The organism is Escherichia sp. MOD1-EC7011, assembly GCF_002965005.1.
Taxonomy (GTDB): Bacteria; Pseudomonadota; Gammaproteobacteria; order Enterobacterales; family Enterobacteriaceae; genus Escherichia; species Escherichia ruysiae.
Map to the genome: position 1 here is coordinate 1 of NZ_PTRD01000048.1, position 57,671 is coordinate 57,671.

Sequence of the window (57,671 nt, forward strand, 5' to 3'; positions counted from 1 at the left end):
CATCAACGCCAGCCCGGCTAAGATGGAGGCACGGCACAGCCCGCACACGACGCTGAGGCCACATAACTGAAAAACCACAAGGCCATGCTCTGCATGGCCGGGTAAAGCGGAGCCGGCGGCGACTTCCTTTGTGCTCTGTCCGGGGACCGGCAGGAAAAAGGCGGGAATTTACCCCGCCAGTGTCATCATTTCCGGATTTTTGCCAGGGCATCCGCCATGCTGCGGATTTCGGTCCGGGCTTCCCGGACCACCTCCCGCAGAACACCACGGTCAAACCAGCGGCGGGGCGTTTCATCAGGTATACGCAGCACATCGCAGGCCAGCCCACTGGACAGGATATGCTCAATACAATCGCTGACCAGGTACATTTCCACCGACGAAAAACGTGCTCCCCGGTTCACGATGGCATCGAGCACCACGGGCAGGTTTTCGTCATCTTCATCGAGCCAGCAGGGGTGATCGCTTTCCTTCACGACCAGGCGAAAGCGGCGCGTCTGGCGGGTCAGCAACGTCTGACCGGTGGTGGTCAGCGCCGCACGGATACGCCGCGCATCTTCTGCCACCTGGTAACAGATGCTTCGTACCGCATCGTGCACCGCATCAAGAACAGCCCTGATTTCGTCTTCGGTCAGCCATTCTCCGGCATACGGGAAAGACACCTGCGTTCCGTCTGCCGGAAGTACCGGCAGCGATTGCCACTGACTGCCGGACAGTACCAGTTCCGCCCCGGTTCCGGTCAGTCTCTGAATGGCGGAGGCCAGGTGCGGCGGCAGTACGCCGCCGTGACGGTTGATAAGTAACGTCGCCAGCCGGGGCGCATCCAGCCGCACGTAAATGCTGATCCAGCCCGGATAGTTCGGATTTCGCTGGTCAACATCCGTCTCTTCCGGCCAGCCCTGCGCCAGCAGCAGGTTACGGGCGTGACGACAAACCAGTGCATTCAGCGTTTTGTTCATGATTAAGCGTTCTCCCTGTATCGCCGCCCGCAGGGCAGGCGGCGATAACATCAGTTGTTTTCGTGTGTGTTGTTTTTCAGCAGGGTGCGGGCCTGATTAATCACTGCCTGACGGCGGGTAACACATTCCGGGACGGCAAGGCCGTTATCACGGGCGGCCCATTCACGTTTCCACAGTGCCTGTTCAGCGGTCTGAATCAGGGACGCCAGCAGTTCAGCAGAGACGGTCACCAGGCGGTTTTCGCTCACGTTGCTGATAATCTCCATCGCAGCGGCGGAAGAAATACCGGACTCAATCCGCTGGTCTTCCGGGATGTCCTCCAGGTGCGCCAGGACAGTCCTGATTTCATGATCGGTCAGAGAAATTTCCATACCGTCGGCCAGTGCCTGAATCTCTTCCGGGGACCAGATAAGCAGCATCAGCGGCGTGTTTCCCGGATACTTTGCTGCCAGCTCACGGCAGAGCGTTTCGCATGTTCCGTACATTTCGTCTCCTCCTTAATCTTTGAAGCACGCATCCAGTTCAAGAATTTCGGTATATGCCTCCATCAGGAGGCGGTTTGCGCGAAACAACGTCTGACGCACCAGACGTTCCGGCAGGGTGTCAGCATTAAAGCTGTACCGCCGCTCCATCTCATTCATGGTTGTACGCAGGTCGCACATGGCATTGGCCACCTCCGCCACTTCGGCGCGAAGTTTTTCGTGTCCGGCATAGTTCATTTACGCAGCCTCCGGCATAAACCAGTCATCATTCGCGGCCCCCTGCTGCATGGCCCGTTGTACGGCAGCCAGTCGTTGCTGTCCGGCACGGTGATACTGCTCAAGCAGCTCGATACCGATATACCGGCGTCCGGACTGGAGGGCGGCAACGCAGGTTGAGCCGCTGCCTGCAAACGGGTCCAGCACAATTGCGTTCGGGTGTGTGAAGCTCTCAATCAGCGGTTGCAGGCTGGTAACAGGCTTTTCCGTCGGGTGATGACGATTGCCTGAATATTTCCAGCCCAGCACGTCCGGCAGCGGGTTTTGTGGCAGACGTGGACGGCCTTTTGCCAGGATGTAGGCGCATTCGTGGCGATAGCCCACATATGCGGCCTTCGATGTGTAGTTTTTGGTGAAGACCAGGTGACCAACAACGCTGAATCCCGCATTTTTCCAGGCAGACATAAAGCGATCGACGCGGTTCCAGCCATAGAAGCTCACCATCAGCGCGTCTTTTTTCAGCACGCGGTACATCTCATTACAGGCCGGTTGCAGCCATTCGTCGGTTTTATCGCCAGCAATGGTGCGCCCGGAACGGTCACGGAAACCGACGAGATACGGCGGGTCGGTGAGGATGAAATCGACAGCATTGTCCGGAAACGTGGCCATAACTCGCACGCAGTCACCCAGGATAAAACGGGACATAAAAGCCTCCTTCTCTTACAGAGGGCACCGGGAGGGCACCCCTGTGGTGCCCGTTCCCCGCTGCCTGTGGGCTGTTCACCGCGTCCGGTAACGGGTCAGGCCGACCGTGGAATACCGCAGCCGTCGTCTTTTTGACGGCAAGGCTATGCCGCGAAAGCGGCTTGAAGGGCGTTCATCAGAAAAGGGCGACGGGCTGGCGTACACTGTCACCGGTGCCAGCCGGGAGCGGTAAAAGCGCCCGTCCCGTGCCCGCCGGACGCGGGACACTGACCACAGGCAGCGTTTATGCCGCGCCGCGTCAGCCGGCGCAGTAAAAAGAGGAGCACGGCGACATCCTTTGTCGGAAAAGAAACGGGCGGTTGCCCGCCCGTCTCCGTCAGAATTCATCCACCGTAATGCGCCACCTTGTCGACAATCCACGCAGGTCCGGTGACTTCCGGCAGCTCATCGTCATCTGTCGGGGAAGACCATTCCAGTTCCCCCCACAGGACATCAACAAGCTCTCCACGCTCATATCGCTGCCAGCCACAGAAATTGCAGCCCTGCTCGGCATACCAGTGCTCCAGTGTGCAACTGAAACGGCGGCTTAATTCTGCAATAACGTCGCTTTCCGGCTGACACCACGGCGTGTCGAAATCAACCTGAATGAAGTTGTCTCCCTGACTGCTGATATTCACCTCATACCCCACAGGCCACTTCACGCCATACTGTTCCGTATACCAGTGATACGCAGAAGGAACACCGTTCAGAACACCACCGTTAAAGCCATTCACTTCAACATCCAGGCGGGTGGGCAGAACCGTCAGCAGGTCAAACGGCATGGTTTTTTCCGGCAGTACATTGTCACACAGACGGTTCCACCACACCGATACATCCTCGTTACTCCAGAAGCCACACCAGTCACCTCTTTTGGCGGTGAAATGCACGGTGATGGTTTCCCTGACCTCATCCGGTAATCCTTCCCAGCGACGCTGGCCAGTACCACTCTGCAGCCAGAGTTCATGCAGCATCAGGCAGTTTTGTTCATCCAGTAGCACACCGTTCTGCAGGTGTGTCAGCCAGCGGGTGAACGCGATATTCTCCGGCGATACAACACCACGTCCGGCAGCCGTCAGTCCGGGGCACGGTTCAAACCGCACATCTTCAGTGGTCTGCAGAAGTCCGGCACTACCGGCCAGAAACAGCTGAATACCTTCATCTGTGGCGCGGCGATAAAGCGGTGTGACTGCACCGCTGGCCAGTCGTTTAATCTCAGCGATCTGTGCTGGTTCACCAGAAAAATACATACGATTCGAGCACCAGTTTGGCATGGGAATTCTCCTCTCACATGCGGCCTCCATCAGGCCGTGCCGCACCTGTAACCGGGCGACCGCATACGAATGCAGGTGCGGCCCCGAAGCCGCAGCGCGTGGAGGAGGAACGACGAAACGTGACCGGGTGAGGAGGCCGGCGACAGCGACACACTTGCATCGGATGCAGCCCGGTTAACGTGCCGGCACGGCCTGGGTAACTAGGTATTTTATTCACAGAACCGTGCGCAAAATGCTGTGGATAAGCTGGACACAGCAGTCCACAGCAGGCATACAGCCACACTCTCAGAGAATTGAGCGTTTTTTAGTCACAATAATGACATTTGACTGTGTGTGGATTCAGTTATTAGAATACTGTATATACATACAGCAAAAGAAAAGGGAGATGAGAACATGATCCGCATTGAAATTCTTTTCGACCGCCAGAGCACAAAAAACCTCAAATCAGGCACACTTCAGGCGCTACAGAATGAAATCGAACAACGTCTGAAACCACACTACCCGGAAATCTGGCTGCGTATAGACCAGGGCAGCGCCCCGTCTGTATCTGTCACAGGAGCCCGCAACGACAAGGATAAAGAACGTATCCTGTCTCTGCTGGAAGAAATCTGGCAGGACGACAGCTGGCTGCCTGCAGCATGAGTACCGTTTATCACCGTCCGGCTGACCCTTCAGGCGATGACAGTTACGTGCGACCGTTGTTTGCCGATCGTTGCCAGGCCGGTTTTCCTTCGCCTGCCACTGATTATGCTGAGCAGGAACTGGATCTGAACAGCTATTGCATCAGCAGACCTGCAGCCACCTTCTTTCTGCGCGCCAGCGGTGAATCGATGAACCAGGCTGGCGTGCAGAATGGTGATCTGCTGGTAGTGGACAGGGCCGAAAAACCACAACACGGGGACATCGTTATCGCTGAGATCGACGGTGAGTTCACCGTCAAACGACTGCTGTTGCGCCCACGCCCGGCACTGGAGCCGGTTTCAGACAGCCCGGAGTTCCGCACACTGTATCCGGAAAACATCTGTATTTTTGGTGTTGTCACTCACGTGATACACAGGACGCGGGAGTTACGCTGATGTTTGCACTGGCTGATATCAACAGTTTCTACGCCTCATGTGAAAAAGTTTTCCGCCCGGACCTTCGCAACGAACCGGTCATCGTACTCAGCAATAACGATGGCTGTGTGATCGCGCGCAGCCCGGAGGCAAAAGCCCTTGGCATCAGAATGGGGCAGCCCTGGTTTCAGGTGAGACAGATGCGCCTGGAGAAGAAAATACATGTATTTTCCAGCAATTATGCGCTGTACCACAGCATGAGCCAACGGGTTATGGCTGTTCTGGAGTCGCTTTCTCCCGCAGTTGAGCCCTACTCAATTGATGAAATGTTCATTGATTTGCGGGGGATAAATCATTGCATCTCTCCGGAGTTTTTTGGTCATCAGCTCAGGGAACAGGTAAAGAGCTGGACAGGACTCACCATGGGGGTGGGCATTGCGCCTACAAAAACGCTGGCAAAAAGTGCACAGTGGGCAACAAAGCAATGGCCACAGTTTTCCGGTGTGGTCGCGCTGACGGCAGAAAACCGTAATCGGATCTTGAAGCTACTGGGGCTGCAGCCAGTTGGTGAGGTCTGGGGAGTAGGACGCAGACTGACGGAAAAGCTGAATGCACTGGGTATTAACACAGCACTGCAGCTGGCGCAGGCTAACACGGCATTCATCCGGAAAAACTTCAGCGTCATTCTTGAGCGTACGGTACGCGAACTCAACGGCGAGTCCTGCATATCCCTGGAAGAAGCACCACCGGCAAAACAGCAGATTGTCTGTAGTCGCAGTTTTGGTGAACGAATCACAGACAAAGATGCCATGCACCAGGCTGTTGTTCAGTATGCAGAGCGGGCCGCAGAGAAACTACGTGGGGAGCGTCAGTATTGCCGGCAGGTGACGACATTTGTACGGACATCACCCTTTGCAGTAAAAGAACCCTGTTACAGCAATGCCGCTGTGGAAAAGCTTCCATTGCCCACACAGGACAGCCGGGACATTATTGCCGCCGCATGCAGAGCCTTAAACCATGTCTGGCGTGAAGGGTACCGCTATATGAAGGCAGGTGTCATGCTGGCTGATTTCACACCATCGGGTATAGCGCAGCCGGGATTATTTGATGAGATCCAGCCCCGTAAAAACAGCGAAAAGTTAATGAAAACACTCGATGAACTGAACCAGTCTGGAAAAGGGAAAGTGTGGTTTGCGGGGCGAGGAACCGCCCCTGAATGGCAAATGAAACGGGAAATGTTGAGTCAGTGTTATACAACTAAATGGCGAGATATTCCCCTGGCCAGGCTGGGTTAGTTCAGTCATCTCCGAACATATTTTCAGCGTTTCTTCTGGTCTGGTCTTCACCGTCATTTCTCGACAGACTCTGCTCTGTAAGAGGAGTACTGCAATCCACAGACGTATGGAGACCAGATTGTTTTTCCAGTAATTCAAGCAATTTCTTTTCAACCGAAAAAGCACCTGGTATTACGCTGGAAATCACCTTATTAATATCATCCAGAGTCGTATTTTCTGTCAGTAACTCCGATATCAGCAAAGGAAGACGTTTATCTATAGCTGCAAACGCCGCACCAGTAACTAACATCGCGCGCATGAAACGTCCCCGCTCCTTCAGTTTTTCATTTGCAATGAGCTCATCTGCTATCTTATCTCCTGTCCGTTCATCCGGGAAAAGTTCAAATGAGCAGCGTCTGGATTTATTTTCATCACTCATTAGTCACACCACCTTTCATTTTTATCATTCCCATGACTAAATCAAACTGCGGGGATGAGCTCAGATAAAAGCGCTCATCAGGAACCTTAGTCAGGTTCTTCACAGCCTCGGCCACAATTTCAGCCCCACCACCAACACACATTACATGTGTATAGTCGGTGAAACGGCTGATGACATCATTAACTCGTTTAATAAGCAACTTCTGCCGTTCATTGATAACATTAATGATAGACTCACGCTGTTCAGCATTATAAATGCGACGGGAAAGGTAGTCAGGTTCATTACGGTGCACAATGATATTGTCAGCCTGGAATGAGCTCACTCTTGTATTAGCATGTACAGCCATCTGTTCCTTAACCCCGGATGTAATCAGGGACACGCCGATATTCGGATCACACCAGGTTTTTGTAATCCCTGTCATTTTGCTACGAACATGCGACACATCAAGAGTTGTACCACCGAGATCTACGATCAAAAGGGATTCATCATCCTCAAGCCCCGCAAGAACACTGAAACCAGCGGGAATACTTTCAGGAAGAACAGAAACACTGCGAATAACAAATGCATCACTCCCCTGCACCCGTACTTCACGCATCACATTTTTTTTCTTTCTTTCAATGTTTTGCTTATTTTTCTGATTGTTGGCGTCAAGGTATTCAGAGATCGGCAATGTGACGATGACATCAACAGGCTGCGCTTTCAGGCCGGTCTGCTGTAGCGCATGCTGAATGGCCACAACATTCACATCACTGTACTGATAGCGTGTTTCAGTCGTTACGACAGCATCAGCACTTAATGGATCAAATGAAAACTTCTCGCCGTCGATCTCGTAATTAGCCGGAGCAGCATCATCCAGTAAACTAAAAGACCATTCCGGTTTAAAGCTGTTAGGGCTGATTAACGTTTTCACGTCACCATCCTCCAACCAGGCAAGTTTAATGTTGGTAGAACCATCATCAATAAAGATTTTCATAACCAGTCTCCGTTGCTCATAAACAAATAGAAAAAACAAACATGCTTCATACATGCAATGTATATTCAATTATAATGAAAAAACGGTCTTTCCGAAAGGACAAATGCAACATAAAAACACGATAAATTACATGTACATTGTACACACAACTTTAAGACCAGAGGAAATCATAGATACAAAAACATTATGAAGGTTATATGTGATACATAAATGCAATATAAAAACATCGTGGACATCATGGTTCAGGTTAAGGGAAAAGGAATGAAATGGTGAAACTGAGAGGAAAGGAAAGCGGTGACGAATCATGTCACCATAAACAGAAAGATGTCTAATGGGGACTCTTTAGGTACGTGAAGAATCCCCATAACGCATTTAAAAGACACACATCAGATACCCTTAAGGTATCCGATAGTTTATTGACCTATTGCACCATCACGTTCAAGCTTCTCTCTTATAGCCTCAATAATATATGAGCTAAAATCCAGAGATGTTTTACTGGTCGCTTTAAGTTCCGCATGAGCTTCAAAATACGACAGCGGTATGGCCTTAAGATTCTTAGCCTTCGTCCTGGCAGCCACGGGACGGCCTGAAACTACCTCTGCACCTTCATTTGGCTGAGACGGGGCTGTTGCTGTTACGGCAGAAGAAGAAGTTTGTAATCTGGCAGAATCCACCAGGTTTTTCAGTTTTTCAGCCTGTGCACTAAATTTCACTTTGCTCATGAGATAACCCAGGATGTTTGTTAGATACTTAAAAGATATCCATCAAAAGCCCAAAGGATACTATATGGATACCCAATAGACACACCTTACTGTTTGTTATTTTCAATCAGATGATTGATTTCTTCGATCAGGGCAATAACTTCCTTACCTCCTGCCGAATAGCGCCCATGAACAGACTCAGTGATTCCCATCCCAGTCTCAATGACATCCTCAAATTCTGCACGAGCAGAAATGCGGCTCTTCATCAGCTTCAGATGTTTGAACGATGGCAGGATTGCATCAAGCTTAGGGAATTTCTTCTTGTTAGGATTAACTTTACAGAGATACAGGTGAGCAGTTATATCGGTCCCCATGATAGAGCTGATTTCGTCCAGTACTCCATCAAAATGCATCAAACCAATACGTTCAGTCAGGGAGTCTTTTGAAGGGACAATAACGCAGTCTGCAAAGGCAATCGCAGTACGGGTAAGATCTGAGTCAAATCCCCCACAGTCAATAAGTAACGTCTTATCGCTGTTCTTGTAGGGAGTCATAATTTCGATTAACTCATCCACTGTTTTGGGTACTTTCACGGAAATTTCTTTTCCTTCAGGTCTCAGCCCCAGAATGATAGAAAGCCCGGTATGAGTATCCAGATCAACTGTATCAGACTTCATTTCACCAACAATGTTTACGGATGAAGTTGTCTTACCCACACCACCTTTGGGATGCGTATTAGCAATAACAGGCATAGTGTATCTCCAGAATCCACATGTAATACCCATAAAGACCCCATAAGACACCTTTCGGATATCCAAGAGGTACTCAATAGATGTTTTTTACTCTATACCGGTCCTGCATGTCAACAGAATATGAAATACCGATAATATATCCATGAGATATCCGAAAGGGATTTAAAAAAGTCAGAGCTTATGGAATTCTTTTGAGCATAGACACCGCATCGGACTCAGGCATCGAAAACTGCACTCGGTGCCGTGCAGCCACATCCAGTGCAAACACCTTCGTGTAGACCTCCGTTGAGCTGATGGACTTATGCCCCATCAGACTCTGCAGGACCTTCAGCGGTATACCGGCATACAGCATATGCATCGCATAGGAATGGCGGAACGTATGTGGCGTGACCGGGACAGAGAACGTCACACCATCAGCGGCAGCGGCGGCAACCGCCTCCGCAATCCAGGTCCTGACCGTTCTGTCCGTCACTTCCCAGATCCGCGCTTTCTCTGTCCTGCCTGTTCGTTTATTACGCCGTTCCATGGGGATTTTCAGTGTGGCCACCATCGTCTGCAGCTGGCTGACGTACCAGGCGTCGGAGAGCGGAACCAGCCGGTGAGTCTGCTGACCGGCTGGCATTCTTCCTGCCGTCCTGGCTGCTTTTTCGGTCCGCTGCTTCAGAGTGGCCAGCTGCACAAACGGATACGGAGGCGTGAGCGAAAAATCACTCCGAGTCAGCGCCAGTGCCTCATTAATACGCGCGCCCGTATTCCACAGTGTTGCCAGCAGCATCTTGCGGTGCAGATCGGGAACATAGTGGAGCAGGGCGCTCACTTCCGGAGCCAGCAGGTATCTGGGCAGTTCGTCCTGAACGAGAGCCATCTGGCGCAGGGCCAGCGCCGCCGGATAGTCGATGGACACAGGCAACTGAGCTGCCGTTCCTGGCAGCTGCCCCAAGGTAACGAGTCCGGTCATCAGTGTGACTCTCCGACTGGCGATATATTCAGTGCTGATGCGATGATTGCCCGGTTTTCCTCATTACGCCAGTTACCGAAATAGTCAACTTCCTGACGCAGGGATATGTCAGCAGCCTCTATCAGGTCCGATACTTTCTGCAGGGTATTCTGCAGCTGCTGTGCTGATATCCCCCGTGGCACATCATGTTCATCCACGCCGTTGCGGTGTACAAGATCATTTCGCCAGTCTGAGATGATGCCCAGTGGCTCAGTTGGCCAGACGGGAGGGATGTGCAGCACGGCCCCGAAATAGCGCTCAATGGTTTTAACGTTATGAAATGTCATTCGGGAAACATAATTTCGGGCTGCAGGCCTGAACAGTTCAACATCCATTGTGCGGGCGGCGGTTTTATCTTTATTAGTGACCTTAGGTGCGGATTTCAGATAGTACTCATTAAGGAAACGTTTAAGGGGCCAGTCATGCTCAAGCAGAGCCCTGGCGCAGTACATCAGGTACGCCTCCATTACAGTCACGGCATGGACGAAAGACATCCTGTACACCAGTTCAGGCTGCTCCTTATCGAGTAGGGTATACAGCTTCTTCAGCTCCTCCTTTGCGTGTATGTAACGCAGATGAACATTGTTCAGGGAAGCCACAAAGAGCCCGTGTTCATGTTCCCACTGAGCCTGATCGGCCAGCGCTTCCTGCTCCCAGCAGTACAGGTTCGCGGCCTGCTCCCATTCTTCAGAGTTGGGATTAACATCCGGGTAATTCTCCTCAAGCCATTCATCAAACCGTTCAGCTTCCAGATCCTGCATATATTCCTTCATGCAACCCATATTGCTGTGACCTCTTATAGTGTCTTAATAAAGAAGAAATCCCGCCTACTGTATGTATTCAGCGGTCAGCCGCCAGTTCTTCAGCCAGCTTCACAAACCCTTTGTGCTCAGTCTGCAGGTACTGACTGTAAATCCGGGCGTCACGTTCTGTCAGTCCGGATGGATTGCCAGTGAAGTAACGTTGCAGCACCGCAATACAGTGATTGTAGGTATCGAGATCGTATTCCCAGTTTCCCAGCTCACCGGCCACATCCAGCTCCCGGCGAAACTGCTCGTATTTACGGAGCAGAATGCCAAGACCTAATTCTGTTGCAGCATAAACATTATTTTCTCCTGGCGCGGAAATCGCATTACGGATTTTTTCAAAAGCATAACTGAAATCATTTCTCTCATTGAATGCAGTAAACATGTCCTTTCCTCAGTTGAATAGTTAGCCGTGCAATTTTACCACACCTCAATCATCGCCAGATGAGTGCCACTCTGTTGAGAAAGTGACTTTCACAAAAATGAATTTCACATACTGAAATAATAATCAGGCATATAACCACTCCATTAAATTACCGAACAGTAGTTTTCAGATGATCCGATTTTTCTGTTATTGACGGGTTTCCGGAAGTGTACCACGCTGAGAAAATCATCATATCGCTGTTTTCCGCCCCCTGCGCGGCGCATCACAGGTCAGGGAGATGACACAACATATAGTGTCATTAGCAGCTGAATTCAGCACTACATGTTGTGCTGACGGGAGATGGCGCTGTGCGGAGGGAGAGGAAGATCCTGAACAGCCGGAAACCTGATCTGCGCGGCGGGAAACCAGCAACCAATTACGCCATAATGGCTCATGATGAGAGAGTTGTAATAGCCCACGTTTAAACCGGACACTTCACCAGTAAGACATAGTCATAGAGCTATGTTTAAGGAGTGTCCTGTGCAAAGAATCGAAGTGATCACTGGCGAGCAAAAGCGCCGCCGTTATACTCCCGAAGAGAAAGCCCGTTTTGTTGCGCTCGCCATGCAGCCCGGCTACACCGTCTCACTTGTTGCCCGGCAATATGGCATCACACCCAGTCTTCTTTTTAAGTGGAAACGGCTCATGAACGATGGTGGGAAGTCTGCGATCGCCGCAGGCGATGAGGTAGTCAGCGTCTCCGAGCTCAAAGCGCTGGAGAAAAAAGTCAAACAGCTTGAGCAGATGCTGGGACGCAAAACGATGGAAGCCGAAATCCTTCGCGACGCGCTTGAGATAGCCCAGGCAAAAAAGTTGATATCGCGCATGCCATTGCTGCCACCGGACGATATCCCCTCATCCGAATAGCAGAAGTGCTCTGTGTATCGCGTTCGAATCTGTATGACCGGTTGCAGGACAAACGCCAGCACCGGTCAGCCCGCTACAGCAAAGACGATGACGCCCGACTGTTACCGCTTATCCGCCAGATATGCAGCGAACGGGCAACAAACGGCTATCGTCGCGTGACTGCGCACCTCAATCGCGTGCTGAAGGAAGAGAACTGGCCGGTTAACCCCAAACATTTACCGGATCATGCAGGCGAATAACCTTTTACTGCCAAAATCTGGCCATAAAAAGCCAGTTACGAAGCGAAATTTCAATGATTTGAAGTGCTGGTAGAAAAGCACTGGCAAGTTGCTTATTCCAAAGATAGATTCCAAGGCATTGCTCTGGCGAAGCCCCGCCCAAGATAGGTAGTTGGTATGTTGAGAACCTAGCTGTAGAAAGAGACTCTGTAATCGCTTGAATTGTCATTGTTCTGATCCTGCGTGGACGGCAGGCCCGTGGCAGGCAATCAATGTAAAAGTCCTCTCTGCTCAGCATGTTGATGGCCTTTCTGGTGTGGAACCTTAAGGAAACAACATGTTGGGTGGAGTGGACAATCCAAATGGTGAATTACCGTCTTATATCATTGGCGCAGACAGTTGCTAATGTGCACCTTTTAAGAAAAGGTGCCAACTTTCGGCATAACCGAGGAATAGAATAGCGTCGGAGAATCGAAGTCAGCTATGATTGCCTGTGCCTGTTATATAAAACTGGAAGACATCCATCCCCTTTCCCGACAATTTATCTCTTTAAACTCTCCGCCTCCATGCAAGATATTAATAAAAGGAAATTTTTTATTTTATGTCTGGCGAGTCAAAAAACACCTACATCAAACATTGTTAATTAATTGTAATCACAGATATTTTTAATATATACAATTCACACATAATCAATATATTTATACAGCCCATTCTGACTAAAAACCCTCAAATGAGTTGTCAGTCAGATTATAATAAATAAAATATTAGACCTTCTTTCATTATAGCAAATATTTTCACTCATACTGAAAGCCATCCAGCCTTAAGGCTAGAGAATAATAATTATTAATAATACAAAATAATAAAAAAAAAGTAATACTTCATATATTATGCATGACAATTAGCTCTCTGGTTTTGTACGAGCAGCTGCGAAATGGCCCTGCTGGATGTGATGCCAGAAAGAGCAGCAACTGTACGCGAGCTGTATTAAGTTGTTTAATTTGTTATAGGAGTCAGCTATATGCAAAAAAGTAAGATATCAAAAAGAATAAAGCCTCTTTGCTTAATAGTTCCGTTGCTGTTATCAGCATCATGCCACAATATTACCCCCCCCTCTAAATTAACCAACTATATAGACGAAACAAAATCACTATTTCCAATAGAAAATTATCCTCAATCTGTCGATAACTGGTTCCCTTCCGGCCCAGAGAGGCATATTTCCGTCATAGATAAAACAGCACAGTCACGCCATTTTTCTAACCTGAAATCGCACTATTTTGGAATGAAAGCAGGCGAAAAATCTCCATGGAACATGTTTTATATAGCATCCGTCCTTAACCAGGGGGTTGAAGCAGATCGTGATGCTAATATAAAAAAGTATCTAGGAGAGAAAAGTGTTTTCTGGGGGGCAAATTTTAGAGTCCACACGAACACATGGAAACAGCAGATAAGGGATAACGCGACGACCAACATTGACCGGACTTATGACCCGTCAAGACGGGGAATTACCATTAGAGAAACCCTGGTCAGACTTCTTCCGACTCTCGACCCGGCTTATGATAATCCAGGTCAGGCTGGGCAAGGCTATCCTTTTGATAATTTACAGGAATCATCAATCCGTCCCGGCACCCCTGTATTTGTCTTATCGACAAGCAACGACGGTCGCTGGAAATATGTTTTATCTCCCACTGTCAAGGGTTGGATATATAGTGAAGATATAGCAATGGTAGATCCACAGTTTGTTACTGAATGGCTGACTCTGGCTAATAAAAATCTAGGAGCGTTTATAAAAAAATCATACTCCGTTCATGAAAAAGAACTCTACTATTTTACGGCCCTCCCAGGAACTATCCTGCCATTCAGGAATAAACGCAACGGAGTTTTTGTGGTTGCAGTGCCTGTACGCAACTATGATGGGCGCGCACAAATTCGCTACGTCGAACTCAAGGAAGATGAGTTTGTTGCTATGCCATGGAAAATGACTCCCAATAATATAGCTATACTGATGAAAGCAGTGATCGGTAGACCCTATGGCTGGGGAAATTATAACTATTACAATGACTGCTCTGCCGAAATACAAAATCTTATGATTGCATTTGGGATATTGCTTCCCAGAAATTCTGCAGCACAAATACAGACGGCTTCCCGGCTTGTCAATCTCAGTCAAGCGAACATCAATACAAGACTGCGTTACCTCATGGATCATGGCAGACCTTTCACCACTCTTGTATACATCCAAGGACACATCATGCTGTATATAGGTAATGCTGTAATCAATGGGCAGCATGTACCAATGACATATCAGAATATATGGGGTTTGCGTCCGGTGGATTCCAGTAGCCGAAGCATTATTGGCGGTGCCGTTTTTTTCCCACTACTGGCCTCTTACCCGGAAACTCCAAGCCTGGAACCTCTGGCTGGCAAGGCGCTATTTAAATTGGGCTTTATTGAATAAATTTTGTTATATTTTTAACAAAACCATAAAGTTCATGAAGTAAAATGGGAATATCGGATAACCTCAGGCACTAACAATGGTCAGGCCTCCTGACCATTAACCATTATGGCAGACGTAAAAGTCTTTCACACCTGGCAAGTTGCTATTTAGCCTTGATAATTCGGTCTTCTTCATGTTATGTGTATGGTTTATCGCAAAATGTCATGGACAGCACATACAATCATCTACATTAATAAAAAAATCAGCAAGAGGAGGAATCAATATTAAACATGTCTCAGCGAAAATTATAAGCACCAAAACAACACAGAATTTTAAATTTGTGCGCATAAAGCTTTTGAGACACTTAAAGAAGTATCTACGTTGCATTAAGTATTTGTTATCAGCCAGCCATCCACGGACAACTATTACGTTTTTTAAAAAATCGAGGCTAAAAATATAAAGAACAAGCAATAATATCAAGCGAACAAGATGTAATACATTAAACAACTCACCACTATCACCACCACACATTTTGAGCAAACTCCTGACGACGAGACAAACAGGAGCCATTATAACAACCACAAGCCAGCAGCAAACACAACGGTCAATTATTAATCATTATTAACACCCCATACAACAAGCATATCGGAAGGATTACTATACTGCTAATGCAACAGAGGGACTGGTGTTCCTGTAGCCCAGCACACATCCGCTATCAAAGTATAAGCGATCAAATGCGTAAAACTATACACCTCCCCGACAACAAAAAAGCATGACTTCAGCAAACAGCATTAACCACTAATAGCCAGATAATAATAAACAACTTTACAGTAACGGCAATAAATAACAAATAATAATGCACGCATAAAAAAAACTATCTGGACATAAAAATTCTTAATCTCTATATTTTCGCCTTCAAAAAAGAAGAAAGGCCTGCTCAGCATGAAAACGCATAACGTTATTCTTGACGTATTAAGAAATGCAATAATAATAGATGGGGAATCTAATCCTCTTTCAAAAAACGAATGTTTTTTAATCAAATATCTTTATGAAAGACAAGGAACCTCAATATCAAGGGATGAGTTAACACAACATTGCTGGCCAGGAAGGGTAGTATCTGCAACATCGCTCCCTGTAGCAATAAAACACATAAGAGATGTTTTAAGGAAAATAAAAAATGAAGAAATAATAAAAACTCACAAAGGTGAAGGATACTCTTTTCTTCCCGGAATAATTGAAATAAAAATTATCGATTCTTCTCCCGGGGACAAAACAATGAACACAAAACACACGGTAAAAACAGGACATCACAAACTACAAATTCGAAATTTCTTAACTGCAATAACAATAGGAATAAGTGTGTTTTTTTTGGGGGCGTTCAACTTCTTTATATATACGAGATACGCTAATAATATAAAGCACTGGCACACAAATAGTGGTTCACTGATAATTTCTACATCAGAAACAATGAGTGAATTAATAGATGACGCACACGAAGGAGACACTATCTTTATTGATGATATGGAGTCAACACTTCTCTGTGATAAACAAACATGCAACTTTATAAAATGAAAACTTCATTTGTAATAACTTCCATTATTGCGATTTTTGCCACATTATTAATCATTGTCAATAACAATGATATAACATTTTTCTCTGAGAGGACGTACAAAAATATAACAGAACACACAGATATAAAAAAAAATGGGATTGGGTTTAACATTCTGCATTACATGTCAGATGACAATGCAAAACTAATTATTTCAGAAACACTTTCTGGAATAGCTATAAGAACAAGCTTACACGGATATCTGTTAATACCAACTCATAAATATAAAACATCCAGCTCAGGCTCATTTCAATCTATAGGCTCAGTGTTATCTCTATGCTCCTACCACGCCAGCAATCATGACATTATATTTTTTGATGGAAGCAGAGGTGTATTAGAAAATCATAATCAACTGATACCATTGCCAACTATATTTTTAGGGCAGAAGAATCACAGCAAGCATCCCAAAAATATAGCTCAAGAAAGAAACATAGAGCATAACAATGAAGAAAACAACAATTATCAAGAACTGACAACAATCAATTACTAATATTACGAGAAGCGGTGTAACAAAGGATGTTCACCGCAAAAATCATTAATTTAAAACTGAGCTGGCCCCTGAAATACCAGACAGTAGATGTATCTTAAAATAAGAGATAGGCTTGGATATATGTCTAACACTAGTTCTAATTTTGAGATGGCTGGCGTTTTGTTAGGAAAAGAGGTGCGTAAACGTAAAACACCTCAGGAAAAAAAAATCGCAATTATTCAACAGACTATGGATCCGGGCATGACGGTGTCCCACGTGGCGCGTTTGCATGGAATTCAGCCCAGTCTGTTGTTTAAGTGGAAGAAACAATACCAGGAAGGAAGCCTCACTGCTGTGGCTGCCGGTGAAGACGTTGTTCATGCTTCTGAACTGGCCGCTGCAATAAAGCAGATTAATCAGCTTCAGCGTTTACTGGGTAAGAAAACCATGGAAGTTGAGATCCTCAAAGAAGCGGTGGAGTATGCACAATCGCGAAAATGGATAGCGCATGTGCCCTTGTTACCTTCGGACAAGGAATAGCCCCGGTAAGCCGTGTTCTGGGCGTGTCACGTGCGCAGTTAACATTACGGATGAAGGCATCTGATAACAAGCCAGATAAACGGCGTCAGAGGCGCGATGAGGCTGCGGATGCAGAAGTCTTATCGCGCATCCTGGATATCATTGGCGATATGCCAGCATACGGGTATCGCCGTGTCTGGGCGATACTCAGGCGGCAGTCCCGAAATGAAGGACTACCGTTCGTGAATGCAAAGCGTGTTTACCGGATAATGAGCGAAAATAGTCTGTTGTTGTTACATGACAAACCATCACGACAACATCAGGAATATCAGGGCTGCATAAGCCCCCGCTATCCACCTTCCCGGAATCACGATTCTTTGTTTTCCTCTCATCAGAAATACACCACCACCGGCGTCAGGCTTCCCTGCCAGCGTTTTACCGGTTCCTCAGCACCGGGGAAATTCACCCGCACATCACTCAGGGATGTCCCCCAGACACCGGCAATATGCTGGCTGCCATTCTCCTGTGACAACAGCGACTCTGCCCCCGAAATAAACGCATCATAACGTGCCGTCGAGCCGGCATAGTCCGGGGTCCATTCATAGCCGTTCACCTGCTTTTCGGCCCCCAGCGTGGTCACCTCTCCGCTGACCACGCTCCAGCCCTGACCACCAGTAATATTGTCCTGCCATGCCAGAAGATGGCGCATCGTGCACGTGATTTCCCCGTAACGCACCTGTCCCCGGGCCGCAATACGGGGAGATGATGGCACCACCTGAAGTAATGTCACCGCCGGCTGCAGCCCCGGACGGGCAGTTGTCAGTGATGTGGTATGTCCGCCAAGAATATAAAAATCCTGCCCTCTCCGGCTTTCTCTGACCATGCCGCTTTTACCCGTTGTCAGACCGGCCTGCACGGCGTCTGGTGCACTCATCCGCACAGCGCGGGGCTGCCACTGCCAGGACACATCGCGGACATACAGCGTACCGCTGAATTCCGTTACCCCCACAGCCATTCCCTCCTGCCAGTGGCCCGGCGGAATAGTCAGGGGTTGCGCCAGCACACTGGCTGAAGTCAGAAAAAACAGAGCCGGAAACATACCGGACTTCAGACGATGAATAATATTCAGCACCGGACCGTCCTCCTGCTTACTGGTACTCAATACTTACCGGCAGTGATACCCGCCAGCGTTCCGGCATCATGCCGTTCAGACGTAATTCACCACTGCCTGCCACAGTCTGTGCACCATACGCACCTTCAACCTGACGCAGAGAGGCATCACTGAAATGACTCACTCCCGAATAACCACTGATGGTCATTGTCTGCAGCCAGCCGGGGCCTTCGCCACTGAACATCTTCTGCAGAACACCCGGAATATCAGAAGTCTTCATGGCTGCGCTTTCACCAGGCAGACCATTCACATTCAGGTCGTCATACACACCGGCATACGCCGGCTGTCCGTCCTTCACATGGCGCAACACCCCCGCAGCCTGCATTCTGAAAACAAATGTGCCTGCCCGGACGTTATTATCTCCGGTGACAGGCAGCGTCACCTCCGCCACGCCTGGTGCTGTCCATTCAAGCGAAAATCCCTCAGTACCCTTTCCGTAACTGACCCGGGGAGAAAGCCCCTCACGTCCTGCCGGTGTGGTCAGGGTGGTTTTTCCCAGTAAAACGGTCATCGCCGGCAGTGCGACCGGAATTGCCTGCTCACCGTCACGAACACCGCGGCTCTGTTTAACCTCCAGACCTTCATTTCCCTGTCCGACTTTCCATACCCACGGATTACGGGTGCTGGTCACCGGGCCTTCCAGCTTAAGCTCTCCGCTGAAATCTTCTCCCGGCGTGTTCCAGGCCAGTACACAGGAAGGCAGGAGGCTGGCAGCAAACAGAAACAACGTCACCTTTTTCACTTCTCTTCTCTCCTTATATCCCTGCAACCATCACTGTACCGTGACCGTCACATTCAGCCCCGCCTGCCATGCTGCAGGCGTGCCCTCTGCCGGCAACCGCAGTTCAAAATCCGACACTACAGAGGCATATGCCGCAGCCAGATTCATCACCCGACCGTCAGCCAGTATCCCCTGAGAGATGACCTGACCATTGTCTGCGGCACTCATGCCATTGCCAAAACCCTGGTTCATCAGAAGTAATGTGGAAAGGCGGGTTTTCAGCCACTGTGGCAACGTTCCTGACTGTACATCCGTCACGCTCTGTCCGCCAACCAGCGACATCCCTGCCGGCACTGTCGCCCCCTCTTCCTGTGCACCGGCACTGACTGCCATCCCCTGATTCAGGGTGAAAGAAAGCTGCCCCGACACATTTCCCGTTTCCGGGTCACGTACCGGGACAGAGGCGCGAAAACGTTGCGCCGTAGTGCCACTGCCTTCCTTTACGGCGAAAGGCTGTCCGTTACTGCTGAAGGTAATCAATGGCGTGAACCCGGGACCACCGCGCTCAGCCACCTCATGCAGATGTCCCTCCAGAAACGGCAGCGCCCCTTTGTCACGCAAATCAAAAACAAGCTGTCCGTTCTCTGTACGTGCATCGGCAGTATCCACTGACCAGGTCTGGTCAGGTGAACTTATCTGCCAGGTCCATTTCGGTGCTTCGTCAGTGACAAAGCCATTAAACTGAATTTCTCCACCATCAAGAATATCTGCATGAGGCGCAGCCGAATAAAACAGGGCCACCGAAATAATGGCAGAAAGAAGGGCTTTATAATAATGCACTATTTTCATTGTTATTTACTCTGCTCTGTTCCGGAGTATATAAAAATAAAAACCAGATCATTCAAAAGTGTTCCCACTGAAAACAATACAGAACCGACATGCATCACAACGCATTCCGACAGAAAAAACACCTGTTCCGATATCCCGGTTCTGTATATTCAGGCCACCGGAAACAGTGGCCTGAATTTTTAATCAGCAGCAAACGGTGAGGTTTTACTGCCGGATGCTGCTAAATTACGCGTAGGAGACAGTAATCGGCAGAGAAGCGTTCCACTGAACTGTGCCGCTAATCTCTTTATCAAGGGTGATATTGATTGTTGAGGATACAGGGATAGCTGATACATAAAAAGCGCTAAAAGTACGGGTGTTATCAGAAAAACTCACCTCCGCTGGAGAAGCCATATCACTAACATCCTGACGATTATAATGTTGCTCTACCTCAGGAAACACTTGTTCCGCAAAACCCTCAGGATCATGATTTACGCCATTCGCTTTTTTAGCTACCCCCCCAAAAAAGCCACTCCCACTACCAGAGGCATATACGTAAGAGACACCCTGCATATCACTACCCTTGAAAGAAGCTATTGCAGCAGCCCCCATAATAGTCTCAACTTTACCAAGCTTCTCACCTTGAGAATCTTTTATGTCCAGAGTTAATGATGTCATCCCCTCGCTAAATGAGTCCACATCAACCACATCACCATAACTAATCTGCGGAGAAATACCCTGCTGTCCCTTAAATGCTTCAGAAGTCTGAGTACGAATACCCAAGAGCGGAATAGCGCTCTTCAAAGGGATCTCAACAGTCTTCTGGCCTTTCTCGAGCGTTGCATCCAGACCTTTTACCACATCGCCAACTTTCACTTCCCACGGCCCCTGCTGGGATGCCGGACTAAATATACCCCCCATTTCAACTGAACCACCCGAACCGTTTGGAGTCCACGCCATTGCAGAACCGGATACTGCAGCAGATGCAGCCACAGCCAGTGCAATCAGAGTCTTTTTCATAAAATAATCACCTTGACATTTCATAAATAATAAACTGAAATCAGTAATCCTTATTTTCCCAGAATTACCGCAAAACCATCCCCTGCGGATTCATTTAATTAACCGCATTTCATTAAACACTGTGTTTAACTCAGAACAGTTTTACGTTAATCCCGTTTAAAAAACGGCAAATCCCTTTACCAATTACGGCTCTCCAGAGCCGTGAGATACATGTATCTATGCCAAAAATGAATTATCAGCCTTCCACCTGCAGCGCTATCTGCAGATTTCCCCGGTAGCTGACCGGTACTTCCAGCTCTGCTGGCGCATCCGTTCTTAACTCAACCAGCTTCTGTGCCTCCGGTACGGTTATCACCACATCCTCACCCTGCTGTCTGGCGCTGAGTGCCACTTTCTTTCCGTCAACCATCAGGGCTGTCTTCAGAGTGATGTGGGCTTCCCCGTTATCTGGCAGCACCTGCTTCACCGTGATATACGCCAGGCCACCTGATGCCGCCCTGAACTCTGCGTTACGGATGGTCAGGCTGCCGGGAAGAGGCGTCGTGTCTCCACTCCGGTACAGCACCGGGTCTGTCGGTGTACGGGTCACCTTCACCACGCTGTTACCTGACACATGACCGTTCACCACCCCCAGATACTGCGTTTTCTCGCTGTATTCAGCGGACAGTGCTGCCTGAATACTGAGTGCACTCAGGACCAGGGTGGCTGCCGTCATTGTTTTCTTCATTTTTACCCCTCTGTTCCGTGTTCCGGAGGGCGGTTATTTTTTATCTGCCTTATCAGACGGATTAATCGGCGAATCAGATGCCTTCTGCCCGGAAGGAGCCGCAGCCTTTTTCTGGTTAATTGTCCAGGTCTGCAGGCTTCCCCAGTCATTCAGGGAGTCCACTTTCACCACATTTCCCTTCACCTGTACTTCATCACCCGGCATGAACATCAGCAGTTTCTGTGCCGTCTCATTATCCGTGGCAATTTTCTTCCCGTTTCCGTCCAGCAGACTGCCAATCGCAAAAACGTACGGCGTGGTGTTCACCAGCATGGTCCTGCCATTCGGGCGGCTCTGCAGGCTGATGCCCTCTTCTGCCCCCTTGCGACCTTCAAGCAGTGCCTTCGGTCGGTAGAACAGTTTCAGCTTCGTGCGCAGTGCCACCGCAATACCGCTGCCCTCCAGAGCCGGCGGAATATCCTGCAGGTTCAGCCAGTACACCGACTCTTTATCCTTCGGCAGATGATCCGAGGCCATGATGATACGCAGTGTCTGCTGACCCTCCGGCTTCACTTTGAAGAAGGACGGCGTCACCACAAAGGTCGGACGGGTGTCCTTCTCCACGATATTGTCCACCCAGGCCTGACCACCAAAGGTACGAGCCTTGTCATTGTTGGTGACCGTGATGGTCAGCGCATCCTTGTCCCCGCAAAAGATATAGCGGGTCTGGTCTGCCGCCAGGGAAGCCATCGCACTCTGACAGGTCATCATCAGCGCCAGGGACACCCCCAGTGCTTTTGTCACCCGGTTGGTGAAAAACGTCGTTACTGCGTTACGCTTACTCACACGTAATCTCCTGTAGTTTCTCAGTATCCTGCAGTTTTGCCGCAGGTATCCGGCACTGGCCCAGGGTGATATCACCGGGCGCATCCACCATGTTAATCATCAGCACACCATTGTTGGCCACAAAGCCCAGCGGTGTGTTCTTACTGTCACGTGCCCAGGTTCCCCCCGGCACAAACTCACCGTCACGCTGCTTCACCTGCAGCAGGTAACGCTTAATTTTCAGGGCATCAAACGGCATCCACACCACCGCCTTGTCCGTCGGCACCACCTTCTGACTGGTGTTCGTCAGTTCGGCACTCAGCGGCAGTGTGCCCGCATCAATCGTCACCGTGTTCCAGTCATAGCTGTTCAGCGGTACCACCAGGTTGCCGTCACTGTCAGTCTGTCCGTCTCCGGACGTCACCTTCACTCCGGGGGTATCCTTCACGTTCACCACAGCCACGGTGTCCCCGGTCGTGCGGCTGAACATAATGTCTTTAGCCGCCGGAACGGCCAGTACCGAACCGCTGACCGAGACAGAACCACTGGTTCCGCCGGACTGCGAGTGGTTCAGGGCACCATTCAGATAAGCCCGGTCACCACTGTACGACGCGTTCAGATAACTGCTCACACCACCACCGCTGTCACGACCACCGCCCAGGCCATAGCTGAAACGGTCATTCAGCGAGCCGGACACACCGGTGCTGAAGCCTGTGCCACCGTCTTTACTCGTACTCACCGACGTACTGCTGCTGTAGCGACGTTCAAACAGTGTGAACGGTACCGATACTGACGCCGATGCAGACCAGTTGTTTTCCCCCCGGGTGTTCCGTGAACCGGACCAGCCCAGGTTAAGACTGACACCCTTAATCTGTGTGCTCAGGGTGCCGGTAATCCCCGTGTCCTTACCGTTGTCATCGCTGTACCGGTAACTCCCGGTCATGGATGCGGGGTAATAGCTCCGCTGCCAGCCGGACACCGACAGACTGAACAGTCCACCCACCGGCTGACTGACACCGGCATTCCATTCATCCTTCGTCCGGCGACAATGATTTGACTGCGACCACAACTCTGTCGGGTCAAAGGAGGACATGTCCTCATATTCCTCACTCTGCCGTGACCAGCTCACCCGCAGTCCGGTGTTCGTCATCTCCAGTTGTTTACTCCAGGATAGCTGCACCTTATTTCCGCTGCGGCTGCCGTCACGGTATTTTGCCGTGGCATAAGCGCCGTCAGCAGATACCGCCCCCAGATAACTCAGCCCCAGAACAGCCCCGGCGCTGACACCCTGCCAGTCCAGGTTAAACCCCCCCCCGGTGCGCAGCGTCAGCCCGTCCAGACCGTAACCGTATGACGCCGCAAACACACCGCCTTTCAGGTCACTGTCATCGTCAGGCAAACCGGCTGCCACACTGAACTCGTGCTGCCCCGGACTTAACTGCCCGGCCATCACCGATAACGGGAAGTTCTGTACCTGCTCGCGCCCGTCTTCACCGGTGATTTTCATGGTCACATCACCACTGGTGTACAGCGGCACATCCGTGATGGAGAACGGACCCGCCGGCACCATCTCCGAATGCAGCAACCGCCCGTTCTGTGTCAGCGTCACCCTCGACGGCCCGTTCGCAATGCCGCTGAACACCGGGGTATACCCCAGATTGCCCGGCTTCATGCTGTTGTTCCGGCTCAGCGACACGCCGTACGTTCCCGTGCTGCCCAACAGACTGTCCCCGGTGGATGTTTTCCCGACCGCCAGGTCCGCACTCAGTGCACGGATGGCCCGGGTGGCCGTAAACATGTTTATCGTGGTGGAGTTATCACCGCTGTCATCGCCACTGGCCGTGGCAGAAGAACTCACCACCCAGCGCCCGATATTGGCTTTCAGGTCCGCTGAGCCAAAGGCCGAGGTGTTATTACGGCCGGTGTTGGCGTTCGCGTTATAGTTCACGCGAAATGCACTGGTCCCGTAATCCCAGTCCACATTCTCCGGCATCTTCACCAGCCCCTTCTGGGGAATGGACAGCGCCAGACTCTGGGTGGAAACATCAAAATCCACCTTCACTGACGGGGCTTTTGTCAGCACATAGCACTGTCGTGTGGCGTCATATCCCTCACGAAAGTAATCTGCACTGACGTAAATCCCGGCCTTCGTCAGCCATGCCTCTGTCAGACACAGTTCATTACTGTCCTGTGGTGTCACATCCAGTATCTGTTTCCCGGCCTCCTTCCCGTTCAGGGACAGGTCAACCAGATAACGCCCCGGCGCATAGCTGCCGTTCAGGGCTGCCCAGACTTCCGGATTAACCCCGGCCCCCCCCTGGATAAAGGACATATCCAGTTTTTCACCTGCAATACCTGTGGCACTGGCAAAAGCAACTGATACGGCAAGCGCGTATACAGTCCGGAAAAATACGAACAGAATTGATTCAGCGGCTACCTTATACCCTTGCACACACAATCCTTTTCTCAGTTACTGATACGTCACCACAAAGGTCAGTGCCCCCGAGTATTCCCCCGCCTTCACATTCGCCGGAAACACCGGCTGCGCACGAAAACGGAACTGCCCCTTAGCAGCAAACTCCACCGGGTAATTCACCGAATGACTGTCCTGAGTCAGACGTCCGCGATAATCAGCCTGTGTATCCACTGCCCGCACATCCACGCGAATACCCTCACCAGCACCGCGGGTGACCACGCCCCCTGCGTCCAGCTGCCCCGGGTTACCAAAATCCAGGGTGGCGACCTGCCCGGCCTTAAAGGCAGAGCAGCCCTGAACCGTGGCGCCGGACTCATACAGACGCACAGTGAAGTCACGCGGTGGTACGGATGCTCCCGTGGACTTGCGGTAAGTCCCGAATGTCAGCCGGTCACTGTTACCGGAACTGTCCGCATCCACCACCACATGACAGGCCGAAGCCACAACATCCATAGAAAATATTGTTTTTTGTCTCCCTTCCGCCGTTTCTGTCAAAGCCAGGAGCCATGTACAGGCAATAAAGAAGAAACAAATAAAACGCAAAAAAAAAAAATAAAACACCTCCAGGGGGGGGGAATCATTTCATTCTTGCGGCGAATATCTCCCCCTCCAGCAGAAAAACAAAATTATAAAACATTATTTAAAATTAATTTCTTTAAAAACATACAGTTAAGAAAACCCACAAAAATGCATTACACAAAAATAAATTTGCGCATATATAAGCACTAGCCAACATTAATGCGCGTTGCTTCTGCAAAAAAAACATCCTGAACACCATGCATATCAGGATGAAACTGGTTTGCGATATAACAACAGCTAATATCAGATAATGGGAAGGGATAAGATCATAGAGAGGCGCACCAGCCATATTCCGAATAAGGAGAAAACACCAGCAGTAATACATGCAACAAAGCAGGCGGACGAAAAATCTCGTCTTAATACAGAAGGTAATATTGTACCGTCATGAATACCTCATTCGCATAGCTAAACTGGAAAGGCCCCTCTGAACAGGCAGAGAAACGGGTGAACAGCGCCCCGGCAGCGTGGCTCATGAACTTACCGGATCTGCAGGTAAAAAAATATCCGGATCAACACCTTCGCCACTTCCAGTGTATCCAGCAGGAGGATATGTTTACAGATTACGATCGGCAGTTCAGTGCTTAACGTGAAGGAGAATCGCTGACGAAAATCCACGATGTGTACATCCGTAGCAAAAGTGCAACAACGGGAAAATAAAATATATCAATGATACCGTACAGCATTGTGAAATTCGCGGGTTACCAGAACCAGAACAACTGACTATCAGGCAGGTGTGGCTCAAACCATTACTGGCTTCGCTACATGCGAGGATAGAGAAAAATGCCACACAGTCGAGTAAATTCAGACTGGAAAAAGTGTTCAGCTATGTTCTGAATCAGAGGGGCGCACTCAGTTATTACAGTGAGGTCGATCTGGCAGAGACGGATAATAACCATACGGAAAGAGACCTGCGTGCTGTCTGAACGGTGTTGCACAGAAAGCGTATCAGCACCATGTTCTGAGAGTTCTACCAGACAGACTCACCAACCGGGTTGATAAACTCAGTCATAGCACTCATCCACAAATACTGTATCCGGTTAACACGTACGAACTATTTATTACTAATGTGGCTGAGAGCTACAGTTGGATACTTATGCTCGAAAATCAGGAGGGTAAATAGATGATATTTTATGTCCATCAATCAGCGGAAGCGTTCAGGAAGGAGTGATACAGTAAAGAAACCCCATGATTCCAGCATGGGGATAGTTGCCGGAAACCTGACCAGTTTGAACAGACCGAGCATTGTCAGATTTCCGGCGTTGGATTACAGGCAATTCCAGCTTTCAGACCCAGCTAAGTGGGTACCTGCATATACGAAAATAAACAGATAAATATATCTGTTTATTAAACAAGAATACAGGTTATATGATTTTCTATCTATACTGATGGAAATATCATCAGTATTAACAAAACCGAATTATCCAGAAGGGTATTTTCCTTTTATCAGATGAGCACAATGCACTGTATGCCGTGTAAACGGCATGGAAGGCGGTACGCTGTGGTTACATGTGACACCGGAGTAAAACCGCCGAAGCCCGGCGTAAGCCGGTACTGATTGATAGATTTCACCTTACCCATCCCCAGCCCTGCTAAGCCATACCCGCTTTCAGCCATGAGAGAGCTTCTGTGCGCGGTCGGAGTGGTCCCGACGAGGGTTTACCCGAAGTCGGGGCGTATCTCCGCGTTAGCGGGCCGTGAGGGCCGCTTACGAGCGTGTACTGAGGACTTTCAGCCAGAACACTAACAGCCATGATGGAATATAGTTACAACATTCATAATTAAAAGCGATGTTGTTCCCGCCCTTCGGGCGGGGGCGGCCTCGCTTTTCAGTTATGAGGGGTGGGCACGGTGCTGCGTTTGTGTGGTGTTTTTATTCCTGATTTTTTTTTGTTGTGGTTCCAGAACGGTGAGGTTCGGGGCCCGCGCGTCAGCGTGGGAGGTGCTTTTAGATTCTGAGCGGCGCGGCCTTGGCCGCTGCAAGCGAAGGCCTCTTTGTGTTTGTTCACAGTGGTTTCAGAGATAAAGACTTTCCCTGCGGCGAAGCAACGCAGGGGATTAAATGATGGGGTTAAGAATATATTGCAGGTTTGCTGTTTCAGGTTTGCAGTTTCTTAAAGTTCTTTGTTTGCGGATTTATGTGGATAACTGAAACGACGTGGCCACGTTCTGATGACTGATGCGTGGTTTTATGGGCATATATGCCCCTCTGAGGGGATTTAAGGTGACTACTACGGATTTTGGGCTGAGCGATACCTGCGCCGAAAGCCCCGAAGGGGCTGGCGATGATTCAGTGCTGAAGGAATGGTGCTGTCTAGTGCGGCGGTGGCGCAGCCAGCGTCAGTTCAAGCTGACGCAACTCCCTGATGGCCAGTCGCTTCAGATGGTCATCGGAACAAAAATAGGCTTCATCCGGCGGCAGACGCTTCCTGAGATACTCTGCCATCTCATGAATCTGCTGGTCGGCAGGCAGTTTCTTCAGGCGTCTGGCGCGCTTACTGGCTGCCGCTTTTGCACGACGGTGTTTCAGTGCATCCTGGCTGCGCTGCAGATACCAGCGTTTTCTGGCCGCATGTACGGAGATATCTTCATCCTCACGCAGAACACCTTCCCGAATGAGCTGCTGGCGGATTTCACTTTCACGCAGTCGTTTCTGCTGCTGTTCGTGAAGTTTTACCATGTCGACACCCAGCATCTGCCAGCCTGCCGGTGTTATCCAGACGTAACGTGGCAGACGCTGGCGGGTTTCACGGTCCCACAGGGTTTCCTCTGAAACACCCAGCACACCAAAACGTACCTGTTCGGCCAGCAAACGGGAAAGGCGGGAGACCGTCACTTCCAGTTCCGGAATAACCTTCCCCTTGCTGTCTTTCGGGCTGATTTCTCTGGCCAGACGGGAAACACTCATGCCTACGGTATGTGTGCCCGCATCACTGAAGCTGACCAGAACCGGCCAGATGGCATCGAGGAGGCGTTGTTTTTCCGGACGGAAAGCATATTTGCGACCGGCATACGTTCGTTTCTGCACGTAAAAAGGATGCAGAGACATGTGCATGCGCAGGCTCTGCTCGCCGGTCACCGGGTCCTTTTTCACCAGACGGTTGTAGGCGTGCCCGAGCTGCCCGCTCAGCGCCTTATAGCGCTCAGGACGATACCAGGACGGATTTTCGCATTTGGGTTTGGTGGAGTGCTCACCGCGACGGCGCTTCGTGCGCTTCCTTTCCGGTTCAACCAGGAAAGTGGTCGCCCTTCCCGCTTCATAGTCTTCCCAGAAACGGATCTGCTCTTCGGGTGCTAACTGACTCCAGTGTACTGCGTTATATGGAGTATTCTTCAGACCTGCCACAAGCTGTCGCTTATGGCGGAGCGATTGTGCCGTGTATTTATACACTGCACAGGGTTGAATCTCTGGTACGGTTTCATTATACTTTACCCGTATTCTGTGAGGCCCCCACTATCTTTCTGCGTCCCGCCAAGTTCGTCGAAAGATTGTGGGGGTTTTCCTTTTATGGCTTCCGGAACATCTTCAGTCTTCTGACTTACTGTCCATACATGCCATCTCTCCTGAATGCCTTATGGCGCATTCTGCCGTCCGGCTTTCGCCGCTTGCTCCACAGAGTGCCACCCTCTGCACAGCTAATAACAGCCGAAATATACCCGCTTTACGTTAATTTGAAAAGCATTACAACGATCTCTTCTCTTCCAGTGCCTCCTCACTGATACCTCTAATGAGTTAATCTTGACCTGCGTCAAAAAAAACAAAATCTATTTTTAAAAGCAGATTTTTCTGCTTTAGATCCTTCTTTTGGATTAAAAGATCGACTTTTGTCCTACTCACGATCATTTATCTTACAACCGATCCACCCAACAGAATAATATTCTGTTTTAAGGCAATTAAACGATCTAAAAAACCTTTAAAAAATCATTTTGTAGATCATTCGATCGTAAATAGAATAATTCTTAGATAATAAAACCATTTGTTACACAGCCCGCCAATTGTGTAACAACAGCCTCTACAAGAGCATATTTGTTCATATGTTCGTCAGAACTGCGGATTGTCTGGACGAGGGTCAGACACCGTTTCGTGCATATGGACCAGCATGTTCGAACGCCACAAAGCAGAAGCATCATGCCTGGATCGCTTCGGCGCGGAGCGTTAAGTTTTGACGCTTTTTTGTATATTTTTTAAGCTGTTAGTTGACTCGGTAAGTTATACTAAGTACCCTTTACTGGTCACAGGCAAAACTGTGATCGGGCGTAGGAACCCGCGTAGTCATCGTCGGCGCAGAAGTTAATTTCTTCATTTGGCGTCGTTTTTTGCCATACCATAAAGACAGGAATTCGTATTTCTTGTCGTCTTCTATGGTAGCTCAGGCGGGGCAGGCATTAGCCTGGCCGGTTTCCGATGACGCCGGTATTCCTACCCCCGTCTGGGCTATCACCAATGAGCGTAGGAACTCGGTGATAGCGTTTTTAGTTGTCATCGGAGACCTTTGCTATGTCACCTCAAATGATACAGAAACTACCGGCCATCACTCTGTTGGAAGGCATGTTTCCCGAGCTATCAACAAACCAGCTTAAAGTCTGCGTTTTTTACGCAATGGGTGTTCCTTACGACGCCATTGCTCAGAACTGTCGGCTTTCTCCCGAAACGGTACGAACCTACCTGAAGCGAAGCCTGAAGAATTTAAATCTGGAAGGATATGATGCACTTCGCTCTGCTGTGCTGATGCGAACTTTCGTTTTCATGATTAGCAATACAGCTAAAGAAAACGAAAAAATGTGAACAGGTGTCCCCATTAAAGGGGACACTTTCATGGAAATTGCATTTTGCACTTTACAGGCGATCCCAAATTGATAAACATAAACACCAAGCACAAGTTACTTTAATAAAGCAAATCACTTCAGACGGTGTCCCAGTTATTTGTATCTGGCTCATGCCCGATATATGGCGATCTTACTCTGAACTGACGTGCTGATGTTTTATTTCGCGTATCACAATACTGTGCCACTGTATTGCTGATATTAGTGCTTAGCCGTTCTTTATCTGTGAGTTCGCCAAATCACCGATACAGAACGTACTAGAGTCTGCTGGTTATATGCCTGTCAGAACTGCAGTTTATCCAGATATGGGCTGGACACTGCTTCAGACATATGATTTAGCATATTCGCCTGACATCGCAAAATCGTCCATCATGGATCGGTTTTGCGCGGAGCGTTGAACTTCGTGAATATAGAACACCTGAATAACCGGAACTGGTATCTTGCGCAATATAATACAGCCGGCAAAAACAGAGAATCTTTATTCTCATGGCTGAATGAGCAAAACGTCGTACCATGGACTCCATTAATAACAAGAAAGATAAGACGGGCAGACTCCAGGCGCTGTTACCGTGAAAGAATATTCGCTATTTTTCCAGGGTACTTTTTTATTCTGGCTAATTTTGACATTCAACCAGTATCGGCATTACGTCGCCATAGCGCCTTCATTGATTTCGTGAAGTTTGGCGGTGAAATAAAACCCGTCAATAAAGATATTGTTGATGGATTAATGAAGATTTACCCGGACCCTGTGCTAAATCCGGGAGCCAGGGAAGAGCTGAATGCGGCTTCCAGCATATGGCTGACAAAAGCACAATATCAGTATCTCCTCAGAATGGAAAATACTCTCCAGCCTGAGTCGAGGATATCCCTGCTCCTGGAACTGGTATCAAATGCCGAACATCACGGCTTTATGGAGCGCCTTGTAAACATCCCATAGCCAGTATTTCCCGGCCTTCGGGCCGGGCTTTTTTCAATTCAGAGAATATTCTGGAGTGAAGCCTGCACGAAGCCATCCCCACCATGGACTCCCCCTGTCTTTTGATGGAATCGTGTATTTCTTAATGGCGAAAGAAATAAAAGGCTTCACCCCAGAGTATTGATTCGTTTTATCAAAGGCCGGCCCGTGCCATCACGTGTGGCGGAGAGAGCGGATACCGGTCTTCTTTTCATCTCACAGTAGGACATTCGCATGACCACGACAGAACATCCCGTGCGCCAGTTGCTCTGGTGTGCACTGAATGCCCTGAAAACGGCACAGGAAAACCACAATATAACCAGTGAAACCGGATTACGGCATTACCTGCTTGAATGGCTTTCTGGTGCCAGCAGACATCCTGAGTTCCGTAGTCTCCCTGGCGAAATCATGGCGTTAAAAGCATTGACCGAAAAAGATCGCAATATTCCCATCATCGGAACGCTGAATACGCTCTTTCTCAGCTCTGCCACTGTCGGGGAATGTCCGTTGTTTCGTTTTCGGGCTGCACTGGGTAAATTACAGAAAGCAGGCTGGCGCACATATGTCTGCCCATGGCCTGAGAGGGTGTTCAATGAATCCATTGAACGGGCCTGTTCCGGGAAACGTCATCTGCTACAACTAAGTCGCACCGAAGAGTGTTTTCTACCGACAGGCGATATGAGGGCACCAGTTACGTTGCAGCTGATCACTCCACTACACCGCAAAACTATGCAGCTTCTGGAAACGGCAGAGTTAATATTCTCCGACGAAGGATTTCAGGTGGTGAGAGGATACGAACATCAATTCGGGATCGAACGCAGAGAAACCCTCTTTCACACCCTATTTATCGGGCTGCCCAGCCTGCCAGAAGATGTCTGGGGTGCAACACAGGAGCAGACGACTATCACATTACACTGAGGATGTGTAATCCCCGACATACCCCGTTTCCAGTCTTCGCAGCCTGTACCGCCCTTCCTGCCGTTTCCGACATTCTTTCTGTCACTACTCGCTTGTGCCGTTTTTTCGCAACCGGTACGTGCAGTTATGACGGTACAGCTGCTTCTTTTCCCGTTCCGGAAGGAGTCTTTGATGCCACAGCAACATCCCGGACGACTGCAAATACTGGTCGTCGACGCACACTGCAAACGCAGGCTGTTTTCAACGAAAACACCGACAGACCCCGATGAGCTTGCCCGACGTTTCTGCACGCCGGATAACTGTCTCGTGGTGGTACTACGCGACAACCGATTTCTGTTCCGACTGGAGCGTGCTCCCGGCAGCCACTGCCGCTGGCACAAGGGCAGCAGCTCCCGCCATCAGCATCTACAGGACTGGCTATCATGAACGCAACCGAAGCAAAATGTTTATTCTTTTCCTGTGCCGGAGTGCTCATCCTTCTGGCGTACTGCATCCAGTTATTAGACGATGCTCGCTGGAAACAATACAGACAAGAACACCAGTGCACCGTGACGGACTCCCGTGAATCTGAACCCGGTTTAATATTCACCCGTCCTGCCCAGGAGGCCTGGACATGCAACGATGGCTCTGTCCACTGGAAAAAACTCGACCCTAACCGTGATGGACTTCTGTACGGAGAATAATCAATGACCAAAATAATTGTTTATTATGTTGTCCTAATCACAATTTTCTGTGTGGGGATATTTACTGCAATACAGTACCTGATTTCAAGAGAAACAACAGATGACGAATCTGACATTAATACCCTGTACCTTGATTCATTTAAAAGTAAAAACAACTGCAAATCATTTGAAACCAATCCAAATTTACTGGATAAAAATGGTAAGCCTGTGGAAATAATGGTGTGTGATGATCAGGAACTGCATTTTTTTGTTCCAAAGAATTAAACAGTTAATCCTCCTTAGTCTGTTATTTTAGTCGCCTGCCTCAGCCAACATGAAAAATAATAACGCGCCATTATATCTCTGGTTGCTTTGGTGTACGCTTTGTCTGTACATCACTACCCCATGGCAATACTTACGTTATCCATACACTGACAACTTATCATTGCCTTATATGTTATATTTCTGTGTGGTGGTTGTGATTTGCATTTTCCCACTACTTTTCAGATGTGTACTTCTTATTGTAAGGTCTGCATCTAAATACGACTTCACATTCTTTGTGAAGAAGAAAAAGGGAAGCAAGAAATCAACTATACATCTTAGCCCCTATGCTGACACACGTTGCCCGAAGTCAATGAGGAAACACTGGGATGTATTGCTTTCTCTGATATCAAAAGCAATTAATAATGATGAAATCATTGTCATGCATTCACATCTCTTTACTCCAGCAAGAATAAATAAACTTATAAAGAGACTGGAATCTTATGATTTGAGTTTTTCAGTTATTACATACCCACGGAAAACAAGTCTGTACGAAAAATTATCAATTCCTTTTATATATCTCTTGTTTCAGTGGTCTTTCCCGCATTTGCATTCGGACGGAATGACAGTCGTCATTCGTCCTCTCCAGACCCACCACACCAATTAAAAAATACATTTAGATATAAAAAGAATGCTCATAAACAGGATTTTTATTTTCACAAAAAATCCCAAAACACTGGCTTAATTGGCTATCCACAACCTCACCTTTAAAATAACATGCAACATTAAAATTCAAAAGATAGAATAATGAAAATACTAATCAACAATATTAAAGACCCAAGCAGACTTCTGAATGCGACTAAAACGGGACATTCAGGAGTAATTCTCTCAATACCGGTATACATTACCCATCCAATTGCACATAAAATAATGAACCCTTACTTAAAGTCCGCATTAACTAACAAACACGTATATACGAACACGGAGTCTCCGTTATGAAAAAAAACTATCTGACACTTATACTGCCGTCATTATTGTCCGGCTGTGCCGGAATTTCCGGCGGCAATAACGTGGCACCATCAGATACGCCTGCTCTGGTTTTTGTTGACGGACAAATCAGTGAGAGTGCTGGCGTCCTGGCACTTACGCAACAACGACTTTCTCCACCTAAAATAACTCCGCCCCCGAGAGTCAGCGTGCCAGAGACAGTAAAAACAGCACAGCCAGTAAGCGAATCCCGACCGTTACCTTCACCAACAATAAGTCAGAATTTCTCCCGGTTAATCATTACAGGCAAGCCTGGTAGCACCCCTGTAACACTATCGCCGACGGCCCGTAACCGGACCGTCAGTCAGTGGATAAAAACATTACTACCGGAAGGATGGAAATTCAGACAAGAGAATGCAGCCACGCCCAAACTGAATACCAAACTGGTTTCATGGTCTGCCAATGATCAGTGGACCCGTTCTCTGAACCGGTTGCTGGAAGAACAACACCTCTGGGGCCATCTGGACTGGGATAATAAAACGTTGACCGTCACAACATCGGCTGCTGCACCGGCACAGGACACGGCAACCACTATCTCGCCAGCAGCCATGGTAACCACATCCACTTCCCCGGAGTCTTCAACGACAGCAAATAGCCAGAACAAACCACGAAACCCATTCAGGGGAAACAGCGTATCTCCGTCTACGCCCGCAGCAATCCCGACTCCGACCGGCTCTACAGTCAAGTCTATCCCACTCATGACCGGGACACCTGTCAAACCGGTATCTCAGGGTAAAGAGTGGCGTGCGCCGGCAGGCACTACATTAAGGGAAAACATTATTAAGTGGGCAGAAGAAACAAAATGCGAAAGCATGGCATCAACGCACTGGATGGTCATATGGCCACTTTCTGTAACCGATTACCGTCTTGATGCGCCTTTGATGTTCCGGGGATCATTTGAATCAGCCATGGAGCAGGTATTTGAGTTATATCGGACTGCGCAAAAACCTTTATACGCACAGGCTTCTCGCATGCAGTGCATCATTACAGTTTCTGATACAAGGGATGGTCGCTAATGGGATGGCTGGTCATGGCCGTCGGCCTGACCATTCTGATTATCACTGGTAGCTACCAGAATCAGAAGATGTCTGAAACCACAAACGCCCAGCAATATGCAAGTGCGTCTGTATGGGCAAGTCAGATACTAATGATTGCTAATAGAATCAATGATATCAGATACGTATCAGGCCAGCAGGACGGAGTAATTTCCTCAGATAAACTGGCTCTCCCTGTCACTCCGGACTCCCGAATTAAACATCAGTTACAACAGGGGCGTCTGTGGGTATGGATGCCTGAACAACCAGGACTTGTTGAAACTTTGCGTTCAAAAAGTCGTGGTTCTGCACTAATAGGGATCTTCCAAAACGGGCAACTCACCTGGCTATCAGGAACTGCAACCGGTCTGACACCCCCGGCAGGCATTACTGCTGGTTCTGTCGTCTACGTTAACTAATCTGGATATATTCATGAAAAAATCACACCAGCGTTCAATGAAGCTGGCGGTGCTCCCCTGCATGATCGCCGTCGCTCTTTCCATCTCCGGATGTACTTTCAGCGAAATCAACAAAATGCAGAAAAAAGCACAGGAAGACTCAGCACATGCACGGGAAAAGGTATCAGCCCTTTCGGCCCGTAAATCGCAGGCTCTTACCTGGCTCGATAATCAATGGATAAACCCTGTTCCGGTCGCTCAGGTATCAAGAGAGAAAAAACAAACAGCTCCAGCCTGCTACATCACGCAGGCAAGAAAAGGAGAGATCACTCTGCAGGAACTGGGGCAACGTATTACTGCCGTATGCGGCATCCCTGTGATCATCACGCCTGACGCAGCCAATTCAACTCTTGAAGGAGGCGCTACCCGCCAGATGACAGGAACACTACCAGCACCAGATGAAAATGGACGTCTACCGTTAAGCAGCCTGGGCAGCACAACAATGACTACCTCCACTCAGCCATTAACGCTGAATAACCTCATGTGGCAGGGAGATATCAATGGTCTTCTGGATCTGATGGCCAGCCGGAGTGGTCTGTACTGGCGCATGGATAATGGTCGGATTGTATTCTATCTGACTGAAACCAGAACGTATCCACTTCATATGCTGAACACCAAAACCAGCAGCAGTTCCAGTGTCAGCTCTGGCTCAACAAGCACAATGGGGGCAACAGGAGGCCAGGATAACTCAGCATCCGGTGATGCAACGTCCTCTCAGAGCACAACCGTTGGTCAGGAATACGATCTGTATGAAGATATCCGGAAAACTATTGAAGCAATGCTGACACCAGAAAAAGGCCGTTACTGGTTATCTGCATCGAGCTCAACGCTGACAGTCACTGATACTCCAGCTGTCCAGGAAGCCGTCGCACGATATGTAGACGAACAAAACAGTATTATGAACCGCCAGGTAGCCCTGAACGTACAGGTTCTGAGCGTCAGCAATACCAGAAACGAACAGTTCGGTCTGGACTGGAACCTTGTTTATAAATCGCTACATTCCGCCGGAGCAACGTTGAACAATGCAAGCGGAGATTTTACAGGCGCTACATCTGCAGGCGTATCAATTCTGGATACGGCAACAGGGAATGCCGCCAAATTCAGCGGTTCCAGCCTTCTGATTAAAGCACTGAGTGAACAAGGCGATGTCAGCGTTGTAACTTCACAAGAAAGCACTGTCACAAACCTGACGCCGGTACCTATCCAGATGGCAGATCAGACAGTTTACGTCGCCCAGTCAGCAACAACTACGACTACGGATGTAGGAGCAACAACAACATTAACACCGGGCATGATCACCACTGGATTCAATATGACCCTGCTGCCTTTAATTCAGAAAACAGGCAATCTCCAGTTGCAGATGAACTTTAATCTGTCTGATCCCCCAACTATCCGTAGCTTTACGTCAAAAGACGGAAACAGTTACATCGAAATGCCATATACCAAACTGCGTTCACTGAGCCAGAAGGTCAATCTGAAAGAAGGGCAATCACTTGTCGTTACTGGTTTCGATCAGAACAATACGACGACAAGTAAAGCCGGTACATTTACGCCAGCAAATCCATTATTTGGTGGTTCACAAACCGGGAAAAATGAACGCAGCACGCTTGTGATCATCATTACCCCGACTTTCCCGTCAGGAGGCAATAATGGCTGATGAAGATATCAACCCGGTAGTGCTTCTCGCAGATCCTAAAGTAAATCATCGCGTGTGGGCTGCCTGTCTTAAATGGACTCCTGTCGTAAAAAAACAGCGCGTCCCCTCACATCATAAACACAAGTCTCATGTAAAACCCAGACGGCTTACCTCCCTGAAAGTGACTGTAGGCAGCAGAAATTCCCGTGGAAAGATCAGCCGCCTTACCGGCACAGGAATACTGACCAGGCCAGAACGCAATCATTATTTTTCCCTGGCACTGGCTTTCTGCTCATGGGTCAGAAATGGATACGGTGTCTTCCGGTACAGCGATAAGGAGCTCTTATTCCTTGCTTCCATTAATGGCCAGCCTGCCGTTATGGCTGACTTATCAGGAAATGATGCCGATGTTGCCCAAAAGGTCAGCCTTTTTCTGGCGATGAACGAAGAGCCCCCCGAAAAATGGCAGGTTGTATCGTCTCTGGAACATCCTGATAACTGGGAAAGTATTATTACCCGGTTATCATCAGCAGACCTCCGCCGTTGCAAACTTACTGTCGGCAATCGCAGCAAATTCACACTGCCTGCCGTACTGTTTTTAGTAGCAGCCGGCGCAGGCACAGTATTCTGGATGACTCAGCCAGAGCCGGATGTCGGACCGACCGCCGAGGAGATAGCTGCACGGGCAAGATTACAGTTTAAAAAGCCCGAACCACCACCGGAGCTCCCGCATCCATGGGCGTCACAACCTGTAATCAGTGATTTTCTGAAAGCCTGCGCGGACCTTCGAAAACCATCACCGGTCGCGCTAGAAGGCTGGAAACTTACCGGTGGAACATGTACTCCCGAGACATTCACACTGATTTACGAACGACAGCCAGGAGGAACTATTGAAGGCTTTCTGGCAAGAAGCAAAGAAATCTTTAATGTTATTCCTGACTTTAACCTTAAAGATGGTGCACGCCTGGCTTCTGTAACCCGGCCACTGCCTTCCCTGCCCCGCAGGGATGAGGCAGTCCCTGCCCCCTCAGAACAACTGATGCGGGTGTTCACGTGGTTTCAGAAAAAACAGTTAACGCCGGCCATTAATGAAATAGCCATACCGGAACCATTACCAGGTAACGATGGTGAACCAGCCCCTGTTCAGAAATGGAAAGAATATCAGTTCAGTTTATCAACGCCTGTAAATCCTGATGAGTTGTTCCCTTTATTTCAGGATACCGGCGTTCGTCTGAGCAATATCCATTTTGAATTAAACGGCGGTACTTTCAGTTATTCCTCAGAAGGTCATATTTATGCGTCCAGGTAAATTACTCATTATTCCATCCATATTTTTCTTCTCTGGTTTTTCATTTGCAACAACACAACCTCTTGTCACAATAGGAGAACTTGAAGCACAACAAAACCGGAATATTCTTTTACAGGCAAAAGTTCAGGGCGCACAGCTACAGAAACAACTCGAAGAATCAGATGTTAATCTGTCATCTGAAACTGTTTCAGGTTTCTCTGGTATGACTGCCTCTTTGCCATCAGTTTCAGAGCAGCCGACATCTAAAAACAGAAAGGAATTGCCCGTTATTATGGAAATAAACGGCAAAGATAAACGTCTTCATGCCGTTCTTCGCATGGCTGATGGACGTCAGACAAGCGTCACCACTGGTAGCCAGCTTCCGGGTACATCCGTCACGGTGAAGTCGATCTCATTGTCTGGCGTCACGTTAAGTGATGGCACCACCCTTACTTTCTGAGTGATGTGATATGGACAAATATAATTTGAAGGATGCTCTCCTTTTTATATCCCGGGGAGACACCCATGAAATTCTCATCGAAACAAATCAGCGAACAAGACCTGACGTACAGAGTAATCTCCAGGAACTGCTAAACTTATACCCTGACATCATCCCAAAAGTAGTCTCGCTGTCTGAGTTACAGGAAGCCGGTCAGGATGATGAAAATAAAGGTCCGAAAGAACGGATTATTCATCTGAAAGATCTTGCAGATGTCAGTGAAAGTGAGAAGAAAGTTCTCTCCTATTTTGAAACGGCCAGAAAACTTGGTGCTTCAGATATTCATTTTTTAATTTCAGAGTCTATTTTCAAAGTTCGCATGAGAATATTCGGTGAACTGCAAACTGTAGATGAAGATCAACCTGCGTTGGGTTATTCACTTTGCGCAACAGCCATTCTGTCAATGGCTGATGTGACTGAAACCAGTTTCTTCCCTCAAAGGGAACAGGATGCGCGCCTGTCCCCACAATTAATGCGAAAAATAGGAATATTTGGTGCACGATACAGTCACAGACCTACGGGAGATGGTCTGATTGCAGTTATGCGCCTGATACCCGATGACGGAGACAAAGTTCCCACGTTTAAGCAACTGGGCTTTATACCGGAGCAAATCCGGTTGCTGAACGTCATGCTGCGCCGCCCGGAAGGGAAAATAGTTCTGTCTGGTCCAACAGGTTCAGGTAAATCAACAACGTTACGCAGTGCCTGCCGTGTATATCTTGACGATAATCAGGGGCGACACCTGCTGACGATCGAAGATCCGCTGGAAGGACAGATTCTGGGGGCAACACAAACCCCGATTATCTGTGACAAATCCGACGAAGAGGCCGTCAAACTGGCATGGAGTCGTGCTATTTCATCGGCAATGCGACTTGACCCCGATGCCATCATGGAAGGGGAAATGCGTGATCTTGTCTCGATGATGTCAACAACCTACGCGGCTCAGACCGGTCACATCGTTCTGACGACATTACATACAAACTCAGCTCTGGGTATACCGGAGCGGATGATTACGATGGGTATGAATGCCGATCTTATTTGCGATGCGCAATTACTGATTGGGATGATCAGCCAGCGTCTTGTACCAACTCTGTGTCCCTCCTGCCGTATTCCATGGGAAAAGCGAGTACCTGAACTTAGCGAAGACGACCGCGCTTACCTTGAGCGGCACTGCAATAAAGATTCACTCTGCAGTACAGATAATATCTGGTTCCGAAATCCTCACGGATGCTCCGACTGTAATCACGACGTAATTATTAACGGCAGAAAGCGCGGTGAAATAGGTAAAGGCCTCACCGGCAGGACCGTAATTGCTGAAGTGATAGAACCTGATAATCGCTTATTTCAGATTCTGAAAACACGCGGCAAAGTTGCAGCACGTAAATACTGGCTTGAAAACATGCATGGCATCAGTCGTGTGGAGCATCTGCTTCGCCGTATCAATGAAGGCCTGGTGGACCCTCTTGAAGCCGACAGAATCATCCCTCTGGACGAAGACGAACGCCTCAGCATCGATGATGCCTAACAGGAGAACAACATGCGTGAAATGAATTTCAGTCAACGGCTGAGACGTTTCATTGTCAGAAAAACGTTCAGCGCCCCCTACAGGGTGCAGTTTTACGAAGCTCTGCGTTTTCTGCTGGAAAATAAACAGCCATTAAAGACCGCACTGGAACAGATGCGGGATGCCTGGACAGACTTTGGACGAAAATGGCATCCCTTTGCTGAACTGGCCACAGACTGTATTGAGTCTCTTCGTGAAAACAGTGGCGAAAACTCTCTGGAATATACTCTTGGTTTATGGGTTCCCCAGGAAGAGGCTGCAGTAATCAGTGCCGGAATAAGAAGTGGTTCCATTGTGGATGCATTACAATTTGCCACCACACTTACAGATGCCAAAAAGCAACTCCATCAGGCCATATGGCAAATGGCTATTTACCCGGTGGGGTTGTTAATCATGATGACGGGGACATTATATGTTCTTAATACAGAGCTAATACCTGTACTGAGCAAAATAAGCTCCCCTGATTCATGGAGTGGTGCTCTTGGTTTTCTCTATGGATTATCTTTGTTTGTCGATAATTACGGCGCTATATGTGCCGTTCTTTTTGCAGTGGTCACAGGTGTAATATCATGGTCTCTGAAAAACTGGAAAAGCCGCTCTTTGGCTGACAATATAATGCCATGGAGTATTTATAAGGATATACAGGGGGCAGCATTCCTCCTGAATATGGCTGCACTTCTGAAAGCCAAAATGACAACGCTCAACTCACTGAACGTTCTTCAGGACTTTGCATCACCATGGTTAAGCACACGCCTTGACAGCATTATTTACCGCGTACGCCAGGGGGATCACCTTGGGCTGGCTTTGCGTCAGTGCGGTTATCAGTTCCCATCCAGGGAAGCAGCCAACTTCCTGTCTTTATTACAGGGAGATGGCGCAACGGAGCTAATCGGCAATTATGGCCAACGGTGGCTTGTACAAACGCTGGAGCGAGTAAAAAAACGAGCAGCTGTTGTGCGTTTAATTATGCTGATATTTCTTGTCATGTCACTCCTGTTACTGGTCATGGCCGTTGTAGACATTCAGTCTATTGGCGACAACAGTATGGGTAATCTTTAAATAAAACGAGGTATTTATGTTAATCCAAAATATTGATGTTAACGCTCTGAAGAAAAATGAGAAAGAAACGTCTCATGACAAAGGCTGGGGTATTATGGAACAGGGTGCAATAGCACTTGTTGTAATTATCGTACTTGCCCTTGTTTTTGGTGGATTGTATATGTTGCGTTCACGAACCGGTGTGGCAAATGAAAGTTCGAACATACAGACAATCATCACAAGTACTCAGGGGCTGCTAAAAGGTAGCGATGGATATACGTTTACCAGTGGAGCCAAAATGACGGGTGCTCTCATTCAGATGGGTGGCGTACCCAAGACTATGACAGTGCGTGGTACTCCATCATCAGGTACAGCAACGCTCTATAACTCATGGGGCGGTGCCGTAACTGTTGCTCCGGCTTCAACATCAGGTTTCAACAATGGTTTTACCGTCACCTATGAAAAAGTCCCACAGGATGCCTGTATCCAGATTGCCACACAAATCAGTCGTACTGGTTTAACTAACGGTATTACCCTGAACAGTACGACTCACAATGATGGAAAAGTCACTACTGAAGAAGCCAGTGCGCAATGCACAGCTGATAATGGCAGCACCGGTACAAACAAACTAATCTTCACCATCAATGGCTAAGGAGTTTTAATGTCCGGGGGTAAAGTGCCCCTCAGACTTATTTCATTAATCCTGCTTTGTTCTCTTATTTATCCCGCCCGAGCTTCATACATCGCCCCCAAACAAATCTGGACTAACAAGTGGGACAATTGCTTTGCCGCCGCCGGCGCACGCTATCAAATTGAACCATTATTGTTGAAGGCCATTTCTGCCGGGGAATCTTCATTGAAGCCGGGCGCAATTAACATAAATAAGGACAGAAAAACAGGCAAAGCCAGTAGTACGGATTATGGGTTGATGCAAATAAACTCAACCCATATTCCAAAGCTTATAAAGATGGGCGTAATCAAAAAGTCTGAGGATTTAATTACCAAACCATGTCTTAATATCCATATAGGAAGCTGGATACTGGCAAGACATTTTCAGATATGTGGCGTCAGCTGGAATTGCCTTGGATCATACAATGCCGGCTTCCGTAAGGACAGACATGAAACAAGAGAGCAATATGCTAATAAAGTATGGAGAATTTATCGTGACATGAAAGGGATATGCCTTCCCGGGCAGGGAGGCAGACAATGCAGACAATCGTAGGCATAAGTCTCTCCCCTGTTTATATCCTCCCATTGATGTTCATATTTTCCATTATTGGACGAACTCTGTTATTCAGAGTTCGTTATTTTTTATCTGATACAGAACATCTCTGGTATAAGACACACACTGCAGTTCTGTCAGGAATATGGCTATATAGTATAGCTGTGGCATTAATTATTTTATCGCCATCCCAACTTCTCTACCGTATTCATGCTGTTCTTATTCTTTCGTTCATGCTGCAAATGGCAGTAACGGATGCACTAACAGGCCTCTTACCTGGTACATTCACCAGGCGTTTTTTAATCGCTGGAATATTATCACAAATCACAACTGATATATGGTGGCTCCGTGCAACAGAAATTGTCTCTGCCGCAATTGTCTTATTCTGTCTGCATAAACTGGTTAACCGCCATCGTCTTAATATTGGCACAGGAGACCTGTGGCTTATTGCAGGTATTACCGCATGGTCAGGGCTATATAACGCCATATGGAGTGTGTTGCTGGGCGCAGGAGGATTTGTCTTATGGCATTCAACATGGTGCATAAAAGGACATAAAGAAGGCCCACTGGGTCCATGGCTGTGTCTTGGCCATGTCCTTTTGCTACTGGATAATCTTTATCAACCACTATGGGTAATCTGATGAAAAAATATGACCGAGGCTGGGCATCGCTGGAAATTGGCGCGGCTTTATTGATTGTTATGATCATAGTTGCCTGGGGTGCAGGCATATGGCAGGACTATTTAAAAACCAAAGGTTGGCAGGCTGAAGCTCGTCTTGTCAGCAACTGGGCCAGTGCAGCCCGCTCTTATATAGGGAAAAACTACACAACTCTCCAGGCCAGTAGTACCACAACAACCCCTGCCGTTATCACGACAACCATGCTGAAAAATACCGGCTTTTTGTCCAGCGGCTTTACTGAGACAAACAGCGAGGGGCAGCGGTTACAGGCATATGTAGTTCGAAACACCCAAAACCCGGAATTACTACAGGCAATGGTTGTATCCAGTGGTGGCACCCCTTATCCAGTGAAAGCACTTATCCAGATGGCTAAGGATATTACCACTGGTCTTGGTGGATATATCCAGGACGGCAAAACAGCCACAGGTGCATTACGTTCCTGGTCAGTAGCTTTAAGTAATTATGGTGCCAAAAGCGGCAACGGGCATATTGCCGTACTGTTATCGACAGATGAACTTAGTGGTGCAGCAGAGGACACTGATCGTCTTTACAGATTCCAGGTCAATGGTCGCCCTGACTTAAACAAAATGCACACGGCCATTGATATGGGATCAAATAACCTGAATAACGTTGGGGCAGTAAATGCCCAGACTGGTAATTTCAGCGGCAATGTGAATGGTGTAAATGGCACTTTCAGCGGTCAGGTAAAAGGCAATAGCGGAAACTTTGACGTAAATGTCACCGCTGGCGGTGATATCAGAAGTAATAATGGTTGGTTAATTACTCGTAACAGCAAAGGCTGGCTCAATGAAACTCACGGTGGCGGATTTTATATGTCCGACGGATCATGGGTTCGAAGTGTAAACAACAAGGGCATCTATACCGGCGGTCAGGTGAAAGGCGGTACTGTTCGTGCTGATGGTCGCCTTTATACTGGTGAATACTTACAACTGGAAAGAACTGCCGTTGCTGGCGCATCATGTTCGCCTAACGGCCTTGTAGGCCGCGATAATACAGGGGCAATACTTTCGTGCCAATCCGGTACGTGGAGGACAATAGGTGGAAAACTCAAAGTTACTCAGCTTTCCAACACAGGTTATCTGGGGCAATTCGACTTCTGTGCCATTGCCAGAATGGGCAACGCAGAGGATGCCCACTACTGCCAGGTAGTTGAGAGCCCAGCAGGTTCACGTAAATGGTACAAATACGAGCATAAGACAGGTTGTATTGCGTCGTGTGTAACGCTCAATTAAGTTTGATATCCAAATAGTGACTGCTCTCCGCCCTGTCGGGCGAGGCTTCCCACTTCTCAGGCCGCAACCGTCTGTGCGACGGATTTACGCTGGCCTCCATAGGCAGAGACGACGAGTCCCGCCGCCTTTAGTTCCAGTATTCCTTTTTGCCGGATGTTGAGTGCCGCATTGATATCGCGGTCGACGCCCCTGACTACATTATGATTTGCCCTCTGAACCCGGGCAGCACCTCGTTGTAAGCATCATTCAAAACACATACAGAAAGGCGAGTTGCAACAACTCGCCAAACACATTCGATCTGCATGATCGAAATTATTCGTTTCACCAGAAAAAACACCGAAGATACAATAACCACATGAGCTGAAAAGACTTTTTCAGTCGGAGGAACAATGAGACTGAATACGACCGGTATTGCGGCCCGAATGATGCTCTCGCTGGACAAAAAAGCAATCGGCGAAAAACTCATCAACGGTCGTCAGATAAACCCGACACCACTGCAGGTCCGTTACCCACAAGGGGTAAGAGAAGTTCTGGGGATAATGAGCGAACAATTAGCCATATCCACCGCTGATTTAACCCGAATCCTGCTTGAGGATGCTCTTCATAATATGTTTATGCCTGCGGATAACACCACAGGAAACATAATAAGCAGAATTGAATACATCATGCTGTCGCATGATATAAATGCGCCATTACTGGCAACATTGCTGTCGCCATGGAATATCCGCTCCACGGTAATACAGGACCCGGCCAGACTTGCAGACTATCTTTCAGTTGACGCTCTCGAACATCTTGCTGAATGTTTTAATCTCAATCCGGACTGGCTGAATGGCCATGAAAACTATCCGATAGCGTTGTCCGGTGAATGGCCAGATACTGCTCATAATTTCAGAATGCTTATTAATGATAGCAGCAACACTGAAGTTATTTTCTGGCATAGTTTCCCCTTCGCAGGAAACACGAAAAGAGAATATTGCGGGGTAATATTGAGACAGGAAAAAGAAATAAATGGCTCTGTAATATATCCGGCACTATCATTATCACCAACACTTCTGAACGATGAAAAAAGAAAATGGTTAACTGAATATACAACCAGGCAGAATACAACAATGTCTTTGCGACGCGTTACGTTGAGACCTGGCCTTGCCGGAAACCTTATTACAGGGCAAATACTACCTGTTAGCTTATTTAATATGTCTTTATTACCCTGGTAAATACCAGATAGTACCAAAGTAAAAATTTACGGCACATCCGTGTCATAGCGTTGTTTTGTCTAAATTCTGATAAACAGGAAATTAAATGATGAAGAAAAATCATATTACCCGCACCATCATTGCATCTGCTGTATTATTTTCCTTTAACGCTGCAGCAGCGACGTCATATTTTGAAGCGCGTAACGATGCAATGGGTGGCACCGGGGTAGCATCTTCCCATTATGGTGTGGCACCTCTGGCAAACCCGGCTTTACTGACAAAGCACAACAGCAATGATGATTTCAGCCTTCTTCTGCCGTCTGTTGGGGCACAAGTTGCTGATCCTGATGATGTATCAAATAAAGCTGATGATGTTAAAGATGACTGGGATTTGTTTGACAGTGCTGTAGATAACCAGCATGGCGTACAACAGGCAGCGGCAAATCTTAAACATCGTCTGCAGGAATTCCGCAATATCAATGCAGATGCTCAGGTAGGTGCATCAGCTGTAGCAGCCATGGCAAATGACACTCTGCCGTTTGCCCTTATGGTCAAGTCTTACGGAACAGTCAGCGTAAACGGAAAAGTAAACGATGCAGACCTGGATTATCTGGACAAAGTTGCCAATGGAACAATTACCGACGTCGATAAGAATGCCCTGACCTCACGCGCATTCGGGCGTGCAGCTGTAATTACCGACGTCGGAATTTCATTTGCCAAAGAACTGGAAACGGCCGGACAAAAATGGTCTCTTGGCGTCACACCAAAATATCAGCGTGTGGACCTGTTTAACTACAACGTAACGGTTCGTGATTACGACAAAGACGATTTTGACGGTGACAAGTACCACAACACGAAAAACGGATTCAACGCCGATATTGGTGCTTATACAGACCTGAATGACAACTGGACTGTCGGTCTTGTTGCCCAGAACATCATTCCACGCAGTATTGATACTAAAGTCGTCAATGGCTTTAAAGAAACCTTCAAAGTTCGTCCACAGGCAACCGCCGGTGTATCCTGGCATAATGACCTGTTTACCACTGCTCTTGACGTTGATCTGACTCCTGCCAGTGGCTTCACTTCTGACAGCAAACGTCAGTTTGCAAGTGTTGGTGCTGAATTTAACGCATGGAAATGGGCGCAATTGCGTGCCGGTTATCGTCAGAACATGGCATCAAACTCCGGAAGCGCCTTCACCGCTGGCGTTGGTATCTCTCCATTTGACGTCGTACATATCGATGTTTCCGGCCTGGTAGGAACTGACCACGATTACGGTGCAATGGCACAACTTCAGTTCACTTTCTGATTACTGTCCCCGCCCCCGGCACTAAACCCGGGGGTATTTTTATATTCAGTTTAAATAACATGATGAAACCACGTTCTTCTTATTCAAAAACAGCATTCATTCTTTTATTTTCTGTTTTCCTGGTAGCGGCAGTGACAAAAGCAAAAAGCTCGCTTCCCGATATCACCCTGGAACAGGCAAAAGAAATTAATGCTGATAACACCGTTATTTTCCTTTTCCGCCATGGAGAACGTTGCGACCGTTCAGATATGCCATGCTATTCGGATAAAAGCGGAATCACTATTACCGGTACAGAGAAAGCACAGCAGGAAGGTATTAAGTTCGCAACAATCTTCAGTGAATATGATATTTACTCCAGCAATGCGGTAAGAACCATACAAACTGCAAAATTCTTCTCCGGTAAAGAACCCGTCGTTATGGACAGTTTATCAGACTGCAATAATGATCTTTATAAGACGCTTGAATCAATCGCAAGAGAATCTCATAAAAGGAACATAGTAATAATGACACATAATCATTGTTTATCATTTCTGGCCAGAGATAGGCTCGGCAAGAAATTCAAACCGGCGTACCTTGATGCCCTGATCATGCATTACGATGGTACCCGGCTCATACTTGACGGAAAATACAACAAAGAGGCATAGAGGATATTTGAATTTACATAAATTCTGATATACTCAGTAAGATACAAGAGTGTACGGGCACATGTGCCTGTCTGAATTGCAGGTTATCCGGACGAGGGCCGGGAACTGTTTCAGGGACAAGCGCCGGTACGTTCGATTCATAAATCGTCGAGTCATCCATCATGGATCGATTCGGCGCGGAGCGTTAAAGATTACGCTCATATTCGTTTTATGTCTGACGACACATCAACCAGCCAGTATCAGGAATAATCACCTTCAGTAAACTATGAGGCTATTTACCTGGCCACACTGGCATTTATTTCCGGTAACGCAAGTATAGCCGGAAACAAACATCATCCTGTCTGTACCGGAGCACCGGTATATCCCATTCTGATTTAACTGCTCAGGAATTATTATGAACCGTATTATACCTGCGGGGTGTCTTGCCGCCCTTTTTCTGGCTGGCTGCAACTCCCCTTCTCAGCATACTCCTGTTCCGCGTAACTACGGTGCTGCCTCTGATGTGGCGGTTACCCGGCACACTCAGTACACATTATGGGACAAAGGTGTGTTTTCCGGCCAACTTCCGGTTTCAACGGGGTCTCATCTTCTGACAGCTAACAGCGATCGCCTTTCCTTTGACTGGGAAGGTGATGCAATTGAATTACTGAACGAACTGGCCAGAGTCAGGGGGATGCAGTTTAACTACAATGGTGTCCGCCTGCCGTTACCAGTCAACCTTCACGTCCGGGATATGACGTTTTCCAATACGTTGAGACTTATTGAAGCCCAGACAGCCTGGAGAGCAACAATCCATCAATATCCGGGCTTGTTACAGGTCAGCTTCATGCAGCCGGAGAACCGGAAAAAATGAAAGCACTCACCTCTCTCATTTTGCCAGTAATACTGCTTACTGGTTGTTCTTCTTCCCCCACCATCTCGCCAGGTGGTGTCAATACGCCACCACCTGACATTAATGCATGGCTTAAACCACGAAGTGAAAAGCCGGATAGTCTGTCAGAAACCCGCTGGAAAATGCTGACCGACGCAGGTAAAACGCTTGGATTTCGTGGTGGCAAGGCTCAGCGTTCATGGGAGCTGATTCAGGCACTCAACGCCCGGGAAAGCACACTTAATGCCTTATACGATTTCCGGCCACTGATTAGCCCGGAAGGCTGGCTACCACCGGTTATTGATGAAGCACAGGACGTAGCTCATATCACGCCAGATCAAATCCGGACCTCTTCCCGGGTCTGGACCATCATTCGCCCTGAACGCTTTGTCAGCAATCCACCGGGCTGGCGTGACTGGCTTCTCCGGGGGCTTTCAACAACAGCCACTCCGGGTACAGAAGGCAGCGTCGTTCCAGAAGACAGCGTGCAACGAAAAGTGTGGGAAACCGCATTACGGCAGGGATGGCAGGAAGGAAGACAAAACGCCGACCTGACGCTTGAAGCCAACCAGAAAACCCTCACCCGTGATTACCGGGGCATGATGCTGTACTCACTTCTCTGGCGTCAGGGCATGATCACCCGTCCGGATGTTTCTGATCAAATGCAAACCGTTACAGGTGACGGGAAAAAACTGGTCACTGGAGATCGTGTTCGTCGCCTTAAAAATCATGCGGAATTCAATCTTCAGAAATCTCACTGGCGTCCGCTTATAGGCACTGAAGGAGGCTCCCGATGAATATTCCTGATGAGTTTGGTCTTTTTCCGTTTCAGCGTTTCACTGCAGATGAACTACGGCATTTCTTTGTCTGGTGTGCCGCACATAAAGTCAGTGATGTGGATCTGACCGGCGGGTCACCTGTATCTGTCAGTCGCTTTGGCCGACGGGTGCGTTGTTCCAGTGCAACGTTACCAACCACACTCATGTCCTCCCTGATTGATGAACTGTTCGGTCGGGAAGTCATTCCCCGCGTTCTGGCAGGCAATCCGGTTGACAGGACGATACAGATTAACGGGGATGCATCCGGGCGCTATGGTCTTAAACGCGGAGAACGCATCCGGTTACGCTCTCACCTCATTCAGGGCACATCTGGTGCGGAGGAGAAAGCAATCTCAATAACCATGCGTGTCATCCCGACAGAAATACCGGACATTCTCTCCATGAACATTGAACCAGACCTGCTTGAAGCAATGGTCTGCAAAAGCGGTCTGGGATTTGTATGTGGTGAAACCGGGTCAGGAAAATCAACGCTGTGTTCAGCACTGTACCGTTACATTATGGACAATTTCCCCGACGCCAAAATCGTGACATATGAAGACCCGGTGGAATATATCCTGGGAAATGAAAACGATCTGCTCCCACCGCATCAGGCAGAAATCGGGCGTGATGTGGTCAGTTTTGCTGCCGGACTGCGTTCTGCTGTACGACGTAATCCCGAAATTATCGGTGTTGGTGAGATCAGGGATAACGAAACCGCCGACGCAGCGGTACAGGCAGGCAACACCGGACATTACTGCCTGAGCACCATGCATACGAAATCTCCTGGTGAAACGCTGGCACGTCTTCTTGGGCTGTTTCCCCCTGTCATCAGGGATTCGATGGCCTGGGCTGTCCTGTCACTGTTGCAGTTCATTCTGGTTCAGGTTCTGGTCAGAACAAATGACGGTGGTCGTAAAGCCGTCCGGGAATATATCGTCATTAACGATGAGCTTCGCGACAATCTTTCCGGAATGCCGCATGCAGAGTGGGGGCATCACATTGATGCCATAATCCGGCAGGAGAAGCGCCGTATCCGGGACCAGATTCTGGAAATGTATATCCGGAATGAAGTTGACCGAAGAGAAGCGATTCTTTTTATCCCGCCAGGGGAGTTACGGTCATGAAAAGAGAAGGTTTCTGGCGATATGCAACACCGCCAGTCAACATCCAGGGCGTACCTCTGCCGTTCACCATGATTTATCTGTTTATATGCCCCTTTCCCTCCAAAACAACCTTCTGGATTTGCACCGGCATCATTTTATTTTTCGTTATTCTCGACCGTTCAGGCTGGACTGTCAGGACTATCTGTACACGCATTTTCAGCATTCTGAGAGGGGCCATCGCCTCCAGTCGTCCATGGTGGTATCGCCACCATACGGAATCACCACGAGACTGGACTGGCCTCGATTAAATTCTGGAGTCTTTATGTCAGGTAAAAAAACTATCGTTACTCTGCTCCGGGTATCGCTACTGGCATGCCCGTTACTGTTCACGACACCATCGTTTGCAATGATCGACACGCCATCCGTGAAGGTCGGCTTTTCTCCTGAAGGAAGCGCATCCGCTCTGGTGCTTGACACAATCAACAGTGCGGAAAGCTCCATCAGGATGATGGCATATTCCTTCACCGACCCGGATGTAATGCATGCGCTGGCAAAAGCGAAAAAACGCGGAGTGGATGTCCGTATTGTTGTTGATGACAAGGGGAATACGAACCGGGCAAGTCAGGAAGCGATGAAATATATCAACCTGCTGGACATTCCTCTCCGGACTGTAGATGCCTTCCCCATCCATCACGACAAAGTCATCATTGTTGACGGAAACACGGTTGAAACCGGCTCCTATAACTTCTCTCGTGCTGCTGCACGCAAGAATTCAGAGAATGTCGTTGTGCTTAAGAATATGCCGGATGTAGCCGCACAATATCTTGAACACTGGCAGGATCGCTGGAATAAGGGTACAGACTGGAGACCCTGACAAACATTTCTCCCCCGATTTTCTATCCCCCCAGCCACCCCCGGCTTCCGGCGGTGGTTTTTTTCCGTCTTTTTTCAGGAGAAGCACTCATGCCGTCTGTATCCCGCTACCGCACCTGGCTTGCCGTGCCTGCAGATGAAATAGAAGATCTCAAAAAAGCACATCCCCCGATGAACGGGCACACGCCCGTCCTCTGGGATAAAGAGCACAAACTCTGGTTTGCCCGCCCGGGGGCGGACCTGTCCATGCTGGACCGCTGGCTGCCCCGACCGCAGGAAGTCTCCATGAACGGCAGTGATCCGGTCACCGAGTTTGCCCAGGTACTGGAAAATGCCGGACTGGTTCTGAAAGAACTGCCGGCCATGGACGGTAAAATCCACCGGGTTCCGACCACCGATGACAAAAACGGGCAAAAAAGTGGCGCATATCGCGGCTTCCTGGACGGCAGACCTGCCGGCTGGTACAGGGATTATCGCAGCGCGGATGATTCGCCGGTCAACTGGACCTTCTCCGGCGGAGAGCAGACAGATCCCCGCGCAAGGCTTCACCTGAAAGCGCATTCGCTGCAACGCAGGGAGGACGCTGAGCGGGAACTGAAAGCACAGTACAACCGACAGGCTGCTTATGCCCGCCGCTATGTCAACAAATGGCCGCAGGCCACGGCACATGAATACCTGACCCGGAAAGGCATTCAGGCTGCGCCGGGGGTGCGAATAAACGACAAAAATGAGCTCGTTATTCCTTTCCGCAACCGTAACGGCGCAATACGCTCCTACCAGCGCATTCCGGTCACCGGCGGGAAGGATGCCCGCATCCTGAAAGATTCCGAGAAAACCGGTAACTGGTTTGCGCTGGGTACACCGCGCAACGGCCAGCCGGTGCTGTTTGCCGAGGGCTATGCCACTGCCGCCTCCCTGCACGAAGCCACAGGCCTTCCGGTGCTGATGACAGTGGATGCGGGCAACATGATTGCCGTGGCCGAAGATGCCCGGCAAAAATGGAAGCAAAGCCCCTTTATCTTCTGTGCCGACAACGATCATGCACGCCAGGTTAACAAAGGTATCGTCAGTGCAACAAAAGCCGCAGAACTGACAGGAGGATCGGTCATCTTTCCTGCGTTCACCGATGCCGAAAAAGCGCAGGGACTGACCGATTTCAATGACCTGGACGCCAGCCGGGGACGGGCCGCTTTTCAGCATGTCATCAACGCCCAGTTAGAACATATCGGGTTTTCCACCCCCAACAGTAACACCCCGGAAATCCGGGAGGCACTGGTGATCGGCAACCTCGTTTTTACACCGGTCCACACTGAGGAAAAAACCATGACTCCGACAGAATATCCTGAAACATCACCCGATACAGGGCACAGCCATGACCAGGGACCTTCTCTGCCGTCCGCCACGCAGCAGGAACAACCAACTGCTTCCAGCAGTAACATTGCTGATGAAACACTGTCATTTACCAGTCACGCCACTGAAAATAACGGCAAAGATGAGCGGCACCCTGATAACGTTCAGGCGCAAACGGAAAGCTCTGTAGTTCAGGACTCCCCTGCAGAATCACCGGCATCCCCGGAAAGTACAACGGCGTCTGCCCCTGATGAACCCGCTCATCCGGCGGAACCTCCGGAAAAAGTTGTCTCTGTGGCCACAGATAAAGACTGGCGTGAATTTGAAGCCGAACTGTCACAACCGGAAAAAAACGAGTTACAACAGGAGTCCGGCACTTCACCAGAAATACCGGCCCCTGCTGCTGCCCCCGCCGCCCCTGAAGACAGCCCCTCATCTGAAACCATGAATGAATCAGCCGAACCATCACCTTCCCCTGATGCAGTCAAAGAGGAAATGACCGTGATGACGGAGCCTGATGACAAACAAAGCACCGGAATATCCCCGGATACTCCCCGGGAAGAGGCGGTCAGCCATGTAACTGAAGACATTCCCCTTCAGCCAGAGCCGTTCCTTCCTGAGTCAGATGGCCCTGAAGAATACGAAGACTACAGCGCATATCAGGAGCTGATGAACAATGAAAATCCTGAGCATCTGCAGGAAAACAGTGATATGCCGTCGCAACCGGACACAGGCCCCGTTCAGGCAGATGAGTCAGAACTTCAGGCCACAACAGCCACTATAGAACCGGCTGTCCGGGATGAACCCACTCCGCAGCAACCTGTTCAGAGCACATCACCTTCTGATAATACTTCATCGTTTCTCGACAAAGCGCGTGGCCTTTTTACGCGTAAAAAAACGGATTCACAGGCGCATGAGAACAGTGATCCCACGCCCTCAGCGGAAACCACGACGACTCCACCGATACCTGACAGTATTGTCTACGCCCCGGAACGTTCTGATGCACCGATATCGCTCAACATGGACGAAATTCTTAAAGAGCTTGACTGGGAAAAACGAGCAGACAGAACCGTCCTGTACAAACTGGATGGCAAACCTGCCTTCATTGACCGGGTAAACCGGCTGGAAATGGTCAACGGTGCCAGCAATGACGATCGCAGCGTTCTGGCCGCACTTGCTGTGGCCACCAAATTTTATGGGGGCGTCATAGAGCTGACGGGCAGTGATGCCTTTAAGCAAAAAGCAATGCAGTTGATTATCGAGCACAACATCGATGTCCGGATGAAATTGCCAGATCAACGGGCTGAACTAGAAAAATTACGCAAGGAAATGGCTGTCAGTAAGGATGCAGTTGTCACCCATCAGCCAACACCGGAACTTAACCGGAATACCCCAGAACAACCGGCTGTCCCTGACCCCGTTCAGGAAAAAGAAGCCACACAATCCCCGGCGTCCCCAGTAGCCCCTGAAGCATCAACCGTCAGCACCGCCTCTGCACCATCACCGGCTGAACCAGGCAAAACGGCAGATGTGGCACCAGACGAAGAACCACCAGGAAAACTTCGCCCGGGAGAGAGCGTGACTGCCGTACTGCACAATTTTGGTCGTGCTGAATATGCACCCGGCAAAGGAGAGAGTTTCTTTGTTGAGCTTAAAAACCGCAGTGGCAGCAAACTCTACTGGGGGGAACAACTGGAAAGTCTGGTCAAAAACCATCAGAAAGGTGACGTGGTGACACTGACACTTCAGAACCGCGAACAATTCATCCTCCCGGGAGAGCAAAAAGCACGTTTCCGGAATAAGTGGTCCATGGAGTCAGTTACCAACGGGATCTCGGTATCACATGATAATCCGGATAAAGGTCAGCGTATTCAGGCGATTCCGGTCGAAACCTTTATGAAAGTGGCTGCGCAAATCAGCCAGGGGTGGCCCGAAGAGATGAAAGCGTTACGTATGCCAGAAAACGTCGGCTCACATCTGTTTATCGGTGAAGACCGACATCCGGTCTCCGCGCCACAGAACGCAAATCAGGTAACAGAAATAACCAGCGCAGCCCCTGACAAGCTGACACCTGTTCTGGGATCAGTGGATAAGGATACGCGTGAACTCAACCTGCTACTTGTCCAGAGTGCCGATGAACATCTGCAGGGTGTGGTCCGGCTGAACGGCACATTGTATCCGGCACTGGCCACCCCATCAGCCGACAACAGTCAGCTGGTTATCAATGCGCTGACCGACAAAGGTTTACGCTTTGCAGGTTATGGTGAAGCGGTAAACCACGATGCTGACAGCACGAATCGCCCTGCACCGGAGCTTATGCAGTTTCATCTGAAAACCCGGGAAGAACCGCTTTTTGCTGCTGTCTACACGCCGGAAAAACAACCTGATGCGTTGTACCGGAACCTGGGCTTCGAGCAGTCATGGCAGCAGTGGTCCAACAGCCAAAAGCCGGAGGACAGGCAGGAAAAAACTCTGCATCAGGATCTCTCCCACAGCCCCGGCCGATGAGCCGGTAAGGAAGCCATATGAACATGCATAAGTCTCTGGTTGCCGTGCTCGGCCTTATCCTGATTTCATCCACGGCAAGTGCTGCAACCTGTCGTGCGGGTAGCGCGGCACAGGCCGGTAGTAATACAGGATATGAGCGAGCACGTGCAGCTGCGGATGCATGGTCACAACGTGAAAACGATGTTTCCTCATCCCTGCAGTCCTGTCTGTCACGAATCAAAAAAATCAGCATAAACCTCCCCCAGTTCCCCAGCCTTGACGACATTCTGTCGCAGCTGGAAAACCAGGTCTGCGACGCGGTCGTGGACAAGGTGAATGAAAAGCTGCCGGGGAATATTGATCCCTGGAAGGACTACAACCTATGACCGAAAATACCGAGCCATCCTCGCCATCACATCCGGCACCTGACCCGGAAATACTGAAGAGCACAATCAGGGCTATGAAGCAGTCAGAACAGCGGGCAAATAATGTCCCTGCGCTGATAAAAGCGCTTTTATGTACGGGCACATGTCTTCTTATCAGTATTACTGGTAACGCCATTCAGTACTGGCACTCAACGAATGTGGAGCGCGAATATTTCGCTACAGACAATGGTCGTCTGGTCAGGCTGGCACCAACAAGTCAGCCAGCATGGAGTCAGAATGATGCAATGGCCTTTGGCAGCCAGGCACTGGCGACCGCATTCAACCTGGATTTTGTGCACTATCGTTCACAGATCTCCTCCCTGTCTCCGCGTTTTTCTGACGAAGGTTTTGTCGGATATGTGAATGCATTACAGGCATCTAACATTCTGGAGACGATCAAGAAAGAGAAGATGAATCTGACCGCCACGACAGGTGCTGGCGTTCTGGTACGACAGGGACAAATGTCCGACGGCGTATGGTTCTGGACATTCCAGTATCCTGTCCGTATGCGTCTGGTCGGCCAGACAACCAGCAAGCCAGAACAGTCTTTTGTTTTCGAAATCACCATCCAGCGTGTTGACCCCAGACTGAAACCATCCGGTATGGAAATCCGGCAGATGATCTCCCGTAACGCCGGACCGAACTCCTGAGATAAGTAATATGCAATCACGTTATTTACTGAGCACACTGCTCCTGGTGTGCAGCGCCGCCACGTCTGCAGATAACGCAGGATGGCAGAACGCACGCACACCACAAACGACAAATTCTGCCAGCGATCACGTTCAGAACGCCTCCCAAAACACCGGAGGTGTTCCGGCAACACTGGTAAAAGGTGAGCTGCCTGCCCCCGGGCAGGCCAGCCCGCTGGTACAGGATGCGGCAAGGCTTGATTCTGAGCTCTCCGCCGATGAGATTCGCTCACTACGCAGTCTCATGGCGGATAACGAGCGGGCCATCAATGCGCCCATCACCAGTGTTGTACCCCGTATCAGCTCTCTGACAGTTAATCTGTCCCCCGGTGCCAGCCTTCCTCTTGTTCGCACAGCCATGAACAACCTGAGCGTGGTGACATTTACCGATATCAACGGTTCACCATGGCCACAATCCGATCCTCCTTATAACGCGGCACCAAAACTCTTTGATGTGCAGTACAACGAGAACATGGTGACAATCACACCATTGCGGCCATGGGCATCCGGAAATATTTCTGTCTACCTGAAAGGTCTGTCGGTACCGGTCATCCTGAACGTAACCAGTGGCGAAACAGATACGCCGTCATCCAGTCAGGAAATGGACAGTCGTCTGGATCTGCGAATACCACGGCAGGGACCAACCAGCCCGGTTGTCTCCATCCCGACGGATAAGATCGCCCTGCATGATGCAACATTACAGGCATTTCTGGATGGTATTCCTCCCCGGGACCCTTCAGTTAAGAGGCTGAAATTCACAGGTAATGTCCCGGATACAACGATCTGGCAACACGGCGATGACCTTCTGGTTCGTTCCCGGGCGATGTTGCGCGATGAATTTGAACAGACCTTGTCCTCTGCCGACGGAACTCATCTCTGGAAACTTCCCGTCACCCCACTACTGACTTTCTCTGTGAATGGCCAGTCCATTCACGTGACACCAGAACTGGAGTAATCATGAGTGCTGAACAGGATGCCGGTAAATCCGGAAAGAAACTGGCTGCCCTGCTTGGACTGGGCAGCATCATCTTATTTGGCGGCGGC

The 57,671-nt window shown here is 49.0% G+C and carries 59 protein-coding genes and 6 pseudogenes (1 of these 65 running past the window's edge); 41 read left to right on the forward strand and 24 right to left on the reverse strand.

The window, feature by feature from the left end:
- Positions 1 to 185 precede the first annotated feature (185 nt).
- The 6 genes and pseudogenes from A7098_RS23790 to A7098_RS20835 all read right to left on the reverse strand — a co-directional run bounded on the left by A7098_RS23790 (position 186) and on the right by A7098_RS20835 (position 3,645).
- A complete protein-coding gene (locus A7098_RS23790) occupies positions 186 to 956 on the reverse strand; it encodes a hypothetical protein (RefSeq protein WP_058799122.1) in 771 nt (256 codons plus the stop codon).
- 50 nt (positions 957 to 1,006) lie between these two features.
- Positions 1,007 to 1,473: pseudogene (locus A7098_RS20815) on the reverse strand (DUF1380 family protein).
- Positions 1,454 to 1,675 (reverse strand): hypothetical protein, encoded by a 222-nt coding sequence (locus tag A7098_RS20820; RefSeq protein WP_001104885.1) that lies wholly within the window; start codon positions 1,673 to 1,675, stop codon positions 1,454 to 1,456. Before A7098_RS20820 ends, A7098_RS20815 begins: the two are co-directional and overlap by 20 nt.
- On the reverse strand, positions 1,676 to 2,359 hold the full coding sequence (locus A7098_RS20825; protein WP_000085874.1) for a DNA methylase: 684 nt from the start codon (positions 2,357 to 2,359) through the stop codon (positions 1,676 to 1,678).
- Between the two features lie 75 nt (positions 2,360 to 2,434).
- Positions 2,435 to 2,746 (reverse strand): hypothetical protein, encoded by a 312-nt coding sequence (locus A7098_RS20830; RefSeq protein ID WP_032141194.1) that lies wholly within the window; start codon positions 2,744 to 2,746, stop codon positions 2,435 to 2,437.
- Positions 2,743 to 3,645 carry a DUF1281 domain-containing protein gene (locus A7098_RS20835; RefSeq protein WP_001298864.1) on the reverse strand — a complete coding sequence of 301 codons (903 nt, stop codon included), beginning with the start codon at positions 3,643 to 3,645 and terminating at the stop codon, positions 2,743 to 2,745. The genes A7098_RS20830 and A7098_RS20835 overlap by 4 nt, the downstream gene beginning before the upstream one ends.
- 417 nt (positions 3,646 to 4,062) lie before the next feature.
- On the opposite strand from A7098_RS20835, the gene A7098_RS20845 reads away from it, so the two are divergent.
- Genes A7098_RS20845 through A7098_RS20855 form a run of 3 tightly spaced genes read left to right on the forward strand, consistent with a single transcriptional unit; the run spans position 4,063 to position 6,019 of the window.
- Positions 4,063 to 4,311 (forward strand): DinI-like family protein, encoded by a 249-nt coding sequence (locus A7098_RS20845; protein ID WP_000618110.1) that lies wholly within the window; start codon positions 4,063 to 4,065, stop codon positions 4,309 to 4,311.
- On the forward strand, positions 4,308 to 4,745 hold the full coding sequence (gene umuD / locus A7098_RS20850) for a translesion error-prone DNA polymerase V autoproteolytic subunit (RefSeq protein ID WP_000109071.1): 438 nt from the start codon (positions 4,308 to 4,310) through the stop codon (positions 4,743 to 4,745). The genes A7098_RS20845 and umuD overlap by 4 nt, the downstream gene beginning before the upstream one ends.
- Positions 4,745 to 6,019 carry a Y-family DNA polymerase gene (locus tag A7098_RS20855; protein WP_000457498.1) on the forward strand — a complete coding sequence of 425 codons (1,275 nt, stop codon included), beginning with the start codon at positions 4,745 to 4,747 and terminating at the stop codon, positions 6,017 to 6,019. Before umuD ends, A7098_RS20855 begins: the two co-directional genes overlap by 1 nt.
- A gap of 1 nt (position 6,020) precedes the next feature.
- Here the strand turns inward: A7098_RS20855 and A7098_RS20860 are convergent, their stop codons facing one another.
- The 7 genes from A7098_RS20860 to A7098_RS20890 form a co-directional block, all read right to left on the reverse strand.
- The gene (locus tag A7098_RS20860) at positions 6,021 to 6,437 is read right to left on the reverse strand and encodes a plasmid partitioning/stability family protein (protein WP_001278818.1); all 417 of its coding nucleotides are present in this window, start codon (positions 6,435 to 6,437) and stop codon (positions 6,021 to 6,023) included.
- The gene (locus A7098_RS20865; protein WP_000688514.1) at positions 6,430 to 7,410 is read right to left on the reverse strand and encodes a plasmid segregation protein ParM; all 981 of its coding nucleotides are present in this window, start codon (positions 7,408 to 7,410) and stop codon (positions 6,430 to 6,432) included. Before A7098_RS20865 ends, A7098_RS20860 begins: the two co-directional genes overlap by 8 nt.
- Before the next feature lie 413 nt (positions 7,411 to 7,823).
- A complete protein-coding gene (locus A7098_RS20870; RefSeq protein WP_000048808.1) occupies positions 7,824 to 8,132 on the reverse strand; it encodes a hypothetical protein in 309 nt (102 codons plus the stop codon).
- A gap of 86 nt (positions 8,133 to 8,218) precedes the next feature.
- Positions 8,219 to 8,863 carry a ParA family protein gene (locus A7098_RS20875; RefSeq protein ID WP_001144036.1) on the reverse strand — a complete coding sequence of 215 codons (645 nt, stop codon included), beginning with the start codon at positions 8,861 to 8,863 and terminating at the stop codon, positions 8,219 to 8,221.
- 178 nt (positions 8,864 to 9,041) lie between these two features.
- The gene (locus tag A7098_RS20880) at positions 9,042 to 9,821 is read right to left on the reverse strand and encodes a site-specific integrase (protein ID WP_000147280.1); all 780 of its coding nucleotides are present in this window, start codon (positions 9,819 to 9,821) and stop codon (positions 9,042 to 9,044) included.
- Positions 9,821 to 10,642 carry a hypothetical protein gene (locus A7098_RS20885; protein WP_001316850.1) on the reverse strand — a complete coding sequence of 274 codons (822 nt, stop codon included), beginning with the start codon at positions 10,640 to 10,642 and terminating at the stop codon, positions 9,821 to 9,823. Before A7098_RS20885 ends, A7098_RS20880 begins: the two co-directional genes overlap by 1 nt.
- A 58-nt stretch (positions 10,643 to 10,700) precedes the next feature.
- Positions 10,701 to 11,051, reverse strand: coding sequence for a hypothetical protein (locus A7098_RS20890; RefSeq protein ID WP_000493380.1), 351 nt, complete (start codon positions 11,049 to 11,051; stop codon positions 10,701 to 10,703).
- Between the two features lie 519 nt (positions 11,052 to 11,570).
- On the opposite strand from A7098_RS20890, the pseudogene A7098_RS24320 reads away from it, so the two are divergent.
- Positions 11,571 to 12,212, forward strand: a pseudogene (locus A7098_RS24320) (transposase); the annotation flags it as partial.
- Here A7098_RS24320 and A7098_RS20905 read toward each other — a convergent pair.
- The gene (locus A7098_RS20905; RefSeq protein WP_089640910.1) at positions 12,201 to 12,404 is read right to left on the reverse strand and encodes an Abi family protein; all 204 of its coding nucleotides are present in this window, start codon (positions 12,402 to 12,404) and stop codon (positions 12,201 to 12,203) included. The pseudogene A7098_RS24320 and the gene A7098_RS20905 overlap by 12 nt on opposite strands.
- A 789-nt stretch (positions 12,405 to 13,193) precedes the next feature.
- Between A7098_RS20905 and A7098_RS20910 the strand changes: the two genes are divergently transcribed.
- The 4 genes and pseudogenes from A7098_RS20910 to A7098_RS20930 all read left to right on the forward strand — a co-directional run.
- Complete coding sequence (locus A7098_RS20910; protein ID WP_089559529.1) at positions 13,194 to 14,627, forward strand: SH3 domain-containing protein; 1,434 nt, start codon at positions 13,194 to 13,196, stop codon at positions 14,625 to 14,627.
- 921 nt (positions 14,628 to 15,548) lie between these two features.
- Positions 15,549 to 16,178 (forward strand): winged helix-turn-helix domain-containing protein, encoded by a 630-nt coding sequence (locus A7098_RS20920; protein WP_089581704.1) that lies wholly within the window; start codon positions 15,549 to 15,551, stop codon positions 16,176 to 16,178.
- Positions 16,175 to 16,705, forward strand: coding sequence for a PsaF/MyfF family fimbrial adhesin regulatory protein (locus tag A7098_RS20925; RefSeq protein WP_089559535.1), 531 nt, complete (start codon positions 16,175 to 16,177; stop codon positions 16,703 to 16,705). The genes A7098_RS20920 and A7098_RS20925 overlap by 4 nt, the downstream gene beginning before the upstream one ends.
- A 147-nt stretch (positions 16,706 to 16,852) precedes the next feature.
- A pseudogene (locus A7098_RS20930) lies at positions 16,853 to 17,514 on the forward strand (IS3-like element ISEc48 family transposase); the annotation flags it as partial.
- Between the two features lie 80 nt (positions 17,515 to 17,594).
- On the opposite strand, the gene faeJ reads toward A7098_RS20930, so the two are convergent.
- From faeJ to A7098_RS20975, 8 genes are all read right to left on the reverse strand, one after another.
- Complete coding sequence (faeJ, locus tag A7098_RS20935) at positions 17,595 to 18,335, reverse strand: F4 (K88) fimbria accessory protein FaeJ (protein ID WP_089581705.1); 741 nt, start codon at positions 18,333 to 18,335, stop codon at positions 17,595 to 17,597.
- A 16-nt stretch (positions 18,336 to 18,351) separates the two neighbouring features.
- On the reverse strand, positions 18,352 to 19,116 hold the full coding sequence (gene faeI / locus A7098_RS20940) for a F4 (K88) fimbria minor subunit FaeI (protein WP_016262320.1): 765 nt from the start codon (positions 19,114 to 19,116) through the stop codon (positions 18,352 to 18,354).
- A gap of 30 nt (positions 19,117 to 19,146) precedes the next feature.
- The gene (gene faeH, locus A7098_RS20945) at positions 19,147 to 19,944 is read right to left on the reverse strand and encodes a F4 (K88) fimbria minor subunit FaeH (RefSeq protein ID WP_089559539.1); all 798 of its coding nucleotides are present in this window, start codon (positions 19,942 to 19,944) and stop codon (positions 19,147 to 19,149) included.
- 225 nt (positions 19,945 to 20,169) lie between these two features.
- Positions 20,170 to 20,943 (reverse strand): fimbrial protein, encoded by a 774-nt coding sequence (locus A7098_RS20955; RefSeq protein ID WP_105281384.1) that lies wholly within the window; start codon positions 20,941 to 20,943, stop codon positions 20,170 to 20,172.
- Positions 20,944 to 21,178: 235 nt separating this feature from the next.
- The gene (faeF, locus tag A7098_RS20960) at positions 21,179 to 21,670 is read right to left on the reverse strand and encodes a F4 (K88) fimbria minor subunit FaeF (protein ID WP_089559543.1); all 492 of its coding nucleotides are present in this window, start codon (positions 21,668 to 21,670) and stop codon (positions 21,179 to 21,181) included.
- Between the two features lie 33 nt (positions 21,671 to 21,703).
- A complete protein-coding gene (faeE, locus tag A7098_RS20965; protein WP_089581689.1) occupies positions 21,704 to 22,495 on the reverse strand; it encodes a F4 (K88) fimbrial chaperone FaeE in 792 nt (263 codons plus the stop codon).
- Entirely contained in the window at positions 22,488 to 24,926 is a 2,439-nt protein-coding gene (gene faeD / locus A7098_RS20970; RefSeq protein WP_157903665.1) for a F4 (K88) fimbrial usher FaeD, read from the reverse strand. The genes faeE and faeD overlap by 8 nt, the downstream gene beginning before the upstream one ends.
- Before the next feature lie 18 nt (positions 24,927 to 24,944).
- Positions 24,945 to 25,469 carry a fimbrial protein gene (locus A7098_RS20975; RefSeq protein ID WP_089581707.1) on the reverse strand — a complete coding sequence of 175 codons (525 nt, stop codon included), beginning with the start codon at positions 25,467 to 25,469 and terminating at the stop codon, positions 24,945 to 24,947.
- A gap of 749 nt (positions 25,470 to 26,218) precedes the next feature.
- Here A7098_RS20975 and A7098_RS24425 point away from each other — a divergent pair.
- Entirely contained in the window at positions 26,219 to 26,452 is a 234-nt protein-coding gene (locus tag A7098_RS24425) for a transposase (RefSeq protein WP_353653193.1), read from the forward strand.
- 1,388 nt (positions 26,453 to 27,840) lie between these two features.
- Here A7098_RS24425 and repA read toward each other — a convergent pair.
- The gene (gene repA / locus A7098_RS20995) at positions 27,841 to 28,872 is read right to left on the reverse strand and encodes a plasmid replication initiator RepA (RefSeq protein WP_000907867.1); all 1,032 of its coding nucleotides are present in this window, start codon (positions 28,870 to 28,872) and stop codon (positions 27,841 to 27,843) included.
- A 956-nt stretch (positions 28,873 to 29,828) separates the two neighbouring features.
- Between repA and A7098_RS24325 the strand changes: the two are divergent.
- The 19 genes and pseudogenes from A7098_RS24325 to A7098_RS21110 form a co-directional block, all read left to right on the forward strand.
- Positions 29,829 to 29,987 (forward strand): annotated as a pseudogene (locus tag A7098_RS24325) (ash family protein); the annotation flags it as partial.
- A gap of 37 nt (positions 29,988 to 30,024) precedes the next feature.
- The gene (locus A7098_RS21015; protein ID WP_000074855.1) at positions 30,025 to 30,312 is read left to right on the forward strand and encodes a conjugal transfer protein TraA; all 288 of its coding nucleotides are present in this window, start codon (positions 30,025 to 30,027) and stop codon (positions 30,310 to 30,312) included.
- A 441-nt stretch (positions 30,313 to 30,753) separates the two neighbouring features.
- The gene (locus tag A7098_RS21025; protein ID WP_001306770.1) at positions 30,754 to 31,287 is read left to right on the forward strand and encodes a transcription termination/antitermination NusG family protein; all 534 of its coding nucleotides are present in this window, start codon (positions 30,754 to 30,756) and stop codon (positions 31,285 to 31,287) included.
- Positions 31,288 to 31,539: 252 nt separating this feature from the next.
- Positions 31,540 to 32,223: a conjugal transfer protein TraC gene (locus A7098_RS21030; RefSeq protein WP_000213859.1), complete on the forward strand. Its 684-nt coding sequence runs from the start codon at positions 31,540 to 31,542 to the stop codon at positions 32,221 to 32,223.
- Positions 32,224 to 32,394: 171 nt separating this feature from the next.
- Positions 32,395 to 32,649, forward strand: a complete 255-nt coding sequence (locus tag A7098_RS21035; protein WP_001136187.1) for a PilI type IV pilus biogenesis protein — start codon at positions 32,395 to 32,397, stop codon at positions 32,647 to 32,649.
- A complete protein-coding gene (locus A7098_RS21040) occupies positions 32,646 to 32,906 on the forward strand; it encodes a hypothetical protein (RefSeq protein WP_000994493.1) in 261 nt (86 codons plus the stop codon). The genes A7098_RS21035 and A7098_RS21040 overlap by 4 nt, the downstream gene beginning before the upstream one ends.
- A gap of 81 nt (positions 32,907 to 32,987) precedes the next feature.
- Positions 32,988 to 33,170, forward strand: a pseudogene (locus A7098_RS21045) (pili assembly chaperone); the annotation flags it as partial.
- A 49-nt stretch (positions 33,171 to 33,219) separates the two neighbouring features.
- Entirely contained in the window at positions 33,220 to 33,813 is a 594-nt protein-coding gene (locus A7098_RS24430) for a hypothetical protein (protein WP_001330804.1), read from the forward strand.
- 328 nt (positions 33,814 to 34,141) lie between these two features.
- Positions 34,142 to 35,209, forward strand: coding sequence for a type IV pilus biogenesis lipoprotein PilL (gene pilL / locus A7098_RS21060; protein ID WP_001360287.1), 1,068 nt, complete (start codon positions 34,142 to 34,144; stop codon positions 35,207 to 35,209).
- Positions 35,209 to 35,646, forward strand: coding sequence for a type IV pilus biogenesis protein PilM (pilM, locus tag A7098_RS21065; RefSeq protein ID WP_000539807.1), 438 nt, complete (start codon positions 35,209 to 35,211; stop codon positions 35,644 to 35,646). The genes pilL and pilM overlap by 1 nt, the downstream gene beginning before the upstream one ends.
- 13 nt (positions 35,647 to 35,659) lie before the next feature.
- A complete protein-coding gene (locus tag A7098_RS21070) occupies positions 35,660 to 37,342 on the forward strand; it encodes a PilN family type IVB pilus formation outer membrane protein (protein WP_000748143.1) in 1,683 nt (560 codons plus the stop codon).
- Positions 37,335 to 38,630: a type 4b pilus protein PilO2 gene (gene pilO2 / locus A7098_RS21075; RefSeq protein WP_001545757.1), complete on the forward strand. Its 1,296-nt coding sequence runs from the start codon at positions 37,335 to 37,337 to the stop codon at positions 38,628 to 38,630. The genes A7098_RS21070 and pilO2 overlap by 8 nt, the downstream gene beginning before the upstream one ends.
- The gene (pilP, locus tag A7098_RS21080; protein WP_001247331.1) at positions 38,617 to 39,069 is read left to right on the forward strand and encodes a type IV pilus biogenesis protein PilP; all 453 of its coding nucleotides are present in this window, start codon (positions 38,617 to 38,619) and stop codon (positions 39,067 to 39,069) included. The genes pilO2 and pilP overlap by 14 nt, the downstream gene beginning before the upstream one ends.
- Before the next feature lie 10 nt (positions 39,070 to 39,079).
- The gene (locus tag A7098_RS21085) at positions 39,080 to 40,633 is read left to right on the forward strand and encodes a GspE/PulE family protein (protein ID WP_000362206.1); all 1,554 of its coding nucleotides are present in this window, start codon (positions 39,080 to 39,082) and stop codon (positions 40,631 to 40,633) included.
- A gap of 12 nt (positions 40,634 to 40,645) precedes the next feature.
- Entirely contained in the window at positions 40,646 to 41,731 is a 1,086-nt protein-coding gene (locus tag A7098_RS21090; protein WP_001208802.1) for a type II secretion system F family protein, read from the forward strand.
- 16 nt (positions 41,732 to 41,747) lie between these two features.
- A complete protein-coding gene (locus tag A7098_RS21095; protein ID WP_000908226.1) occupies positions 41,748 to 42,362 on the forward strand; it encodes a type 4 pilus major pilin in 615 nt (204 codons plus the stop codon).
- Between the two features lie 9 nt (positions 42,363 to 42,371).
- The gene (locus A7098_RS21100; protein WP_000014005.1) at positions 42,372 to 42,932 is read left to right on the forward strand and encodes a lytic transglycosylase domain-containing protein; all 561 of its coding nucleotides are present in this window, start codon (positions 42,372 to 42,374) and stop codon (positions 42,930 to 42,932) included.
- Positions 42,917 to 43,573, forward strand: a complete 657-nt coding sequence (locus tag A7098_RS21105) for an A24 family peptidase (protein WP_001193549.1) — start codon at positions 42,917 to 42,919, stop codon at positions 43,571 to 43,573. The genes A7098_RS21100 and A7098_RS21105 overlap by 16 nt, the downstream gene beginning before the upstream one ends.
- Positions 43,573 to 44,865 carry a shufflon system plasmid conjugative transfer pilus tip adhesin PilV gene (locus tag A7098_RS21110; protein WP_001350014.1) on the forward strand — a complete coding sequence of 431 codons (1,293 nt, stop codon included), beginning with the start codon at positions 43,573 to 43,575 and terminating at the stop codon, positions 44,863 to 44,865. Before A7098_RS21105 ends, A7098_RS21110 begins: the two co-directional genes overlap by 1 nt.
- A 56-nt stretch (positions 44,866 to 44,921) precedes the next feature.
- Here the strand turns inward: A7098_RS21110 and A7098_RS21115 are convergent.
- Positions 44,922 to 45,047, reverse strand: a pseudogene (locus A7098_RS21115) (RNA-guided endonuclease TnpB family protein); the annotation flags it as partial.
- 207 nt (positions 45,048 to 45,254) lie between these two features.
- On the opposite strand from A7098_RS21115, the gene traE reads away from it, so the two are divergent.
- The 13 genes from traE to traO all read left to right on the forward strand — a co-directional run.
- The gene (gene traE / locus A7098_RS21120; protein ID WP_094249181.1) at positions 45,255 to 46,079 is read left to right on the forward strand and encodes a conjugal transfer protein TraE; all 825 of its coding nucleotides are present in this window, start codon (positions 45,255 to 45,257) and stop codon (positions 46,077 to 46,079) included.
- An 85-nt stretch (positions 46,080 to 46,164) separates the two neighbouring features.
- Positions 46,165 to 47,367 (forward strand): conjugal transfer protein TraF, encoded by a 1,203-nt coding sequence (locus tag A7098_RS21125; RefSeq protein WP_000976348.1) that lies wholly within the window; start codon positions 46,165 to 46,167, stop codon positions 47,365 to 47,367.
- A 59-nt stretch (positions 47,368 to 47,426) separates the two neighbouring features.
- Positions 47,427 to 48,011 carry a histidine phosphatase family protein gene (locus A7098_RS21130; protein ID WP_000977522.1) on the forward strand — a complete coding sequence of 195 codons (585 nt, stop codon included), beginning with the start codon at positions 47,427 to 47,429 and terminating at the stop codon, positions 48,009 to 48,011.
- Between the two features lie 394 nt (positions 48,012 to 48,405).
- Positions 48,406 to 48,864, forward strand: a complete 459-nt coding sequence (traH, locus tag A7098_RS21135) for an IncI1-type conjugal transfer lipoprotein TraH (RefSeq protein WP_001079808.1) — start codon at positions 48,406 to 48,408, stop codon at positions 48,862 to 48,864.
- The gene (traI, locus tag A7098_RS21140; protein WP_000646097.1) at positions 48,861 to 49,679 is read left to right on the forward strand and encodes an IncI1-type conjugal transfer lipoprotein TraI; all 819 of its coding nucleotides are present in this window, start codon (positions 48,861 to 48,863) and stop codon (positions 49,677 to 49,679) included. Before traH ends, traI begins: the two co-directional genes overlap by 4 nt.
- Positions 49,676 to 50,824, forward strand: coding sequence for a plasmid transfer ATPase TraJ (gene traJ, locus A7098_RS21145; protein WP_001024972.1), 1,149 nt, complete (start codon positions 49,676 to 49,678; stop codon positions 50,822 to 50,824). The genes traI and traJ overlap by 4 nt, the downstream gene beginning before the upstream one ends.
- Complete coding sequence (locus A7098_RS21150; protein ID WP_071791959.1) at positions 50,821 to 51,111, forward strand: conjugal transfer protein; 291 nt, start codon at positions 50,821 to 50,823, stop codon at positions 51,109 to 51,111. Before traJ ends, A7098_RS21150 begins: the two co-directional genes overlap by 4 nt.
- A 14-nt stretch (positions 51,112 to 51,125) precedes the next feature.
- A complete protein-coding gene (locus A7098_RS21155; protein WP_000014584.1) occupies positions 51,126 to 51,677 on the forward strand; it encodes a phospholipase D family protein in 552 nt (183 codons plus the stop codon).
- Between the two features lie 89 nt (positions 51,678 to 51,766).
- Positions 51,767 to 55,534: an LPD7 domain-containing protein gene (locus tag A7098_RS21160; RefSeq protein WP_105281385.1), complete on the forward strand. Its 3,768-nt coding sequence runs from the start codon at positions 51,767 to 51,769 to the stop codon at positions 55,532 to 55,534.
- Positions 55,535 to 55,551: 17 nt separating this feature from the next.
- Positions 55,552 to 55,899: a conjugal transfer protein gene (locus A7098_RS21165; RefSeq protein ID WP_001055900.1), complete on the forward strand. Its 348-nt coding sequence runs from the start codon at positions 55,552 to 55,554 to the stop codon at positions 55,897 to 55,899.
- Positions 55,896 to 56,588, forward strand: a complete 693-nt coding sequence (locus tag A7098_RS21170; protein WP_000138552.1) for a DotI/IcmL family type IV secretion protein — start codon at positions 55,896 to 55,898, stop codon at positions 56,586 to 56,588. Before A7098_RS21165 ends, A7098_RS21170 begins: the two co-directional genes overlap by 4 nt.
- Before the next feature lie 10 nt (positions 56,589 to 56,598).
- Entirely contained in the window at positions 56,599 to 57,582 is a 984-nt protein-coding gene (traN, locus tag A7098_RS21175) for an IncI1-type conjugal transfer protein TraN (RefSeq protein WP_001191878.1), read from the forward strand.
- Between the two features lie 2 nt (positions 57,583 to 57,584).
- Positions 57,585 to 57,671, forward strand: the 5' end (the start) of a protein-coding gene (traO, locus tag A7098_RS21180) for a conjugal transfer protein TraO (RefSeq protein ID WP_001271997.1). Its footprint extends 1,203 nt past the window's final position; only the first 87 of its 1,290 coding nucleotides appear in the window; the start codon lies at positions 57,585 to 57,587; its stop codon lies off the right edge, out of view.

Bases quoted from the DNA above. Each gene is read 5' to 3' on its own strand.
- A7098_RS23790 (WP_058799122.1), bottom strand. From the start codon at position 956: ATGAACAAAACGCTGAATGCACTGGTTTGTCGTCACGCCCGTAACCTG.
- A7098_RS20820 (WP_001104885.1), bottom strand. From the start codon at position 1,675: ATGAACTATGCCGGACACGAAAAACTTCGCGCCGAAGTGGCGGAGGTG.
- A7098_RS20825 (WP_000085874.1), bottom strand. From the start codon at position 2,359: ATGTCCCGTTTTATCCTGGGTGACTGCGTGCGAGTTATGGCCACGTTT.
- A7098_RS20830 (WP_032141194.1), bottom strand. From the start codon at position 2,746: ATGAATTCTGACGGAGACGGGCGGGCAACCGCCCGTTTCTTTTCCGAC.
- A7098_RS20835 (WP_001298864.1), bottom strand. From the start codon at position 3,645: ATGTATTTTTCTGGTGAACCAGCACAGATCGCTGAGATTAAACGACTG.
- A7098_RS20845 (WP_000618110.1), top strand. From the start codon at position 4,063: ATGATCCGCATTGAAATTCTTTTCGACCGCCAGAGCACAAAAAACCTC.
- umuD (WP_000109071.1), top strand. From the start codon at position 4,308: ATGAGTACCGTTTATCACCGTCCGGCTGACCCTTCAGGCGATGACAGT.
- A7098_RS20855 (WP_000457498.1), top strand. From the start codon at position 4,745: ATGTTTGCACTGGCTGATATCAACAGTTTCTACGCCTCATGTGAAAAA.
- A7098_RS20860 (WP_001278818.1), bottom strand. From the start codon at position 6,437: ATGAGTGATGAAAATAAATCCAGACGCTGCTCATTTGAACTTTTCCCG.
- A7098_RS20865 (WP_000688514.1), bottom strand. From the start codon at position 7,410: ATGAAAATCTTTATTGATGATGGTTCTACCAACATTAAACTTGCCTGG.
- A7098_RS20870 (WP_000048808.1), bottom strand. From the start codon at position 8,132: ATGAGCAAAGTGAAATTTAGTGCACAGGCTGAAAAACTGAAAAACCTG.
- A7098_RS20875 (WP_001144036.1), bottom strand. From the start codon at position 8,863: ATGCCTGTTATTGCTAATACGCATCCCAAAGGTGGTGTGGGTAAGACA.
- A7098_RS20880 (WP_000147280.1), bottom strand. From the start codon at position 9,821: ATGACCGGACTCGTTACCTTGGGGCAGCTGCCAGGAACGGCAGCTCAG.
- A7098_RS20885 (WP_001316850.1), bottom strand. From the start codon at position 10,642: ATGGGTTGCATGAAGGAATATATGCAGGATCTGGAAGCTGAACGGTTT.
- A7098_RS20890 (WP_000493380.1), bottom strand. From the start codon at position 11,051: ATGTTTACTGCATTCAATGAGAGAAATGATTTCAGTTATGCTTTTGAA.
- A7098_RS20905 (WP_089640910.1), bottom strand. From the start codon at position 12,404: ATGACAATTCAAGCGATTACAGAGTCTCTTTCTACAGCTAGGTTCTCA.
- A7098_RS20910 (WP_089559529.1), top strand. From the start codon at position 13,194: ATGCAAAAAAGTAAGATATCAAAAAGAATAAAGCCTCTTTGCTTAATA.
- A7098_RS20920 (WP_089581704.1), top strand. From the start codon at position 15,549: ATGAAAACGCATAACGTTATTCTTGACGTATTAAGAAATGCAATAATA.
- A7098_RS20925 (WP_089559535.1), top strand. From the start codon at position 16,175: ATGAAAACTTCATTTGTAATAACTTCCATTATTGCGATTTTTGCCACA.
- faeH (WP_089559539.1), bottom strand. From the start codon at position 19,944: ATGAAAATAGTGCATTATTATAAAGCCCTTCTTTCTGCCATTATTTCG.
- A7098_RS20955 (WP_105281384.1), bottom strand. From the start codon at position 20,943: ATGAAAAAGACTCTGATTGCACTGGCTGTGGCTGCATCTGCTGCAGTA.
- faeF (WP_089559543.1), bottom strand. From the start codon at position 21,670: ATGAAGAAAACAATGACGGCAGCCACCCTGGTCCTGAGTGCACTCAGT.
- A7098_RS21015 (WP_000074855.1), top strand. From the start codon at position 30,025: ATGTCACCTCAAATGATACAGAAACTACCGGCCATCACTCTGTTGGAA.
- A7098_RS21030 (WP_000213859.1), top strand. From the start codon at position 31,540: ATGACCACGACAGAACATCCCGTGCGCCAGTTGCTCTGGTGTGCACTG.
- A7098_RS21035 (WP_001136187.1), top strand. From the start codon at position 32,395: ATGCCACAGCAACATCCCGGACGACTGCAAATACTGGTCGTCGACGCA.
- A7098_RS21040 (WP_000994493.1), top strand. From the start codon at position 32,646: ATGAACGCAACCGAAGCAAAATGTTTATTCTTTTCCTGTGCCGGAGTG.
- A7098_RS24430 (WP_001330804.1), top strand. From the start codon at position 33,220: ATGAAAAATAATAACGCGCCATTATATCTCTGGTTGCTTTGGTGTACG.
- pilL (WP_001360287.1), top strand. From the start codon at position 34,142: ATGAAAAAAAACTATCTGACACTTATACTGCCGTCATTATTGTCCGGC.
- pilM (WP_000539807.1), top strand. From the start codon at position 35,209: ATGGGATGGCTGGTCATGGCCGTCGGCCTGACCATTCTGATTATCACT.
- A7098_RS21070 (WP_000748143.1), top strand. From the start codon at position 35,660: ATGAAAAAATCACACCAGCGTTCAATGAAGCTGGCGGTGCTCCCCTGC.
- pilO2 (WP_001545757.1), top strand. From the start codon at position 37,335: ATGGCTGATGAAGATATCAACCCGGTAGTGCTTCTCGCAGATCCTAAA.
- pilP (WP_001247331.1), top strand. From the start codon at position 38,617: ATGCGTCCAGGTAAATTACTCATTATTCCATCCATATTTTTCTTCTCT.
- A7098_RS21085 (WP_000362206.1), top strand. From the start codon at position 39,080: ATGGACAAATATAATTTGAAGGATGCTCTCCTTTTTATATCCCGGGGA.
- A7098_RS21090 (WP_001208802.1), top strand. From the start codon at position 40,646: ATGCGTGAAATGAATTTCAGTCAACGGCTGAGACGTTTCATTGTCAGA.
- A7098_RS21095 (WP_000908226.1), top strand. From the start codon at position 41,748: ATGTTAATCCAAAATATTGATGTTAACGCTCTGAAGAAAAATGAGAAA.
- A7098_RS21100 (WP_000014005.1), top strand. From the start codon at position 42,372: ATGTCCGGGGGTAAAGTGCCCCTCAGACTTATTTCATTAATCCTGCTT.
- A7098_RS21105 (WP_001193549.1), top strand. From the start codon at position 42,917: ATGCAGACAATCGTAGGCATAAGTCTCTCCCCTGTTTATATCCTCCCA.
- A7098_RS21110 (WP_001350014.1), top strand. From the start codon at position 43,573: ATGAAAAAATATGACCGAGGCTGGGCATCGCTGGAAATTGGCGCGGCT.
- traE (WP_094249181.1), top strand. From the start codon at position 45,255: ATGAGACTGAATACGACCGGTATTGCGGCCCGAATGATGCTCTCGCTG.
- A7098_RS21125 (WP_000976348.1), top strand. From the start codon at position 46,165: ATGATGAAGAAAAATCATATTACCCGCACCATCATTGCATCTGCTGTA.
- A7098_RS21130 (WP_000977522.1), top strand. From the start codon at position 47,427: ATGATGAAACCACGTTCTTCTTATTCAAAAACAGCATTCATTCTTTTA.
- traH (WP_001079808.1), top strand. From the start codon at position 48,406: ATGAACCGTATTATACCTGCGGGGTGTCTTGCCGCCCTTTTTCTGGCT.
- traI (WP_000646097.1), top strand. From the start codon at position 48,861: ATGAAAGCACTCACCTCTCTCATTTTGCCAGTAATACTGCTTACTGGT.
- traJ (WP_001024972.1), top strand. From the start codon at position 49,676: ATGAATATTCCTGATGAGTTTGGTCTTTTTCCGTTTCAGCGTTTCACT.
- A7098_RS21150 (WP_071791959.1), top strand. From the start codon at position 50,821: ATGAAAAGAGAAGGTTTCTGGCGATATGCAACACCGCCAGTCAACATC.
- A7098_RS21155 (WP_000014584.1), top strand. From the start codon at position 51,126: ATGTCAGGTAAAAAAACTATCGTTACTCTGCTCCGGGTATCGCTACTG.
- A7098_RS21160 (WP_105281385.1), top strand. From the start codon at position 51,767: ATGCCGTCTGTATCCCGCTACCGCACCTGGCTTGCCGTGCCTGCAGAT.
- A7098_RS21165 (WP_001055900.1), top strand. From the start codon at position 55,552: ATGAACATGCATAAGTCTCTGGTTGCCGTGCTCGGCCTTATCCTGATT.
- A7098_RS21170 (WP_000138552.1), top strand. From the start codon at position 55,896: ATGACCGAAAATACCGAGCCATCCTCGCCATCACATCCGGCACCTGAC.
- traN (WP_001191878.1), top strand. From the start codon at position 56,599: ATGCAATCACGTTATTTACTGAGCACACTGCTCCTGGTGTGCAGCGCC.